Below are 57,553 nucleotides of genomic sequence, written 5' to 3'. Positions count from 1 at the left end.
GCATTAATGTTCGCCGCACTTGGGGTATTTTTTGCCAAATCAGCCAGATAAGCAAAGCCACCAACAGAATCTAATTTCTCATGGCGCTCAAGATGTTCAGATAAAGTAATTAAATCTAGAGGATTACTGTTTTCTAGGATGGATTTGATTGACTCAAAAATAAGTCGATGTGGTCTACTGTAAAAATCACCGGCTACTACTTTTTCTGCAACCGTATCCCAACGCTCATTATCAAGTAACAGACCACCAAGAACAGATTGCTCTGCCTCTAATGAATGCGGTGGTACTTTTAACGCATCAACTTGTGCATCGTGTTTACGGTTTTGATTTCGATTATCGGCCATTACTGCTTTTCACCATCCTAAATTTAGCCTTACATTATAACCAAAAGAAATTGGGATGAAATAACTATCCGTGTATCTCCTGATAACCTTTCGCAAAATAAAGATTTTGACTCAAATTTAACTCATCATTCAGAGAAAACCTCTATACTATCTATCCTCTTTATTCTTTTGAGATTGATACGTGTTAAAAAAAGTTTTACTTACAGGGCTTATCGCAATTAGTGCATCTGTTCATGCAAGTGAGATAGAAACTGAAGACGCGGATACGTCACCTCCCTCTCCATGGGAAAGCCAAGTTGAATTTGGCTATCAGTCGAGTAAAGGAAATGATGACTCAGAATCTCTCAATGGTCGCCTAGAAGCTGGTTATACTTCTGGGCAGCACCGTCACACTGGTGAAGTGAAGTATTACCTATCGAAAGAAGATGGTGAAACAGATAAAGACCAATTAAGTCTTAATTTGCAAAGTGACTATAAAATCAGCCCTGATTACTATCTTTACGCCAACTTTAAAGGCTTAGAGACAGAGTATAGTGCCTATTTTAAAGATTATACTTTTTCAGGTGGTTTGGGTTACCAAGTCAGTAACACCGAAAGACTATTATTAGAATTAGAATTTGGTCCCGGTTATCGTTATCAAAACCCAAATCTAGATGAAATTGATGATGATGATTTAATTTTCCCTGAGACCGTTGCTGAAGCGATTTTGCGAGGTAACGTAAATGTATCATGGCAAATGTTGGATAACTTGTCTTTCGCAAGTGAAGTCACCGTAACCACGGGTCGAAGTAATACCCGTATTGATTCAGAAGTCAGTCTTACTAACAATATCACCGAAGAGATAGCCCTAAAGATTGCACAATCTCAACAATATCTAGATCGTGTGCCTCCAGGACTAAGCAAAACTGACTCTGTATTTAGTATTAATTTACTCTTTACCTTTTAAGCTAACTCTCGTTAGGTTAATGCAATTCTTCATGTTTTTTGACCAAGCCAAAATCCGCTAAAATTGCATATGCCGCTGGGATCATAAACAGCACTAACAAGGTCGAAGTAAAAATACCAAATACAATAGAAACGACGAGAGGCTGAATAACTTGCGCCTGTAAACTGGTTTCTAATAACAGTGGCAGTAACCCTGCTGCCGTTGTTATTGACGTTAAAAATACCGCTCTAAATCTTTCTTGGCTCGCTTTTACAACAGATTCATACACCGAATCTCCATCATCTACATGATGACGAATGTATTGCACTAATAAAATAGAATCATTAACTACTATCCCAGCCAAAGAAACAAACCCCATAATACTCGGCATACTTAGTGGATGATTTAATAATACATGCCCCCATAGCACACCAATCAAGGCTAATGGAATAGCAAGCATCACAACAAAAGGTTCAAGATAACTTCTGAATTGGAAACTCAAAATCACAAACACACCAAATAAGCCCAACATGAATCCTGTGCCCATTGATTGCCCTGTTTCCGCGGTATCTTTCGCTTCCCCTTCAAAATCAAAACGTAAGCTTGGGTATTTTTTTTGAAGTTCAGGAGCAAGCTCTTTTCTAAATTGATTTAGTACTTCGGTCGAGCTCACTTGTGACGCATGAACATCACCAAAGACACTTAAGGTTCTTAATCCATTAATACGTTGAATTCGAACATAATTACGCTGAAAATCTAATGTTGCAACAGAGGCTAAAGGTATTTGGCCTCCAGTAGGTAAAATGATTGGAAAGTTCTCTAACGTATGTAAATTACCCGCTTGTTCTTTATTCAAACGAACTTCAATTTCAATATTTTCAACACCAATCTGTATCTCATCAGCCGTTTGTCCAAAGTAAGCGGCGCGTAATTGGTTAGCAATCAATTGACCTGTGACTCCGTAGGTTTCAGCTCCCGGTCGCAACTTCACAAGCACTTCTTCCTTACCCATTCGCATATCATCAAGAACACCATAGACCCCTGCAAACTCATTGAGATAAGCTTGTACTTCTAATGACGCTGACTTTAACGTATGTAAATCATCATCCATCATGCGAATTTCAATCGCTCGACCACCCGGCCCCATTGTCGGTTGTTTATAAACCATGGTTATTGGTTCTGCTAACTCCCCAACTTCTGCACGCCACGCATCAATAAAATCATCAATGAGTGTGTTTCGTTTTTCTGCCCCTAATAAATCTAAACGAATGGTCGCTAGATGAGGTCCTGATTCACTCGCGTCTGCATTAGTATTAAATTGCTGAGTAATATGCTCAACAAGTTGGCGACCTCCTTCGTTCTTTTCACTCCATTCTTTATTTAGTTTCTCAGCCGCTGATACAATTTTATCTACTACAATTTCAGTCTGAGAAAGTGATGTTCCAGGTGGTAAGATAATTCGCGCTTCTGCAATATCACCATCTAATTCAGGAAAACCGACAAACTTAAGTGCACCTCCTGAAATAAGTGAAAAAGAAATCAATAAACTGGCAATCACAGCACCTAAAAAGGCATAACGCCATTCCACCACTTTTGTTACTGCTTTCACTAAAGTGACATTTCTAAAATGTTCAAAACGGTCTAACACTTTCTTTTTAAAACCCGTAATTGGCTTATCTTTTTTCGCTTTATGTAAGGAGTGGCTTAAATGATTTGGTAAAATTAAAAATGCTTCAATAAGACTCAACGAAAGGACTAAGATCAGAACTTGTGGGATAACTTTCAGTACCGCCCCCATCTCTCCTTGTAGAAACATCAAGCTACCAAAAATACACACTGTCGTTAAGAAAGAAGACAATACGCCGGGAAATACTTTTTTGACGCCGTTATACACCGCATCATCAATCTCTTGTCCCCGATCTAAATGCGAGGCAATCGACTCTGCAATTACTATGGCATCATCCATCATGATCCCTATTGCCATCAACAGGGCAACGAGTGACATAATATTAATAGAGAGCCCTAAACTTGCCATTAAAAATAAACCACCTAAAAAAGCAACCGGAAGACCCGCGGCAACCCAAAAAGAGTAGCGGAACGTAAAAAAGAGCCACATGGTGAGAAAAACAAGGATGATCCCTTGCCAACCATTTTTTACCATCATGGTTAATCGATCCCATAATAAAGAGGAAAGATCATTCGTCATCTCTAATGCAACACCATCAGGTGCGATAGACTGCTGATATTTAACAAACTCAGTCACCCGATCTTTAATGCGTAAGGCGTCTTCTTCTTTATTTTTACTGATCTTAAGTAAGGCTGATGGCTTACCATCAAATAATACTTTTTGTTCATCAAGCTCAAAACGATCGGTTATCGTTGCAATATCACCTAAACGGATCAATGCGCCATTATCCGACGCCCCCATGACCGTTTTTGCTAATTCTTGAGGCGTTGTTTTTCTTTCATCAAAGCGAATTAAAAAGTTTTTTTCTGGTGTTTCAATGCTACCACTTGGTAGTTTTACATTTTGTTCAGCCAATTTATTTGCAATATCACTAACATTTAAACCAAGCTGACGAATAGCACTTTCATTTAACTCAACACGGTATTGATGATCAGAAAACCCACTCACTTCAACTAAAGAAACATCATAATCAAGCTTTAAACTTTGTTTCAATTTTTCAGCATATGCCTTCAACTCTGGCCATGTGGTATCGGCAGTAATTGCCACATCCACCACTGGTTCATTCCAATCCAGTTCTTGAACTATCGGAGATTCTATCTCTTTAGGGAAATCATTAATCGAATCAATTTGAGTTTGAACATCAACCAGCATTCGCCCTATATCTGCTTTTTCATTCAGCTTAATCACTAAACGAGCAGAGCCTTCAATGGCTTCACATTTTGTTTCTTCTATATTTCCTAAGCCATCAACGGCATCCTCCATCCGAACACAAATACTCTCTTCCACTTCTTGTGGCGATGCACCAGGATAAACGACACCAGCCAGAATATAAGGTGGACTAAATTCAGGAAAAGTTTCACGCTTTAATTGAGACAACGACACTAAACCAAGCAGCAATATAGAGAGCATTAATAAATTGGCAGCCGTTGGGTGTCTTGCAAAAAACTTAATCATTCCACAGACTCCTTCTTAGGAACGACTGAACGCAGTTGCATGCCATTAATAGCAGGAAGAAGATCATTTAAGATCAATAAATCCCCTTTATTAATGCCACCAGAAATGACCACTTGATTATCTCTTCTAAAAACTATTTTTACAGAAAGTATAGTTAATTGATTATCTTGATTTAACAAATAAATCTTATCGCCATGAAGGGCACTTTCTGGGATCACCCACTGCGGTGAAGCCTCTCCTTCAATCAATGCTTTTACAAACATGCCATTAACCAGCGGTGGTAATGAACTTGGCTTGAGCATTTTATAGTCTTGTTGGATCTCTAAAATTACACCAACAGTGGCTTGGTTTGGATCGACAGTTTCACTAATACGCTCAACTTGAGCTTGCCACTGGGCATTAAAACGACCACTGCTCAACTGCACTATTGCTTGAAGCGGTAATGAATCAATATTTGACATTCCTTGTTCATTAGACTGAAATACATGAAAGCTTTGCGCTAAGGTTTGCATATCATGAATCGATATCTGTGCTTCCATTTCCATTGTTTTAATGCCATGGGCGATGAACATGGTTTGCTGTAGATTAACCACTTGATCCGCTTCAATATCCACCTCAGAAATACGCACATCCGTTGGTAATATAATCGACGTTTTTTCTAAAGAGCGCTGCGCTTCTTCCAATTTAGCTTGGTTTACTTTCACCATTGCCGCAGCTACTTTTCTTTCATCTGGCAATAATAAGATTTGGTTTTGAATATCTTGCACGACTTTTTGTTGTGCTAAATAGGATTGGTTCTGTTGATCTAAATCCGATTGAGAAGTTAACCCTTTTTTCTGAAGATTAATTTTACGACCCAATTCTTTTTTACTGAGCGCTAAACGGTTCTTTTCTATTTTTAAGGTATTACGAATATTTTTTTCTTCGAGATCTACTTTTGCTAATTGAGTTTTACTCGAACCTAAATCTGCCTCTGCTTGAGCTAATTTCAACTCATAATCTAGTGGGTCTATTCTTAATACTTCAGTTCCTGCTAATAACACATTCCCTTTATTTAGCTCAGGGTGACGATAGACCACTTTACCCGATACTTCTGCAATCGCCTTCCATTCAAATTTAGGTCTTATTTTGCCGAACCCTATCACTTGAGGTGCGAGATTCTGTTGCTCTAAAGAGATAGTTTTCACTATTTTCGAACGGTCTTCTAATGGTTTTACTTCAGCTGATGGACGCAATTTTGTGACCGTAATTAAAATAATGACACCCGCAGCAACCACAGGAAAAAAGAGGAATTTTTTATTTATTTTCATTAGTATTATCTCTCTTATTTTGTAACAAACCTTCAGTTAACAATCGGATATTATGCTCGAGTAAATCAGTTAAAAATGCTTCATTTAACTCAATATTATGAAAGTCCAACATTTTCTTTGGTGCCAAAAAAGGAAAAACCATCAAACTCATCATTGATAGTCTAGCTTTACTTGGATCGACCCCTTTTTTAAATAATGCATGGCTCATATCTGGTGCAAATAGCTTGTCTTGCATCGGTTGTAAAATACCAAAAATGATTTGCTGAAGATTGGCTTGCTGTTCATTATCCGCCTCCATAATTCTTAGTATCAGTTTAGGAAATGCTGGCACTTTTATCATTGCTTGATAATAAGCACGCATGAAATCAACCAAATCTTGTTCACTATTATTAACTAAAGCTAATTGAAACTGACTTACCACTGGAGATATCGTTTCCTTAAACATCGCTTCAAATAACCCTTCTTTATTACCAAAATAGTAACGGATCATCGCAATATTTACCTTTGCATTATCAGCAATCAATCTTGTTGATACCTTATTATAAGGCTGAGATACAAAAAGCTCACGAGCATGAAAAATGAGCTGCTCCCTCACTTCTGATTCCCCTTTTGGTCTGCCTAATTGCTTTGCCATTAATAACACCTTATTTACACTACATTCAATTTATGATTATTAATCACACGATTAATTATAAGTAAGTAATAAAATTGTGCGATCCCTTTAATTCATCCATATTTAATCATTTGATTAATTAATCTCTACTATTCAAAAAAAACATCTCTTTTGTGCAGTAATCCATCACAGCAATCGTTTTTCTTCCTATTTTGTAACATTTAAGCAAAAAAACATTAATAAGTAGTGAAAATGGGATTTAGGGGTTGACGATACTTACTGAGTGCGATATTAATTTGTTAATTATTTTTATGGATTGTATTTCAAATGAAAACAGCATCTTCTTTATCTCTTCGTCTCCTCCTGATCGTGAACATCTCACGCGGGTAGGTTGTGGAACAAAAGAAGCCATAAACCAAATTTTAAAACCCGCTGAACATGGCGGGTTTTTTTATGGAAAACCGTCGTTAAAGCGCACGACATACACAAGGAAGCAAGCCCATGAGCGATCAAGTCATTATCTTCGACACCACGTTACGAGATGGCGAACAAGCACTATCAGCGAGTTTAACCGTAAAAGAAAAATTACAGATTGCATACGCGCTTGAGCGTCTGGGTGTTGATGTTATTGAAGCGGGCTTCCCTGTCTCTTCGCCGGGTGATTTTGAGTCGGTTCAAACCATCGCAAAACACATTAAAAATAGCCGAATTTGTGGTCTAGCTCGTGCCGTTCCTAAAGATATTGATGCGGCAGCTGAAGCGTTAAAAGTCGCAGAAGCGTTCCGAATTCATACCTTTATTTCTACTTCTACCGTTCACGTTCAAGACAAATTACGCCGTAGCTACGATGATGTGGTTGAGATGGGCGTAAAAGCGGTTAAACACGCACGTAATTATACCGATGACGTCGAGTTTTCTTGTGAAGATGCAGGTCGTACACCAATTGATAATTTATGCCGCATGGTAGAAGCAGCCATTAATGCTGGTGCAAATACCATTAACATTCCAGACACCGTTGGCTACACCATTCCAGGTGAATTTGGCGGTATTGTTCAGCAATTATTTAACCGTGTTCCAAACATCGATAAAGCTATCATCTCAGTCCATTGTCATGATGATTTGGGTATGTCTGTGGCTAACTCTATTGCAGCGGTTCAAGCGGGTGCTCGACAAGTTGAAGGTACAATTAATGGTATTGGTGAGCGTGCAGGTAACTGTTCTTTAGAAGAAATTGCGATGATTCTACAAACTCGTTCAGAATATCTAGGCGTTCATACGGGTCTTAAAAATGATGAAATCCACCGCACCAGTAAGTTGGTAAGTCAGCTTTGTAACATGCCAATTCAAAGCAATAAGGCTATCGTAGGCGCAAACGCCTTTAGCCACTCTTCTGGCATTCACCAAGATGGCATGCTTAAGAATAAAAATACCTATGAGATCATGACACCTGAGTCTATCGGTCTTAAAAACAAAGCGTTAAACCTAACCAGTCGTTCAGGCCGTGCTGCGGTTAAGAGCCACATGGATGCTATGGGCTATAAAGAAGACGAATATAACCTAGACACGCTATATGCAGATTTTGTGAAGCTAGCGGATCGTAAAGGCCAAGTGTTTGATTACGATTTAGAAGCCCTAATGCATTTTGCAAACTTACGTGATGAAGACGATTTCTATAAGTTGAACTACCTAAGCGTGCAATCTGGCAGTGTAATGGCGACAACCAGTATCAAGCTACTTTGTGGTGATGAAGAAAAATGTGAAGCCGCTGTCGGTAATGGCCCTGTTGATGCACTTTATCAATGTATCTACAAACTAACAGGCTATGAGATTGTTCTAGATAAGTTTGATCTAACTGCAAAAGGCGAAGGTGAAGATGGTTTAGGTCAGGCGGATATTATTGCGAACTATAAAGGTCGTAAGTATCACGGCACTGGTCTAGCTACCGATATTATCGAAGCCTCTGGTCAAGCACTACTTCACGTAATAAACAGCATTCACCGCGCTGATCAAATTGCTGAAATTAAGCAAAAGAAAGTTGCTACGGTTTAAGACTACTTAACAGAATTTTAAATCGGAGGAGTCTACTCTTCTCTGATTAACAAAATTAAATAAAAAGATTAAAGGATTAACATGACGAATAAAACATACAAAATTGCAATTTTACCGGGCGATGGAATTGGCCCTGAAGTTATGGAACAAGCACATAAAGTTCTGGATGCAATTGAGAAAAAACACGCAATTTCATTTTCACGCGAGCAGCACGATGTTGGTGGTATTGCGATTGATAACCATGGTTGTCCGCTACCAGAAAGCACGGTAAAAGGTTGTGAAGAATCAGATGCCGTATTATTTGGTTCAGTTGGCGGCCCTAAGTGGGAAAACTTGCCACCGAACGATCAACCAGAACGTGGTGCCCTACTTCCTCTGCGTAAACATTTCCAACTGTTCTGTAATCTTCGTCCTGCGCAAATCCATAAAGGATTAGAAAACTTCTCTCCACTGCGTGCTGATATTTCTGGTAACGGTTTTGATATCGTTGTTGTACGTGAGTTGACTGGTGGTATCTACTTTGGTCAGCCTAAAGGTCGTGAAGGCGAAGGCCCTCAAGAGAAAGCGTACGATACTGAAATTTATCACCGCTACGAAATCGAACGTATTGCAAAGATTGCCTTTGAATCGGCTCGTCTACGTAATAAAAACGTCTACTCAATTGATAAAGCCAACGTTCTACAAAGCTCTATTCTATGGCGTGAAGTAGTAGAGGAAGTGGCACAAGATTATCCAGATGTAAAACTAAGCCATATGTACATTGATAACGCGACCATGCAGTTAATCAAAGATCCTTCTCAGTTTGACGTAATGCTATGTTCAAACATCTTTGGTGACATCATCTCTGATGAGTGCGCAATGATCACAGGCTCTATGGGTATGCTTCCTTCTGCAAGCTTGAACGAAAGCAACTTTGGTCTGTATGAACCAGCAGGTGGTTCAGCACCAGATATCGCAGGTAAAAACATCGCAAACCCAGTGGCTCAGATCTTATCTGCTGCACTGATGTTACGTTACAGCCTAGGTGAAGAAGAAGCAGCACAAAGTATTGAAGCTGCCGTATCTAAAGCGCTGTCAGCAGGTGAACTAACGGCAGATCTTGCCGGTGATAAACCAGCACTAACTACCTCAGCAATGGGCGATAAAATCGCTGAATACATTTTGAATTCGTAATTCAAGGAAGAAGCAATGTCTAACGCAAAAACATTATACGAAAAAGTTTATGATGCCCATGTTGCTGTTGCAGCAAAAGGCGAAACCCCTATTCTATACATCGATCGCCATTTGGTGCACGAAGTGACTTCGCCACAAGCGTTTGATGGGTTACGTGAAAAAGGTCGTAAAGTTCGCCAAGTAGGTAAAACTTTCGCAACAATGGATCATAACGTATCAACACAAACTAAAGACATTAATGCCTCTGGTGAAATGGCTCGTATCCAAATGGAAACACTGTCTAAAAACTGTGAAGAATTTGGCGTAACTCTTTATGACCTAAACCATAAATACCAAGGTATTGTGCACGTAATGGGACCTGAACTGGGCATTACATTACCAGGCATGACGATTGTTTGTGGCGATTCACACACAGCAACCCATGGTGCATTTGGTTCGTTAGCATTTGGTATTGGTACGTCTGAAGTTGAGCACGTATTAGCGACACAAACGCTAAAACAAGCGCGTGCTAAAACCATGAAAATCGAAGTCAAAGGCAAAGTAGCCAAAGGCATTACTGCAAAAGATATCGTGCTTGCGATCATAGGTAAAACAACGGCTGCTGGTGGTACTGGCTACGTGGTTGAATTCTGTGGTGAAGCGATTACCGACCTTACGATGGAAGGTCGTATGACGGTATGTAACATGGCAATCGAATTAGGTGCTAAAGCAGGCCTTATCGCACCAGACCAAACCACGTTTGATTACATTACTGACCGTAAATTCTCACCTCAAGGGGAAGATTTAACCGCAGCTATCGAATACTGGTCGTCACTAAAAACGGACGATGATGCAAAGTTTGATGCGGTAGTAACACTTGAAGCCTCTGAAATTAAACCTCAAGTCACTTGGGGCACAAATCCAGGTCAAGTAATCGCCGTTGATCAACCAATTCCTGCTCCTGAGAGTTTTTCTGACCCAGTAGAAAAAGCGTCCGCTGAAAAAGCATTAGCTTACATGGGCCTTGAAGCGGGTAAATCCCTGTCTGATTACAATATAGATAAAGTATTTGTAGGCTCTTGTACTAACTCACGTATCGAAGACATGCGTGCTGCTGCTGCCGTAGCAAAGGGCAATAAAGTCGCTGCTCATGTTCAAGCGTTAATTGTTCCTGGTTCAGAGCAAGTAAAAGCACAAGCTGAAAAAGAAGGTCTAGATGTGATCTTTAAAGAAGCGGGCTTTGAATGGCGTCTACCAGGTTGTTCAATGTGTCTTGCGATGAACAACGACCGTTTAGGTCCACAAGAGCGTTGTGCATCAACATCTAACCGTAATTTTGAAGGTCGCCAAGGCCGTGATGGTCGAACTCACCTAGTTAGCCCAGCAATGGCAGCAGCTGCGGCAATTGCAGGCCACTTTGTTGATATTCGAACTATTACAGAACAAGCATAAAGGAATTTACTATGTCAGGTTTTAAACAACATACAGGTCTAGTCGTTCCTTTAGATACGGCAAATATCGATACCGATGCAATCATTCCAAAACAGTTTCTACAGAAAGTAAACCGCACTGGTTTTGGTAAGCACCTATTTCATGATTGGCGTTTTCTTGATGATGCCGGAGAACAAGCAAATCCTAAGTTCGTAATGAACGCACCTCGCTACCAAGGCGCTAGTATTCTCCTTGCTCGTGAAAACTTTGGTTGTGGTTCATCTCGTGAACACGCCCCTTGGGCATTAGCGGATTATGGTATTCAAGTCATGATCGCACCAAGCTTTGCCGATATTTTTTATGGTAACTCAATCAATAACCAGATGATCCCCGTACGTTTAACGGACACTGAAGTGGATGAAATTTTCCAATTCGTTGAAGCAAACGAAGGCGCAGAAATCACCGTTGATTTAGAAGCGATGTTAGTAACCGCTAACGGGAAGCAATACAACTTTGAAATTGATGAATTCCGTCGCCACTGTTTATTAAATGGTTTAGACAATATCGGACTGACACTGCAACATGCCGATAAAATTTCAGAGTATGAAGCGAAGATCTCAAGTTTCTTGAAATAGGATTCAGGATTCAGGATTCAGGATTCAGGAAATATTAGAGGTTGATATGAACGTATCAACCTCTTTTTTGTCTATAAAACATAGGCAATCTATACTAAATAATTATTAGTAAACAAAAGTCAGGTACCTTTTATGAAAACCCTTATCTCCTCACTACTTTTGCTTTTCTCATTCAATACGTTCGCAGCACCCAAATCTGAATTATGGGATTACTGGGATGTCAGTAATGAAAAAAATGCCACCACTATTTCACATCAATATTGGCAACAAACGTTAGATAAATACCTTATAACTCAAGGGGAATACACTCTTTTTGATTATGCCAATATTACTGATGCAGATAAGCGAACCCTTAACAGCTATTTACGCCAAATGAGTCGTATTGATCCGAGAGAGTATAAAAAAGCAGAGCAATACGCTTATTGGGTCAATCTTTACAATGCCATCACAGTAAAAATTATTTTAGATAATTACCCTATTAAATCCATTACTAAATTAGGTGGGCTATTTACCTTTGGGCCTTGGGATGAAGAGGTTGCTGTAGTTGCAGGAAAAGTGTTAACACTCAACGACATTGAACATCGAATTTTAAGGCCTATTTGGAATGATCCAAGAACTCACTACGCCGTAAACTGTGCGAGTCTTGGTTGCCCTAATCTGCAACCTAAAGCATTTACCGCCAGAAACAGCGATAAGCTATTAGATAAAGCCGCAACTGAATTCATTAATAGTGAAAAAGGCGTGCTCATTACTGATAACAAGATCCAGCTTTCGTCTATTTATGATTGGTTTGCGGTCGATTTTGGTAATCAACAGCAACTTTTTGAGCATTTAAAAAAATATCGCCCTGAATTACAACAATTCAAAGGCGACATTCATTACGACTATAATTGGAAGTTAAATAAACAATAAGAGATCAGGTTATTTAATCCCTTTAGCTTTCTTAATTAAATCGTAAGCACCTTGGATTTCTTGCGCTTTCTCTTTTGCCATTTCCATCATTTCTGGTGGCAAACCTTTTGCCACCAATTTATCAGGGTGATGCTCATTCATTAACTTACGGTGAGCACGCTTAATTGTTTTTGCATCCGCATCTTCACTAATACCTAATAAATTATAAGCATCCGTTAGCTGGTCAGCAGAACTTGCTTGCTGCCATTGACCTTGTTGAGAACCACCTTGACCAGAAAAGCCACCACTGCGCTGAAAACGAAAAGCCGCTTCTTGCATTTTTAAACGTTTTTCTAATTGTTCGGCACTAAAGCCAAGCTCTTCCGCAACAATATGTAAGATGTCTCTTTCACTTGGATGAATATCACCGTCAGCAATGGCAGATGCGATCTGTAGCTCTAAAAAGAACTGCAGCAGATCATAACGGCCACCGGTAATTGAACGAATCTTTTGTAGGGTTTCACGTAATGGAAAATCGTTTTCTTTCCCTTCTCTAAACGCTTCTTGAGCTTCTTTTTTCTGCTCTGCATTCAGATTCATACGATCCATCATCATTGATGCTAGCTGGATCTCTTGTGCTGTTACTTGCCCTTTGGCTTTAGCAACATGCCCCATGACTGAGAAAGCAGCATGAAAGAATTCTGCTTGTTTTTTAGTTTGAGAAGCCCCACCCGTTTGAAAGGTAAAACCACTGCTTGCCATACGTTTTGCTTTATCAAATTGATGGCCAATAAAGATCCCTAATGCCGCACCAAAAAAGCCGCCAAATAGAAAACCAAAAAAACCACCCAATATTTTGCCGAATATTTGCATTTTAAATTCCAATTAATGAATTATTTTATTTTTACTCTGTCACACAATGAGCAAGCGCAGCCTGTTACTTTACAACCATTAATAGATGATAGCGACATCTTATAGGTGGTTTGGGCATGGCTTTTGCTTTATTATAAACAAGTGACTCTGTCTAGTCTCTTTGAGTATATCAGCGGATTAATATAACGAACAGGAACGTCTAACTCGATGCCTTTTACCTCTCGCAGCCTACTTGCTTCATTTGCTGGATGCCTTCTTTACGGTTCTCCCGTCATCGCTGATGATGGAAGTAAATCTATATCTCCAGAAAGTAGCATAATCTTCCCTTTACAAACTGACACAGTAAACTCCTGTGAAGTACCAGATAAAGCCTCAAAAGAGGAAGAAGATCAACAACCGGTGCTTATTCAAGCAGATAGCGTTGAAGCCAGTAATAATTCAAAAGCAACCTATAAAGGTAATGTTCATATTATTAAAGGCCGCCAAGAGATCAAAGCAGACAGTATTACTTTACACCAGCAAGAGAACATCGCTATTGCAGAAGGTAATGTTAATTACTCAAGCATGGATATGCGCTCAACCTCAGATAAAGTAACTACTGACCTAACCACTGAAGATACCACCATGGTTAATACGGCCTATAAAATGTCGTGTCAGCCAATTCGAGGTCAAGCTAGTCGTGTGTTAAAAACGGGCCAAGAAATCTACCAATTGGAAGATGCCTCGTTCACAACTTGTCCAGCAGGAGATAAAAGCTGGCGCTTTAAAGCCAGTGAGATCGAGTTAGATCAATCAGATGAATGGGCAACCTTCTACAATGCTCGATTTGAAGTCCTTGATGTACCAATTTTTTACTTACCTTACATTACAGTCCCTGTTGGCGATAAACGTAAAACTGGGGTACTGATCCCAAGCGCAAGTTTAGACAGTAAAAATGGTTTTGAGCTTTCCGTTCCCATTTACTGGAACATCGCACCTAACTACGATGCCACAACAACCATAAACTACATGGAAAGACGTGGTACGCAATTAGAAGCTCAATTCCGTTATTTAGAAAGCTTCGGTCAAGGTACTGTCGATGTCGAATACCTAAATGAAGATGCCAAGTTTACAGAGAAAGGCGCTCGCTGGGGTGTTAGCTGGGATCATTCAGGTATCTATCAACAACACTGGAAATTTGATGTTGAATATTCTCAAGTCAGTGACATTGATTATTTCCAAGATTTAAATTCAAGCATTGGTACTCGTGATGAGGGTCAATTACAACAGTCAGGCGAAGTGTCTTATCGTGATCAAGATTGGGATATGACAATGCGTGTGCGTGATTTCCAGGTCCTCGTTGATGACAGCTACCCATATCGCTTAATGCCACAAATTGAATTCAATTATTATGCACCTCAATTTTACAACGAATTTGATTTTAACTTACACAGCCACATTAGTAAGTTTTCAACCGATGACCCAACAAAGCCATCGGCAACTCGTGTGCATCTAGAACCAAAGTTAAGCTTACCACTAAGTTCTGCTTGGTGGTCATTAACGCCTGAAGCTAGCTTACTCTATACTTATTATTCTCAAGATTTTGATCGTACAGAAGCCTCATTATCTGGATTAAAAGAAGAAACCTCTCGAACTATTCCAGAGGTTCGTATTAATGGTGCTATCTATTTAGACAGTACTCATAAGTTCTTGGGTGAGTACTTACAAACATTAGAGCCTAAAATACAATATTTATACGTACCTGAAGTCGATCAAAGTGAGATTTATGGTGGCCGAGGTGAAGGCGGTTATGACAGCAGCAAGTTGCAACTAGATTATTATGGCTTATTTAGAGATCGCCAATACAGTGGTGTTGATTATATTGCCGCAGCAAACCAATTTAGTATTGGTGCCACATCTCGTTTCTATGATGATGCCTATAAAGAGCGCATGAATATCTCTTTTGGTCAGATCCTATATATGAACGGATCTGGTACGACGAACGAAGATGATACTAGTAACTCATCTGCTTGGGCTATTGAAAGTGACTTTAACTTCAATGACTACCTATTTTATCATGGCGGTGTTCAGTACGATTCAAATGTTAGTGAGCTTCAAGTTGCCAACAGCACGTTGGAGTACCGTCATACCAAAGGGTATATACAAGCTAACTATCGTTATGTAAGTAAAAACTACATTGAGAGTAACGTAAACTTTGAAGATGATTTAGGGCTTATTACTCAGCATGGTATCTACCAAGCTGGTCTGTTAAGTGAATATAATATTGGTGGTAACTGGGCTCTCAAAGGCCAATATTTCCACGATACCAAAGAAGACCAAATGATAGAGGCCTTAGTTGGTGTGACCTATTTAAGTGACTGTTGGTCATTTGGCTTAACTTACAGTGACCAACTAATCGCACCGAATAACGATCCTGCACTGGCGATTGGCAGTTACGAACCAGAATACGAAAGTAATATAATGCTTTCAATCGCGATTCGAGGTTTAGGTACAAACACAGGTATCACCTCAGGTTCTGCAACCAATGCATTGGGCTATGGTCGCCCATTTTATTTGAATAATTAATTTATACGGACATACATGAAGTGCCTACTTTCTATGGCACTTCATTCTCCTTACTCTTGGATGACACTATGAAAAATTGGAAACTCCCTTTTATTAGCACGCTACTGCTGATGCTAACTATAAATGTGCACGCAGCTCCTGTTGAATTAGATCGCGTTGTTGCCATTGTTGATGAAGGCGTTGTTCTACAAAGTGATATTGATACTTCACTGAAAACAGTAAAAATCAATGCTCAAGAAAAAAATCAACCACTGCCTGAAGAGTCTGTTCTTCGTGAGCAAGTATTAGAAAAATTGATTGTTGATACTATTCAAAGCCAACAAGCTGAGAAGATGGGTATTCGAATTGATGATACTCGTCTTGAAGAAGCACTAAAGGGTATTGCAAAAGAAAACAACATGACCCTTGCTCAACTACAACAAAAAACAGCAGCTCAAGGTTTATCTTACGCCAGTTTCCGTGAACAAATTCGTAAAGAGATCGCGGCAAGTGAAGCACGAAACGCACAAGTTCGTCGTCGTATTAACATTCTCCCTCAAGAAGTTGAAAGCCTTGCTTTGTTACTTTCAGAAGAGACTCAAGCAACCGTTCAATACAAAATTAGTCACATTCAATTACGTACCGAAGACGGTGCCACTCAGGCTGATAAAGAAGCACTAGAACAACAGGCAGATGAGTTAACTGAACGTCTACAGCAAGGTGCTGATTTTGCAACGATGGCATATACCTATTCTAAAGGCCCAAAAGCATTGCAAGGTGGTGATTGGGGTTGGATGCGTAAAGAAGAGATGCCAACCATCTTTGCAGACCAGATTACCGGTCAAGGAAAAAGCAGTATTATTGGTCCATTCCGCTCTGGCGTTGGCTTCCATATTCTTAAAATTGACGATGTAAAAGGCCTTGAAACAATTGCCGTTACCGAAGTAAATGCACGCCACATCCTAATAAAAACCTCGGTTATCATGAGTGATGAAGGTGCACAACGTCAGCTAAATAATATTATCGCAGACATTAAAGCAGGTAATGATACCTTTGGCGAAATGGCTAAACGCTATAGCCAAGATCCAGGCTCTGCAGCAAGAGATGGTGAGTTGGGTTTCCAAACCCCTGATTTATACGTTCCTGAATTTAAACACCAAGTCGAAACTCTGCCTACAGGACAAATCAGTGCGCCATTTAAAACGGTTCACGGTTGGCATATTGTTGAAGTGTTAGAACGCCGCCAAGTAGATAGAACCGATGCAGCGATGAAAAATAAAGCTTATCGTATTCTAATGAATCGTAAATTTAACGAAGAAGCAGGTGCTTGGTTACAAGAGATCCGCGCAAGTGCTTATGTAGAAATACTAAAAGATACTGATGGTGAAGAAGATAATGAATAAGATTAAACGCATCGCAATTACTCCAGGAGAGCCTGCGGGTATTGGCCAAGATCTTGTTTTATCAATAGCACAACAAGCTTGGCCTCATCAGTTAGTTATTTGTGGTAATAAAAAAGCATTAGAACAAAGAGCTGAATTATTGGGGCTTAGTATCTCAATTAAAGACTATGACAGTAATGTTCCTGCGAAAACACATCAAGCGGGTACCTTAGTCGTTGATAATATCGAACTAGGCACAGATGTTATCGCAGGCGAGTTGAATGAAGCGAATGGTCATTATGTTCTTGATACCTTACGCCGCGCAGCTCAAGGCAATATGGATGGCGAATTTAATGCAGTGGTAACAGGACCGGTACATAAAGGTGTCATTAACCGTGCTGGTGTCGCCTTTAGCGGTCATACTGAATTTTTTGCAGAGCAATCAAACACACAACAAGTAGTTATGATGCTAGCAACAGAAGGCTTACGTGTTGCATTAGTAACTACTCACATACCATTAGCCTATGTGGCAAAAGCCATCACTGCAGATCGCCTAAAGCAAGTCACTCGTATCTTACATCAGGATTTAATGACCAAGTTTGGTATTTCAAATCCATCCATTTTTGTCTGCGGATTAAATCCACACGCAGGTGAAGATGGCTGTCTTGGTCGCGAAGAAATTGATATCATAGCGCCAGCATTAAATGAATTACGTGAAGAAGAAGGAATGAACCTTATTGGGCCATTACCTGCAGACACGTTATTTCAAGATAAATATTTACAAGAAGCAGACGCGGTACTTGCAATGTATCACGATCAAGGCCTTCCTGTGCTAAAATTCAAAGGCTTTGGAAAATCAGTAAACATCACTTTAGGTTTACCGTTTATCCGAACCTCCGTAGACCATGGTACTGCATTGGAATTAGCAGGTACTGGAAAAGCAGATGCAGGAAGCTTTATTACCGCACTAACCCATGCAATTGAACTGGTAGAAAATAAATGAGTACAAGAAATGATGTCCATCTAGGCCATAAAGCGAAAAAACGCTTTGGTCAAAACTTCTTAAATGACCCTTATGTGATCGATGGAATCGTATCTGCAATTAACCCTCTATCAGGTCAAAACCTAGTAGAAATTGGTCCAGGTCTTGGTGCTATCACAGAGCCTGTTGGTCGTGAAGTTGATAAGTTTACGGTTATCGAGCTTGACCGTGACTTAGCTGCTCGTTTGCGCACTCACCCTGAACTGGGTAGCAAACTAACTATTCATGAAGGCGATGCAATGCGTTTCGACTTCACGCAACTTATCCAAGAAGGTAATAAATTACGTATTTTTGGTAACTTGCCATACAACATCTCAACACCGTTGATGTTCCACCTTTTTGAATTCCATAAAGACATTCAAGACATGCACTTTATGCTACAAAAAGAAGTGGTAAACCGTTTAGCTGCAGGTCCTGGTACTAAAGCTTACGGTCGCTTAACAGTAATGGCTCAATACTTTTGTAAAGTAATGCCAGTACTTGAAGTGCCACCAACAGCATTTGTTCCGCCACCGAAAGTAGATTCTGCCGTTGTTCGTCTAGTTCCTTATGAGGTACTACCGCACCCAGCAAAAAACTTAAAGTGGCTTGATCGAGTGTGTCGCGAAGGTTTTAACCAACGTCGTAAAACAGTGCGTAACTGTTTCAAAGCGCTATTAACTAAAGAGCAATTAGAAGCATTAGATATTAATCCTTCTCTTCGCCCTGAAAACTTAACGCTAGAGCAATTCGTTAGAATGGCAAACTGGTTAAATGACAACTTCCAAGCAGAATCAAAAGAATCAGCTTAAGTTAAGCGTATAATCAACAACAGTTAAATATAAGGTGACTTCATTGTCACCTTTTTTCTATCTACGCGTTAATACCTATCACAGTAAGTAAGTGATCAGAAATAGTGCAGGAAAAATGCTTGAGAACAAGGCGAAATTTTTCGATAAGTAGTTATTCTACAATCAAAAGTTTCAACGCAGTTATCGAGTATTTTAACCAGCTAGGATAAACAATTATTTACTACGATTGGTATCATAATGAGAGGAAAGAGACATGGCGACCTATTTTGTAGGTGATATTCAAGGATGCCTAGACGAGCTATTATTATTGTTAGACCAAGTAAACTTTGATAAAGAAAAAGACCAACTATGGTTAACAGGAGATCTGGTTGCTCGTGGCCCAAAATCATTAGAAACTCTACGTTTTGTTAAGTCATTAGGAAAAGCGGCTGTTACTATCCTTGGCAACCATGATCTTCATTTACTTGCTGTTTCTCAAGGTATTTCTCGTGTCAAAGAGAAGGATAAAACCGCCCCTATTTTCTCAGCTCCAGACAGTAAAGAGTTATTAACTTGGTTACGCCAACAACCTTTATTAGCGGTTCATCCTAAGCATAATATTGTAATGAGTCATGCTGGTATTTCTCCTCAATGGGATATCAACACCGCGATTGAATGCGCTCGTGAAGTTGAAGCGGTTTTACAATCAGATAAATGGATTTGGTTATTAGAGAACATGTACGAAAACCAACCCGATTTATGGCGAGATGATCTTACTGGGATCGAGCGTTATCGTTATATTATCAATGCCTTTACACGCATGCGTTTTTGCTTTCATGACGCAAGTTTAGATATGGATTGTAAACAACCGCCACAAGATTTATCAGCAGAAGATAAAGATAAATTAGTCCCTTGGTTTGAGTTAAGCTCTCGCCTTCCCCTAACTCATAAAGTCATATTTGGCCATTGGGCTGCTTTGATGGGACATGAAGGAAATGACGTAATAGCGCTGGATACAGGTTGTGTCTGGGGGGAGTATATGACGATGTATCGTGTTGATGATGGGAAGTATTTTACTCAAAAAGCAATAGAGCAGTAACGAGATACGAGAACGCTACGCTCGAGGGACGAGTAAGTACAGAAACTAGAAACGATACGCTTCGCTGACTAGAGACTATAAGAGCAAAGAATTAGGTTTCAGGAAAATCAAAAGCGAGTACACCTGAAACCTGCAAACGAAGCGATCTGAACCCTTCTCTTATAGAAGCGAAGCGGTCTAGTTTCTAGTTTCTAGTTTCTAGTTTCTAGTTAGCGCAGCGTATAGCCTCTATCGTTCAAGAACCACAAACTCCATACCGTACTTATTCTTTTCATCTTTCAAATACATTTCAGAATGAGCCTGTTTCCAACCCTCTCCCCAATCAGGGAATTGAGTATCACCATCAATATCAGCATCGATAAACGTAAGATACAGTTTGTCAGCATCAGCAAGACACGCTTGGTAAATTGAACCACCACCAATGATCATTAGCTCGTCAATATCACCAGCGACTTGTTTCGCTTCATCAATTGAAGTTACACAAGTAACACCTTCAATCTTCATATTCGCATCACGGCTTAATACAATGTTCAAACGACCCGGTAAAGGACGACCAATCGACTCATAGGTTTTACGCCCCATTACAATTGGTTTACCCATAGTACATTGTTTAAACCATGCAAAATCAGCAGGTAAGTGCCATGGCATTTGATTATCAACACCAATAATTCGGTTCTTTGCCATTGCGGCAATCATGCTAATTTTCACAGTCATTCCTTATGTTACTAAACACTTAAACAATCGACTTCCTACGGTAAAACAGCAGCCCCGGCATAGCAAGACCAATTGCTAATGCCGCAATCGTAAATAGCGTTTTAATTAGATTATCGATCATCAACGCCCATAATTCAGGCGAGTAACCAAGATGGTTAATTTCAACCACTGCGATCATTGCTTTAAATGCAAACACACCAGGGATCATCGGAATTAAAGCAGCAACTGTAAATACTTTAGGGTGAGCAAGAAAACGGTGTGACCAATGCACTCCGATCATACCCACCGTTGTTGCTGCACATAACGTCGCCCACTCTAAGGGGGCGCCATAATGCATTAATAAAAATCGAGTTCCATGACCAATTGCTCCACCAACGGCACAATATTTCAATGCCTTCACGGGAACATTGAAAACCAGAGCAAAACCTACGGCAGGGATCATTGCGAAAAACATATCGTTTAATAACGCGAGAAATAAATCAAAAATAGAACTCATTGTTACGCTATCCATCGGTAAAAACATCCATTTATACAAGCATTCATTAATTAATCCATCCCCAAACACCAACCAAGTTCATGGCACCAACAATACCTATGCTGGTTGATAAGGTAAGTAAAGTTGCGAATGTCCAGCGAGCTATCCCCATATTTACATAGCCTTTCACCATATCAGCGACAGCATTAATTAAGGGAAAACCAGGTACTAACATCAAAACAGAAGAAGCCATTGCGAGAAAGGGAGTATTACCAATATTGTAAATAACGGCTTGAGAAGAGATAAAAGTAGTAACAAAAGCGGTGATGCCAAAGTTAAGCAAGGGGTTAAAATGTCGATGCCCAATTTCTTGTCTTACAATCATACCAAGAGAAGAAGCAAGAAATGTCATCATAAATACTGGCCAATCTCCCCCTGCTAGTCGGCTAAAACTCGCACAAGAAAGCCCTATCATGACAACAACCAGCCAACGATTGTACCTTTCTGGGCTGATCGCATCTAACTTTACAGCGGCTTCATGGCAATCAAGTAAGCCTTTTTCCGACATAATACAGATCCGTTGTATCTCGGTGACCGCTCTCATATTGATACCGCGATCTGGCGCTCTTCTCGCTGTTGTCATGCAGTGTTCATCGATCATTGTCGTGATAACAAGTGAGCTGGCTGATAATGAAATTTCAACATCATCCGCACCTACAGCAATACCTAAACGTCGACTAACATCTGATACTAAACTGCTTTCTGCACCATGCTGAAGTAGCATTTGACCCGCTTTCGCCACTAAGCGTGATATTTCCCTTTGCTTTTCGTCCATTTTTCTTCGTAATAATTAACCAATTAGACGTCTATTCTAATCCTTTCATTTTTATCTTTAATGACCTAAATAAAAAAAACCGCAACAAGTGCGGTTTTTTATAATAAATTATCTTGATTAAGACTTAGTCACGAACATAGATAACATGACCGTCATCTTCTTCATCGTCCCAGTCATCGTCATCACCGTCTTCAGTAACCACGTTTTTACCAGATACTGCATCTTTATGGTAATCATCCCACATGAAGTCGACTTTATCTGCCGCTTTCTCTTCATCAGTTTGAATTTCTTTTGGCAGACTATCCATAAAGTCAGATAGCTCATCACATACTTCTTGAGTACCAGTGCGGCTTACTGCTGCGATCTTGAAGTAACGATCTTCCCATCCAAGAGCTTCTAGGATCTCGGTGATCTTCTCATTTGCTTCTTCTTCTAATAGAAGATCGGTTTTATTGAATAACAACCAACGAGGTTTACCAGCTACTTTTTCACTGTACTGCTCTAACTCATCAATGATAGTTAATGCATTTTGAACAGGATCACTGCCATCAATTGGAAGGATATCAATTACATGAAGCAATACACGACAACGCTCTAGGTGCTTCAAGAAGCGAATACCTAAGCCTGCGCCATCAGCAGCACCTTCAATTAGACCTGGAATATCAGCAACTACGAAACTCTTATTACCACGAGCACGTACCACACCTAAACTAGGGATAAGTGTTGTAAACGGGTAATCCGCGACTTTTGGTTTTGCTGCAGATACTGCACGAATAAAAGTAGATTTACCCGCATTTGGTAGGCCAAGCATACCTACATCAGCAAGAAGAAGAAGCTCTAGACGAAGTTCACGAACCTCACCTTTTGTTCCTAATGTCTTTTGACGAGGAGCACGGTTAACAGATGATTTAAAACGTGTATTACCTAAACCATGCCAGCCGCCTTTAGCTACCATAATTTTCATGCCGTGAGCCATTAACTCAGCAACTTTCTCACCGGTATCGATATCAATTGCACGAGTACCTACTGGTACTTTTAGAGTAATATCTGCACCACGACGACCAGTACTATTAGTACCACCACCATTTGTGCCACGCTCAGCAGCATAGAAGCGGTTAAAACGGTAATCGATTAGGGTGTTGAGGTTTTCATCAGCTTCTAGGTAAACATCACCGCCATCACCGCCATCACCGCCATCAGGGCCACCTTTTGCAACGAATTTTTCACGCCAAAAACTAACCGTTCCGTTACCACCGTCACCGGCATCTACTTTTATTGTCGCTTCATCAACGAATTTCATTTTCTTCTCCGAGATGTAGCGCTGGTACTCGAGAGTGGATCTTCTATGATCTTTACGCTACGTAATATATCGATATAGTCACTAATTAACTATTTTAGCATTTAAATTCGCTTATGGATTTTAAAGTAACAAAACAGTTAACTGGTGACTATCTATAAATAAAAAGCCCCGCCATAAGGCAGGGCTTTTAGAATTAATTTCTAAAACGATTATTCAGCGTCGATAGAAACGAATTTACGGTTTTTAGGACCTTTAACTTCAAACTTCACTTTACCTTCAGATAGAGCGAAAAGAGTATGGTCTTTACCGATGCCTACGTTAGTACCAGCGTGGAATTTAGTACCACGTTGACGTACGATGATGTTACCTGCAAGAACAGATTCGCCACCGAAACGCTTAACACCAAGACGTTTACTTTCTGAATCGCGGCCGTTACGAGTAGAACCGCCAGCTTTTTTATGTGCCATTTGTTATTCTCCTTAAATTAAGCGCTGATGCCAGTGATTCTGACTTCAGTGAACCATTGACGATGGCCCTGCTGCTTACGAGAATGCTTACGACGACGGAACTTAACGATTTTAATTTTATCGCCACGACCGTGCTGAACTACTTCCGCAGTTACTTTACCGCCAGCTACTAGAGGTGCACCAATAGTGATTTCTTCACCATTAGCAATCATAAGAACGTTGTCGAAATCAACTGTTGCGCCAGTCTCAACGTCTAATTTTTCCAAGCGAAGAGTTTGACCTTCACTTACACGGTGTTGTTTACCACCAGATTGGAAAACAGCGTACATATTTTACTCCGCTACTTTCGCACTACCATATATTTTGTTTACTCAACAATTTTGGTGTGCGTTAAACTTGTCATCAATAGGGTCCGGATTCTACGCGAATGATTTCAATCTGACAACCCAAAAATGAAGAAAAATGATGAAAAGATCACCGGCATGCTTAATAAGCCATAAGGAGGTAATTTTCGACTGTATTGCCAACCCCATTTTAGTGTATTATTTATGTAATCACTTATTACACTTAAGCCTACATTGGGCCCTAACCTTGCTGGAATAATAATGGATTTTAAAGCTATCCAAGCCCTTACGGCTGATGACATGGCAATCGTAAATGAAACCATCCTAGCTCAACTGAACTCAGATGTTGCGCTTATCAACCAACTTGGTTTTTACATTGTAAGCGGCGGCGGAAAACGTCTACGCCCAGTTCTTGCTATTTTATCTGCAAAAGCACTTGGATACGAAGGTAAAGACCACACAATGGCTGCGGCCTTTATTGAATTTATTCATACAGCAACATTACTTCATGATGATGTTGTAGATGAATCAGATATGCGTCGTGGAAAAGCCACAGCAAATGCTGAATTTGGTAATGCAGCAAGTGTGCTGGTTGGTGACTTTATTTATACACGCTCATTCCAAATGATGACGAGCTTAGGATCCATAAAGATCCTTAGCTTAATGAGTGAGTCAGTCAATGTGATCGCCGAAGGTGAAGTTCTGCAACTAATGAATTGCAATGATCCTAATACGACTGAAGAAAGCTATATGCAAGTGATCTACTCTAAGACCGCTCGCCTATTCGAAGCTGCCACTCAGATCGGCGCGATCCTAAATGATGCACCACAAGAAATTGAAACCGCTCTACAAAATTACGGCAAATACCTCGGCACTGCATTCCAGCTTATTGATGATGTCATGGATTACACCTCTGATGGTGAAGACATGGGTAAAAATGTCGGTGATGATCTCGCAGAAGGTAAACCAACACTTCCTTTACTGCATGCAATGAATCACGGTAATGCTGAGCAAGCAGCGATGATCCGTGAAGCGATTGAGCAAGGGAATGGACTCGATAAACTAGAGCCTATCTTAGCCTGTATGAAAGAAGTGGGTTCATTAGAGTACACTAAGTTAAAAGCAGATGAAGAAGCAGATAAAGCGATTGCTGAATTAAATATACTGCCTGAATCAGATTATAAAGAAGCGTTAAAAGCACTGGCTCACTTAGCCGTTAAACGCAGTAAGTAACGTTTACGCTTAAAATAAGAAAATAAAAAGGGCAGATAATAAATATCTGCCCTTTTCTCTTTTCATAAATTGATCAATTATTCGTTACTTAACGAACTCTTCACCAATTTTGATATCCGCTTTCAAAGTATCTAGCATGCTATCTAATGCTTCTTGTTCAAATGCACTCAGTTCACCATAAGATTGAATTTCTTCAACGCCATTCTTACCAAGAAGAATTGGCTGAGCGAAGAAGCGAGCATGCTCACCATTACCTTCAACATAAGCACATTCAACAACGCCTTTCTCACCACTTAATGCTTTCACTAGTGATAGACCAAAGCGACACGCCGCTTGACCCATTGAAAGTGTCGCAGAACCACCACCGGCTTTTGCTTCAACAACTTCGGTTCCTGCATTTTGAATGCGAGGAGTTAATGCCGCAACTTCTTCAGCAGTAAACTCAACACCTTCAACTTGAGAAAGAAGAGGAAGAATAGTTACGCCTGAGTGACCACCGATAACTGGTACGCGGATCTCGCCTGGATCTTTGTCTTTTAATTCAGCAACAAACGTTTCAGAACGGATCACATCTAGTGTAGTCACACCAAACAATTTATTTTTATCGTATACACCTGCTTTCTTTAATACTTCAGCAGCAATCGCAACGGTTGTATTTACTGGGTTAGTAATAATACCAATACACGCATTTGGGCATGTCACTGCAATTTTTTCAGCTAATGACTTAACAATGCCTGCATTAATATTGAAAAGATCTGAGCGATCCATTCCTGGTTTACGAGCAACACCTGCAGAAATTAAAACGACGTCTGCATTATCAAGAGCTGGTGTTGGATCTTCACCGCAATATCCTTTGATAGAAACTGGCGTTGGGATGTGACTAAGATCCGCAGCAACACCTGGGGTTACCGGTGCAATATCATAAAGAGCAAGATCAGATCCTGCTGGTAGTCGATTCTTAAGAAGTAATGCTAACGCTTGTCCGATGCCTCCTGCGGCGCCAATAACAGCAACTTTCATGTTCTTTCTCCTTGAGTAGTAGAGGTATATTTTTATTATTAATTTACTTTCAAACTGAAAGTGACGTTATAGCAAGCTCAAATGAAATTCAATGCTCTTCGCTTCGCTTTGCGACCTTACGCAATGACATCCTAATCGTGCTACAAATTGAGCGCGACTCTACTTGCATTTATCCTTGCTTGTAAATGAAATTGTCTTACGAATTAGAGATCTTGAACAAAATATAATGAATAAAACATGAGTAAGTATTCACATAAATTCCATTTTGATTTGGTTATAGGTAAATAATTATGCGAGAATAGTAGGAATTATTGCAAAAAGAATCAAAACATCATGCGAAATAATGAAAAGCAAGAACGATTAGTTAAAGAATTTAAATCCATTCTTAAAGCGGAACGATTTGGTTCGCAAGGTGAAATTGTTGATGCCCTTCGTATCTCTGGTTTCGATAACATCAATCAATCAAAAGTATCGCGAATGCTAACTAAGTTTGGCGCAGTTCGAACTCGTAATGCCAAAATGGAAATGGTGTATTGCCTACCCATTGAACTTGGAGTGCCTACGGTTTCAAGCTCGTTACGTGAACTAGTGATGGATATTGATTACAACAATGCATTAGTTGTTATTCACACAGGCCCGGGTGCAGCTCAACTTATTGCTCGATTACTGGACTCTTTAGGAAAATCTGAAGGAATTTTAGGCGTAGTTGCTGGCGATGATACTATCTTCATTACTCCAACACGATCAATTAATGTCGCTGACTTATTTGACTCTGTTTGCGATCTTTTTGAATACAGCGTGTAACGTCACTCTTCCGAATAAATAGAGGTCACATTTATAGTTAAGTGACCTTTACTCTCTCGTTCTCTTCAACGTCCCTCTAATCTCTGCGTTAACAAAATGTAAATTTAGACGAAAATGCTAATTATTAAACTCATCAATAGTTAGTTATTTCACACTTTTGATATATTTTAGTTAACAGCGTTTTAAAAAACTTGTATTAATTTGCTATCATTCGCATGCCATTTCCGTAACAGGAAATTTAAAACTTCACGATGAAGTAAATAAATACTGTTTCTCATTTTTCACCTTCTAGCCTCTAGAACATTTAGATAAGAGAGAAACAACATAATAAGGAAAGGAATAACATGGCATTAAAAAACTTAATTAAAGTAACCGCTGTTGCTACTGCAATGCTTGGTGCTGGTATGGGAACTGCGAGCGCTCAGGAGTTCATTACTATTGGTACTGGTTCAGTGACTGGTGTTTACTACCCAACTGGCGGTGCCATTTGTAAGTTAGTGAACAAAGATCGTAAAGAACATAATGTTCGCTGTTCTGTTGAATCAACAGGCGGTTCAATCTACAACGTAAACACTATCCGTGCAGGCGAGCTTGACTTTGGTATCGTTCAATCAGATTGGCAGTACCATGGCTATAACGGCACAAGTAAATTTGAAGCTCAAGGCCCTTATAAGAAACTACGTGCAATGTTCTCTCTTCATACAGAACCTTTTAACATCATCGCTCGTACAGATTCAGGCATTAACAACGTTGCTGATTTAGAAGGAAAACGTGTAAACATTGGTAATCCAGGTTCTGGTGACCGTGCAACAATGAGTGTTGTTATGGATGCTATGGGTTGGACTAACGATAGCTTTAAGCTAGCTTCTGAACTAAAAGGTTCAGAGCGTTCACAAGCTCTTTGTGACAACAAAATTGATGCGTTCATCTACATGGTTGGTCACCCAAATGGTTCAATCAAAGAAGCTACGACGTCTTGTGATGCTAAGTTAGTCTCTGCTACGGGTCCTAAAATTGATAAGATCGTTGCTGATAACCCTTACTATGCTAATACAACAGTACCTGCAGGTATGTACCGCGGTACTGAAGGCGATGTAAATAGCTTTGGTGTTGCGGCAACAATGGTTACAACTTCTGATGTTTCTGATGAAGTTGCTTACAGTGTAGCAAAAGCGGTGTTTGAGAACTTTAATACGTTCAAACGTCTACACCCAGCATTTGCAACACTGAAAAAAGAAGACATGGTAAAAGAAGGTCTTTCTATCCCATTACACCCAGGAGCAGTGAAATACTACAAAGAAGTTGGTCTACTAAAATAGTATATCTTCTAAGTAGCACTATCCTTTACTGGTAGTGTTGTTATAAAACGAAGAGACCCGTTGGTCTCTTCGTTTCTTCTAACACCCCTGATCTTTCTATGCCACGGATAACAACCAATAATAAAACGGATTTAAAGATCGGTTCTTTCTAGCCTATATATTGGCTTATATTCAGTAATCTAATACTTAATGATTGAGTGTTAGGTTCGACCATCACTAAGGAAAAGTACATGACGCAGTCGTCAAATACGTCACAAGATGTGCAAGAAATGGTGGCCCAATCTGATACTGGTGCGCGTTCACCGCAAGGATTATCTGGCCGTATTCTATGGTTTGTTCCACTATGTTGGTCTCTGTTTCAACTTTGGTATGCTTCCCCTTTACCGTTCATTTTTGATTTCGGCATACTCAATGATACTGAAGCACGTTCAATACATTTAGCGTTTGCTATTTTCTTAGCCTTCACGGCTTATCCCGCTCTTAAAAACTCACCAAGAGACCGTATACCCGCCGTTGATTGGGCTCTTGCATTTGCAGGCAGTTTTTCAGCCGCTTATATTTATATTTTCTATGCGCAACTTGCGGATCGTTCTGGCGCTCCAACGACTCCTGATATTATTGCATCCGTCGTAGGTATGGTGCTATTACTTGAAGCTACACGTCGCGCTTTAGGTCCACCACTGATGGTGGTTGCTGCTGTATTCTTGCTTTACACCTTTGCTGGCCCTCATATGCCAGATGTCATTGCACACAAGGGCGCAAGTCTAAATAAAGCAATGTCACATCTATGGCTAACAACTGAAGGCGTTTTTGGTGTTGCACTAGGCGTATCCACTTCTTTTGTTTTCTTATTTGTTTTATTTGGTGCCATGCTAGAAAAAGCAGGTGCTGGTGCTTACTTTATTAAAGTCGCGTTTTCTTTACTTGGTCACATGAAAGGGGGCCCAGCAAAAGCAGCTGTCGTAGCTTCAGGTCTATCTGGTTTAGTTTCTGGTTCATCAATTGCTAACGTAGTAACAACCGGTACGTTTACGATCCCACTAATGAAGCGTGTTGGCTTCTCTGGTGAAAAAGCCGGAGCTGTCGAAGTTGCTGCATCAACCAATGGACAATTAACACCGCCAATTATGGGTGCAGCTGCATTCTTAATGGTTGAATACGTTGGTATCTCTTATGTAGAAGTAATTAAAGCGGCATTATTACCCGCTCTAATTTCTTATATCGCCCTACTCTACATTGTTCACCTAGAAGCATGTAAAGCAGGAATGACTGGCCTTCCTCGTCGCCATACACCAAAGTTACTTCACAGCTTACTTTCTTTCACTGGAACGATTTTAGGTCTTTGTGTTATGAGTGCTGCCGTTTATTACGGCATTGGTTGGACTAAAGATGTCTTTGGTGATGGCGCGACACCAATTGTAACAGTTGCTCTATTACTTGCTTATGTGGGCTTAGTTAGCATCTCTGCAAGATATCAAGAGCATGCAATGATGGCGATTGATGAAGAGCTGACTGAAGTTCCTGATCCAGGGCCAACCATTAAATCTGGTCTGCACTTCTTACTGCCTATAGTCGTATTAGTATGGTGTTTAACAGTAGAACGCTTCTCTCCAGGTTTATCTGCTTTTTGGGCATCAGTATTTATGATTTTCATCCTACTGACTCAACGCCCACTCATTGGTTTTTTTGCTAAAGAAGACAATGTAGCAGAGCAAGTAAAACAAGGGTTTAATGATTTACTAGAAAGTCTAGTATCAGGTGCTCGAAACATGATTGGTATTGGTGTAGCTACCGCTGCTGCTGGTACGGTTGTTGGTGTGGTAACCTTAACGGGTATCGGACTAGTAATGACTGATTTTGTAGAGTTTATCTCTGGTGGTAGCATCATTCTTATGCTGCTATTTACTGCGGTAATCAGCTTGATTTTAGGCATGGGTTTACCAACAACAGCTAACTATATTGTTGTATCTACCTTGATGGCTCCCGTTATTGTAACCTTAGGTGCTGCTCATGGTCTGATCATTCCATTAATTGCGGTTCACTTATTCGTGTTCTACTTTGGTATTCTGGCCGATGATACGCCTCCTGTAGGTCTTGCGGCTTTTGCTGCAGCCGCAATTGCAAAATCAGATCCAATCCGTACTGGTATTCAAGGTTTTACCTATGATATTCGTACCGCGATTTTACCTTTCATGTTTGTTTTCAATACCCAACTACTATTAATGGGAATTGATTCTTGGTGGCACTTAGCTCTAACAATTATCTCTTCAATCATTGCGATGTTGACCTTCTCTGCCGCAACACAAGGCTGGTGGTTTACTAAAACAAAATGGTGGGAAGTCATACTACTACTCTTGATCACATTCTCACTGTTCCGCCCAGGTTTCTGGTGGGATCAAATCTATCCAGCTAAAGATTATCACCAAGGTATTGAGATCGCTCAAATTGCAGAAGGACTAAATGTGGGACAATCACTGACATTAGAAGTGACAGGACAAGATCTAGAGGGTGATGTCATTAGCAAAACAGTTCGCTTACCTTTTGAAGATCGAGCAGTCACTGGTGATGAACGTGTAAGCTCTATGGGTCTAATGCTATCTAAAGTAGATAACAAGATGATTGTAGATATGGTTGAATTTGGCAGTCCAGCCGAAGCTTCTGGAATTGATTTTGACTGGGAAATAAAGAATGTTGTGCTTGATGCAGAACGCCCTCTGAAAGAGTGGGTATTTGTACCAACACTACTTCTACTGTTTGCACTAGGCTTTAATCAGCGTCGCCGAGCGAAAAAGGAAAACTTGGTGGCATAAATTAATGAATGGAATCTAGGGGAGTAATCCTCCCCTAATTAGGTAATAAAAATCATGTATAAACAAATATTGGTTCCAGTAGATTTAAATGAAAAAGGCTTTGCTGATAAAGCGGTTGAGTTAGCAGTTTGGCATGCAAAACAATCCAATGCAGAACTGCATTTATTGAATGTTTTACCAGGTATTCATATGTCGATGGTCTCTACTTATTTTCCTAAAGATGCCGCGAAGAAGATGAAAGAAGATGTCTCTATTCAATTAAACGAATTTGCAGCTAAATTTGTTGATGAAGAAGTGGTATATAAAGTTCATGTGTCTGAAGGTAAACCTTACGTCACCATCTTAGATTACGCAGAACGTCTTGGTGCAGATTTAATCGTTATGCCAAGCCATAAACGCTCAAAAATAGATAAAGTAATGCTGGGCTCTGTGGCGAGTAAAGTGGTAGAAAACTCACCTATTAACGTAATGGTAGTTAAGCCACAAGGCTAACTACCCATCATTATGTTCTACTATTTTCCTCAATAAAAAAGGAGCTGTTTGGCTCCTTTTTTTTATATCAATCTACTCAGATTATTGCTTAGGTAAGGTCTTATAATCAGGTCTCACCGGTGCAATATTCATTGCATCTAATACACCCGATTTCGCCTCAGGATAAAACTCACAAGGTGCAAATAAACTGATGAACTTATCGGTTTCTGGATGATAAAAACTCAACTCAGCAGAGTGCAGTTGCAAACGTTCAGAAAACGCCAGAGCCTCTTCACACGCGTAAAACTCATCTCCAACAATCTCATGCCCCTCTTCCATCATATGCACACGCAGTTGATGAGAGCGACCCGTGATCGGCAATAAGCGCACTAATGTTGTCTTATCTTCAACCTGTAACACTTGATACCCCGTTTGTGATGGCTTTCCATGCTCGTAACACACCATTTGGCGTGGACGATTTGGCCAATCACAAATTAACGGTAAATCGATATGCCCTTCTGTTTTCTCGACTTTACCCCATACTCGTGCGTAATACACTTTATGAGTTAAGCGATACTGAAACTGCTTTTTAATGTGCCTTTCGGCTTCTTTATATAAAGCAAAAATCATTAGCCCAGAAGTCGACATATCAAGGCGGTGCACAAGCTGAGCTTCTGGAAACTCAGCGATAACACGGGACCATACACTGTCATAGTGCTCTGGAGCCCTACCGGGATTAGAGAGTAATCCCGCAGGTTTATTCACCGCAAGAATCGCTTCATCTTGATAGACAATATCAAGCGGTTCCATTGGTGGATTGTATTCAAGCATTGCCATGATTAGTTATGGCTCACAACGATTAAACGCAGTGAATCAAGCTGAACTTGCGCTTTACCTATATATCCTGAAAGCTCACTCATTTGAGTTTCAATCTGAGTTAACTCTTCATCACGGATGTTTGGGTTTACCGCTTTCAATGCTTGTAAACGCTCTAGTTCTGCATTTAATGCTGCTTTCATCTCTGCGTTTGCATCCACTCGAACCGCTTCAATACGATCTTCAATACTCACTTCAGCCGTATCAATTAGCGCATGGATCTCTTTTTGAACAGAGTTCACAAGCTTGCTTGCCATGTGACGATTTACAGGGCTTAACTGACGGTTAAAGCTTTCAAACTCAACTTGAGCTGAAAGATCATTACCTTTACCATCCATCATTAAACGGATTGGCGTTTTAGGTAAGAAGCGACCGATACCACTTTGCTTAGGCGCTTGTGCATCAACCACATAAACCAATTCAAGTAATAGAGTACCTGCTGGTAGAGCTTTATTTTTCAATAAAGAAACTGCTGTTGCCCCTACACCTTCGGTCAAGACTAAATCAATACCACCTTGGATCATTGGGTGTTCCCAACTGATCAAGTTCATATCTTCACGAGAGAGTGCCGTTTCGCGATCAAAGGTAATCGTACAACCTTCATAAGGCAGACCTGGGTAGCTCGACACCAACATATTTTCTGCAGGAGTAACAACAATGGCATTTTCGCCTTTGTCATCCTGATTCAAGCCAATAGTATCAAATAGGTTTAATGCAAAATTAACTAAGTTTATATCACCATCCGTTGCGGCAATTTCCTCAGCAAGTGCTTTTGCTTTATCACCACCATTAGAGTGAACTTCTAATAAGCGATCTCGACCTTGCTCTAATTGCGCTTTTAATTCTTTATTTAGTGCAGCAGATTCTTCAATCAGAGGTTCTAATCCATCTGATTTACCCGTCGCCAAAATGGCAATAATCGTATCTGCGAATTTTTCATACACAGCACGACCTGTTGGACAGGTTTCACCAAAGGCATTTAAACCCTCATCAAACCAACGCGCTAATAGCTCTTGAGAGGTACCTTGCAAATAAGGAACATGAATATCGATATCACGCTTTTGACCAATACGGTCCAAACGACCAATACGTTGCTCAAGTAAGTCAGGATTGAAAGGTAAATCAAACATCACTAATTGGTTAGCAAACTGGAAGTTACGACCTTCAGAGCCGATTTCAGAACAGATAAGTACTTGTGCGCCACCTTCTTCTTGTGCGAAGTAAGCCGCTGCTTTATCACGTTCAATGATAGACATACCTTCATGGAAAACCGTCCCACGAATGCCTTCACGCTCACGTAACGCTTGCTCTAATTGCAGTGCGGTTGAAGCGCGAGAAGCGATAATTAATACTTTCTCATTACGGTTTTCTTTCAATAATTCAAGCAACCAGTTAACCCGTGGATCAAACTGCCACCACGTAGCACTATCGCCTTCAAACTCTTGGAAGATCTCTTCAGGATAAAGCATTTTCATTGCACGAGCTTCATCGCTCATACGACCGCCCATCATAGTCGCTACACGCATTGACGTTGCATACTGTGATGGTAAAGGCATAGGCATTAAGTTCAGGTTACGTAATGGGAAGCCTTTAATTGCAGCACGAGTATTACGGAATAACACACGCCCTGTACCGTGACGGTCCATTAAGTTGTCCACTAATTCTTGACGTGCCTGTGCTTGTTCTTCTTCTGATGCAGAAGACTCAATAATTCTAAATAAAGGCTCAGCATCTTGCTCAGAAAGTAGATCTGCAATGCGATTTTTCGCCTCATTCGATAGCTTGTCGCCACTCATTAATGCGGTTACGGCATCAGCAACAGGCTGATATTGACGCTCTTCTTCAACAAATGCGTCATAGTCGTAGAAACGATCTGGATCTAACAAACGTAAACGAGCAAAGTGACTTTCGTGACCTAGTTGCTCAGGCGTTGCTGTTAGCAGTAGAACACCGGCGGTCTCTTCTGCAATCGCTTCAATCACTTGGTATTCACGACTTGGTTTTGTTTGGTTCCACTCAAGGTGATGTGCTTCATCGACGACAAGCAAATCCCAATCCGCCTCAACCACTTGCTCAAAACGACGCTTACTTTTACGAATAAAATCTAATGAACACAATACAAGTTGAGCGGTATCAAATGGGTTTTCTGAATCCGCATAAGCTTCAACACAACGCTCTTCATCAAAGATAGAGAAATGCAGATTGAAACGACGCATCATTTCAACTAACCATTGGTGTTGCAGGGTTTCAGGAACCACAATAAGCACACGTTCAGCACGGCCAGACAGCACTTGCTGATGAATGATCATACCTGCTTCAATTGTCTTACCTAAACCAACTTCATCAGCCAGTAAAACACGCGGTGCGTAGCGACGACCAACTTCTTGAGCGATAAATAATTGATGTGGGATCAAACCTGCACGCATACCACATAAACCACGCATTGGGTTTTTATGTTGTTCGTATTGATTTTGCAACGCACGGTAACGCAAAGCAAAACGATCCATCCGATCAATTTGGCCTGCAAATAATTTATCTTGAGGTTTATTAAAGCGGATCTGATGGCTTAGTAATGTTTCACGAAGAACAACATTCGTTTCATCAGTATCTACACGTGTTCCGATATAAGTAAGTAGTCCAGCGTCTTCAATAACGTCTTCTACTTCAAGTGACCAGCCTTCATGGCTTTCAATTGTATCTCCCTTATTGAACATCACTCGGGTAACGGGTGCATCGTGTCTTGCGTATAAACGATTTTCTTCTGATGCGGCAAAAAGTACAGATACGGTTCTATCATCAACAGCAACAACTGTTCCTAAACCCAAATCACTTTCTGTATCACTGATCCAACGTTGGCCCAAAGCAAATGACATAGTGGTAACACACCTCAAAATTAGTTTATTTTATATAGAGTGAGAAATTTTAGAACCTGAATAGACAGCCTTAAGGCGAGGTTCAAAAGGGCGCTAATGTTACTGTATGACAGCACATAGGTCACGCCTATTTATCATAAAACTGAGTGTAGTAGATTATACCCAATTTGAGAGGAAAAAGTTTACTTAACCGCTTGCAAGTATCGCTCTACTTGCGGCGGATTATCTTGCGTTGTTAGTTCAGATACTTTTCCAGAACTCAATATTTTATGCTCACACACAAAGGCGTAATGAGAGGCCAGTGCTTTTGCATCCTGCAAACTATGAGTCACCATCATCACCGTAAGATTCTGAGATTTAATGAGTTGATTGATTAAAGAAATCATCTCTTCACGCAACATAGGGTCCAGTGCAGAAAAAGGTTCGTCCAATAGCAATACTGGCTTTTTTTGTACTAAACATCGAGCTAATGCTACCCGTTGTTTTTGCCCACCAGATAACTGTTCAGGTAAACGATGTAATAATTCATCGACCCCGACTTGTTGAGCAGCATGAATAACTTGCTCTTTCTCGGTCTCACTTAAGCGCAAATTCGCTTTAATACCTAAACCAATGTTATCGGCAATCGAGAGATGAGCAAATAAGTTGTGCTCTTGAAATAGCATCGATAATGGACGCTGATGTGGCGCTTTTGATAGTAACGACGTGTTATTGATCGTGATATCACCCGATTCTGGATTGATGAATCCTGCCAATAAACTCAACAAGGTACTCTTCCCTGCCCCACTAGGACCAAGAACAGCGACAGCATCACCTTGTTTTACATCTAAATCAAATTCAAATAATTCTGAATGATAACGATATTTTACATCCGAAAAACTCAGCATTACGCTTCACCTTTATGATTATGTTTAGAAGAGAATAACCACTCCACCACGCCAAATACACCAACACTTAATAGCAATAAACTTAAGGAGACCACTGCGGCGGCTTCCATTTGATAGCTACCTAATAATTGAAACAGATACAAAGGCAAGGTTCTAAACTCTTGACTGCCAAACAAAGCAATCGCACTTAAATCACCAATCGACATAATAAAGGCAATCGCAAATGCATGAGCCATTGGCTTTCTTAATGCCCTCCATTCAATCAATCGAAAACGAGTAAAGCCATAAAGACCTAAGCTTGCTGATAATAATTGATATTGTTGCGCAATATGCAACAGAGGCTGCGCGAGTGTTTTTATCACATACGGCAAAGCCATCAGTGCATTCACGACGACCACTATCCAAATCGCAATAGAAAACACATCGGTCACATTTCTGAGTAATAAAAATAACCCAGTACTGATCACCAAGCCCGGAGTCACTAAGATCATCGTTCCTATCAGATCTAATTTATCAGCCCATAATCGCTTCTGTTTTAATCTCAACGCACGAGTTGTATGCAACAAGATAACACCAAATATCATTGCTAATACCGCAGCCCCTAAAGCCACTATTAATGAGTTTACTAACGCTAACCAGAAATCAGATGAACTAAACACCGTCATAAATTCAGAATTTAAACCACTAAGCACCACCATCAGTAGCGGCGGTAATAAAAAGAGTATCAGTAATATAATCCACCCTCTGTCCCACCACTTTTCTTGGGTTGAATCTTGATACAGCACTGCTTGAGAAATGGATGCCGAGTCAACAGCAACCGATTTAGAAAAACGTTGAATTGATAAAGAAAGTACGCCACATAGCAACATCTGCCATAAGGCTAAAATAGCGCCCGCCTGCAAATCAAAATCAAACTTGATCGCCTGATATATTGCCAATTCAATCGTGGTTGATTTTGGACCGCCACCTAATGCCATTACCGTAGCAAAACTAGTGAAGCAAAGCATGAATACGAGGCCAGCGACATGAGGTAATTGCTGCTTAATTCTCGGCCATGCCACCAATCGGTATTTACTCCAACCCGTTAACCCTAAATGAGCCGAAAGTTGATGTTGCTCTGTAGGAATAGAATCCAAACTTTGTAGAAACAACCGAGTAGCGAAAGGGTAATTGAAAAAAACATGCGCGAGTAAAATGCCATTTAAGCCATAAATTGAAAATGGCAGAGAATAACCAAACCATTGAAATAGATCAGCGATTAAGCCGCTATTTCCATAAATAGAAAGTAAACCAAAAACACCCACTAATACAGGAAGCACAAGTGTGGTTGCACAAAGCTTCAGTAGTAAGCCTCGTCCTTTAAACTGACGTCGTGATAAGGCATACGCTGTAGGGATCGCAAAACTGATACTAAATACAGTAGAAAGGAATGCTTGGTATAAACTGAACTGAGTAATATAGCGATAATAAGGGTCTGACCAAACGAGACTTAAATCCAAACTTGGCGATTCTAAAAGCAGAGCACTGATCGCTCCGCCAACAAAGCCAATAATGACAATCGCGATTAAATAGCCCAATAAAGGAACTGAATGATAAGAAGAGGTATTTTTCATAACTGCCAAAAGAAAGGAGCACAACGGTGCCCCTTATTTCAAATTAGAATGTCAGGGCGTGTTGCCACTCACGGATCCATGATTTACGTTGTTGTGAAATCGCTTGTGAATCAAATGACAGAGCTTTACTCGGCACAGTTAAGCTATCAAAACCCTCAGGCAAAGCGACATCGGTCACAGGGTACATCCAGTTACCTGTTGGCATCGCTGATTGAAACTTATCAGTTAAAATAAAGGTAAGGAACTCATCAGCCAGTTTATTATGTTGAGTATTTTTTACTTTCGCTGCCACTTCTACTTGAGTGTAGTGACCTTCAGAAAAATTAGCCGCGGCAAATCTATCGTCTTTTTCAGCAATCAAATGATACGCTGGAGAAGTCGTATAAGACAAAACCAAATCAGACTCGCCTTCTAGGAACATACTGTAAGCTTCAGACCAACCTTTGGTTACTGTGACCGTTTTCTTAGCGAGTTGCTTCCACGCTTGTGGTGCTTCATCACCATAAACAGACTTCATCCACAGTAATAATCCCTGTCCAGGTGTCGAGGTTCGTGGATCTTGATAAATTACTTTTAGATCATCGCGCTGCTCGACTAACTCTTTTAAGCTTTTTGGCGGATTTGCTACTTTTTCTTTATTATAAACAAACGCAAAATAACCGAAATCATAAGGAACAAATGTCGTGTCATTCCAACCACCTGGTAAAGTAACAGAATCCGTATTCACTTGATGCTGAGCCAATAACCCTGTCGCCTTCGCTTCTGCCATTAAGTTATTATCTAAACCTAACACCACATCTGCTTTGGCATTGTTCCCTTCTAACCGAAGTCGATTCAAGATAGAAACACCATCATCAAGTGCCACTAATTTTAAATCACAGCCACATTGAGCTTCAAAAGCCGCTTCAATCGTTGGTCCTGGTCCCCAATCAGCCGCAAAAGAGTCGTAGGTATAAACGGTTAGAGTCTCTGTATCTGCAGCAGAAACAGAAAAAGAAGACGCCGCGACGATAGCTAACGCTGTCGGCAATAGTTTAAATGGAGAGGAAATAGAAAGAGTGTTCATTGTGTGCGCTTACATCCTTTTGAGCGGCACAGAATTAAGGTGATATTCTCTAAGAGGATGTCATCTCAATCCCTACGCCAGCATTATCTGAGTCAGGTAGTACGGGTTTAAGCGAGCATTATCCAATGCTTACTAATCTCAGCGAATACCACTCTAGATAACTAGTTGATATCGGTTGCTCCCCGATGAGAGGCCATATTGTATGTGTGAATCAAGCAATGAGCCAGAGGTTTTCTCTAGACTCGTTCATTATATCAACGGTGATCGTAACCCCAGCGAGGGACTAATCCTTGATCCATACCTAAATGATCTAATATTCGAGCAACCATAAAATCAATTAAATCTTCAATCGACTTTGGTTGATGATAAAAACCAGGCGCGGCAGGCATGATCGTCGCACCAATTTGAGAGAGCTTTAACATATTTTCTAAATGCAGCGTTGAAAATGGAGTTTCTCGGACAACAAGAATTAATTGACCACGCTCTTTTAACACCACATCCGCAGCCCGCTCTATCAAGTTATCCGAAATACCATGAGCAATAGAAGCAACACTACCTGCAGAGCACGGGCACACTATCATTTGCTTTGGTGCTGCTGATCCAGAAGCGACTGGTGAGAACCAATCCTCTTTACCACAAACCGTTAAATTATCAGCATTACAACCAAGATGCTCAACCAGTGCCGCTTTCATCGCATCAGGACCACTTGGTAACTTCAGATCATGCTCTGTTGCCATCACCACACGAGCTGCCGAGGAGATAAGAAAGTAAACATGATAGTCCGCGGCCAATAGACACTCTAATAGACGGAGTCCATAAGGAGCACCAGAGGCTCCTGTCATAGCTAATGTGATCGCTTTCTTTTTGGATTTCATTTATTGGCTCAACTTATCAAGTAATTTACCGTGAATGCCTTCAAAACCACCATTACTCATGACTAATATTTGATCACCTGGTTGTGCTTCGGCCACAATCATATCAACAAAGCAGTCAATATCATTATGGGTATAAGCGGGCTGAGTGCATTGTTGAGCAACATCATCTACCGACCAAGTGATATTATCTGGCTGGAAAAGATAAACCGAATCTGCTGCATGTAGAGAAGCCGCCAACGTATCTTTGTGAACGCCTAATTTCATGGTGCTTGAACGAGGCTCTAGTACCGCAATAATTTTCTTATCGCCCACTTTATTACGTAAGCCACCTAGCGTTAGATCAATCGCTGTTGGGTGATGAGCAAAATCATCATACACAATGACTCCATTTACTTCGCCTTTAAACTCTAGACGACGCTTAGTATTAATAAACTTACCTAACGCTTCACAAGCTAAATCAGGAGTGACTCCCACATGACGAGCTGAAGCGACAACCATCAATGCGTTACTGACATTATGATCGCCGACGAGATCCCAATTTACTTGTCCTACTTTCTCGCCTTCAAAATAAACCTCGAATTGACTGCCATCTTTCTCAAGTTTAATCGCTTTCCATTGACCATCTTCACCGGTAAATTCAAGTTCACTCCAACAACCTTGCGCTAGCACTTGCTCTAGTGGGTTATCTTGTTTTGGTGCAAAAATACGCCCCGTACTTGGAACAGTTCTAATTAAATGATGGAACTGACGCTGAATAGCTGCAAGATCGTCAAAAATATCGGCATGATCAAATTCAAGGTTATTCAACACAAGAGTTCTCGGGCGGTAATGAACGAACTTAGAACGCTTATCAAAAAAAGCACTGTCATATTCATCCGCTTCTACGACAAAAAACATGCTTTCGCCTAAACGAGCCGATTCACCAAAGTTACCAAGTACACCACCGACTAAGAAACCAGGTTTATAACCACACTCTTCAAGTACCCATGTAAGCATACTTGCAGTGGTCGTTTTACCATGCGTTCCTGCAACTGCCATTACCCAACGATCTTGTAATAAGAACTCTTGAAGCCATTGTGGTCCTGAGGTGTATTTCAGATTCTTATCCAATACATATTCAACGCACGGGTTCCCGCGACTCATTGCATTACCAATCACAACAAGGTCTGGCGCAGGGTCTAACTGGCTTGGGTCAAAGCCTTGGATGATCTCAATACCTTGAGATTCTAATAACGTACTCATTGGAGGATACACGTTAGCATCGCATCCAGTAACCTTGTGTCCAAGTTGGCGAGCTAATGTCGCAGCGCCACCCATAAAAGTGCCGCAAATACCAAGAATGTGAATATGCATAATAAAAACCGTCTTATATTAAATTAAGTGAGTAATCCCGATACAGAGTTACTTCAATACTCTTAAAAAGTTCTATGCTATAGAATGAATTACAGCAAACAGTAACACAACTACTGTAAAAATAAATCAGTACCTAACCCTACTTATCGTTGATATCTAATAACAGAGAATAAAGGAATAACTATGTCTGAAATGAGAACCCTAGGTGAGTTTATTGTTGCTAAGCAGCATGACTTTCCTCACGCAAGCGGAGAGCTTTCCTCACTTATTGGTTCAATTAAGTTGGCAGCTAAAATTGTTAACCGCGAAATAAATAAAGCAGGGCTTGTTGATATCACTGGTGCTTCTGGTGAAGAAAATATTCAAGGTGAGCAACAGCAAAAATTGGATCTGTATGCCAATGATAAATTCAAAGCGGCATTAGAAAACCGTGGCCAAGTTTGCGGTGTCGCAAGTGAAGAAGAAGACGAAGCCGTTGCTTTTAACAAGGCGCTAAACAAAGACGCAAAATACGTAGTATTAATGGACCCATTGGATGGCTCATCAAATATTGATGTTAACGTCTCTGTCGGAACTATTTTCTCTATTTATCGCCGTATATCACCGATTGGAACACCACCGACCGAAGAAGACTTTCTTCAACCAGGAAGCCAACAAGTCGCCGCTGGTTATATTATTTATGGCTCATCAACCATGCTTGTTTATAGTACGGGTAATGGGGTTCACGGCTTTACTTATGATCCATCTTTAGGTGTGTTCTGCTTATCTCATGAAGATATGAAAATTCCACAAGATGGTAATATTTATTCCATTAACGAAGGCAATTACATTCGTTTCCCTGAAGGCGTAAAACAATATCTAAAATACTGCCAAGAAATCTGTCCTGAAGAGAATCGTCCTTATACCTCGCGTTATATCGGTTCACTGGTTGCTGATTTCCACAGAAACTTACTGAAAGGTGGTATTTATCTATACCCAAGTACGCAGGCTTATCCAAACGGGAAATTACGATTACTTTATGAATGTAATCCAATGGCAATGCTAATTGAAGAAGCTGGAGGGAAAGCGACAGATGGGGAAACGAGAATTCTAGATCTTAAACCAACCGAATTACATCAACGAGTACCATTCTTTGTTGGCTCTAGCAATATGGTTGATAAGGTTCATAATTTTCTTACTGAATGGCAGAAATAATTTTTCTTATACTTGTGTAATTAATTAGATAATTACTGGCATAGGTATTAAATTCAGAATATAAAAAAACCGAGTCCTAAGACTCGGTTTTTTTGTGAAACTACTTACTGATTACTCAGCTGCAGCTTCTACTTCTGGACGATCTACAAGCTCAATGTATGCCATTGGTGCTTTATCGCCTGTACGGAAACCGCACTTCAGAATACGAGTGTAACCACCAGCACGTTGTGCAAAGCGTGGACCTAACTCGGTAAATAGTTTTGCTACAACTTCGTTATCACGAGTGCGAGCAAATGCTAGACGACGGTTAGCAACACTGTCTGTCTTAGCTAATGTAATCAAAGGCTCAACTACACGGCGAAGCTCTTTTGCTTTTGGTACAGTCGTCTTGATAATCTCGTGACGAACCAAAGAGCAAGCCATATTGCTAAACATAGCTTTACGGTGGCTGCTGTTGCGGTTGAGTTGACGACCACTCTTACGATGGCGCATGACCTAATCCTTCTAACTAGATAATTAGTGAACTGATTAATCTTCAGCGATAGACGCTGGTGGCCAGTTCTCTAGGCGCATGCCTAAAGAAAGACCACGTGAAGCTAGAACATCTTTAATTTCAGTTAAAGATTTCTTACCAAGGTTTGGCGTTTTAAGTAGCTCAACCTCAGTGCGCTGCACCAGATCACCAATGTAGTGAATCGCTTCTGCTTTCAAACAGTTAGCAGAGCGAACCGTTAGTTCAAGATCGTCTACAGGACGCAGTAGGATCGGATCGAACTCTGGCTTTTCTTCTTTCTCTTCAGGAACTCGTACATCACGAAGATCTACAAATGCATCCAGTTGTTCAGCTAAAATAGTAGCTGCACGACGGATAGCTTCCTCAGGATCAAGCGTACCGTTTGTTTCCATATCGATAACAAGCTTGTCTAAGTCAGTACGTTGCTCAACACGAGCCGCTTCAACCGCATAAGATATTTTATCTACTGGGCTGTAAGTTGCATCGATAAGCAAACGACCGATTGGACGCTCATCTTCTTCATTATGAATACGCGCTGTTGATGGTACATAGCCGCGACCACGCTCTACCTTGATTCTCATGCTGATTTCAGCATTGTCATCAGTTAAGTGGCAGATTACATGCTCTGGGTTCGCAATCTCAACATCACCATCATGGGTGATGTCACCTGCAACAACAGGGCCTGCACCAGACTTGTTAAGAGTAATGATAACTTCATCTTTACCCTCAACCTTAACGGCAAGGCCTTTAAGGTTTAGAAGGATTTCAAGGATATCTTCCTGAACACCTTCTTTGGTGCTGTACTCATGTAATACGCCTTCGATTTCTACTTCAGTTACGGCACAACCCGGCATTGAAGATAGTAAAATACGACGTAGAGCGTTACCTAGAGTGTGGCCAAAACCACGCTCTAACGGCTCAAGAGTTACTTTTGCGTGAGTCTGGCTAACTTGTTCAATGTCAACTAGACGCGGCTTTAGAAATTCTGTTACAGAACCCTGCATTGTGTCCTCTCTATATTGAAGCTTTACTTAGAGTAAAGCTCGACGATCAAGTGTTCGTTGATGTCGGCAGACAAATCAGAACGTTCAGGAAGACGCTTAAACGTACCTTCCATTTTGCCAGCATCTACTTCAATCCAAGTTGGTTTTTCGCGTTGTTCAGCAACTTCTAGAGCAGCTTTAATACGTGATTGCTGTTTAGCTTTTTCACGAATTGAAACAACGTCGTTAGCCGCAACTTTGAAAGAAGGAACGTTAACTACTTTACCATTAACTAGAATAGACTTATGGCTAACTAGTTGACGAGATTCAGCACGTGTAGCGCCAAAGCCCATGCGGTAAACTACGTTATCTAGACGACCTTCAAGAAGTTGAAGTAGGTTTTCACCTGTGTTGCCTTTAATACGAGCAGCATCTTTGTAGTAGTTACGGAATTGTTTTTCTAGTACGCCATACATACGACGAACTTTTTGCTTCTCACGAAGCTGAACGCCATATTCAGATAGACGACCGCGACGAGCGCCGTGTACACCTGGAGCGTTATCGATCTTACACTTGGTATCGATCGCACGTACGCCTGATTTAAGGAATAAATCAGTGCCTTCGCGACGGCTAAGCTTCAGCTTAGGACCCAAATATCTTGCCATGTTCTTTCTCCAATATTCCTAGAAACGAAACTTAAACGCGACGTTTCTTAGGTGGACGACAACCGTTATGAGGGATCGGAGTAGCATCAACGATGTTTGTGATGCGGTATCCAGCAGCGTTTAACGCACGGATAGTTGACTCACGACCAGGACCAGGGCCCTTAACCATAACTTCAAGGTTCTTAACGCCATATTCTTTGGCCATTTCACCACAACGCTCAGCAGCAACTTGTGCAGCAAACGGAGTAGATTTACGAGAACCACGGAAACCAGAACCACCTGCAGTAGCCCAAGCTAGTGCATTACCTTGACGGTCAGTAATGGTTACGATTGTGTTGTTGAAAGAAGCATGAATGTGCGCTACGCCATCCGCTACTTGCTTACGAACGCGCTTACGAGCGCGAGTAGGTTGTTTTGCCATTGTACTCTCTACCTTATCCGATTATCTTTTGATCGGCTTGCGCGGACCTTTACGGGTACGTGCGTTGGTTTTAGTACGCTGTCCACGCAACGGTAGACTGCGACGGTGACGAAGACCACGATAACAGCCAAGGTCCATAAGACGCTTGATGTTCATCGATACTTCACGACGTAAGTCGCCTTCTACAGTGTATTTGGCAACACCATCACGCAGAATATCAATCTGCTCATCATTCAGTTCACTGATCTTAACATCTTCAGCAATACCAACTGCAGCTAAAATAGCTTGCGAGCGAGTCTTACCGATGCCGTAAATTGCAGTAAGTGCAATTACAGCGTGTTTATGATCAGGAATGTTAATGCCTGCTATACGGGCCACTATTCACTCCTAGTACTTTTTCTTAAGAAGAGCCACAACAAAGCCCGATGAGGATACGTTGCGGCTATAACTACTTCTTTTGCACACAAAAGGTAGGCCGAGAATAATACTCGGCCTAACTTAATATATCAAGTAAAAATTTCTGCTAAATTAACCTTGGCGTTGTTTATGCTTTGGTTCAACACAAATTATACGCACAACACCGTTGCGCTTAATAACTTTACAGTTGCGGCAGATTTTCTTAACGGAAGCACGAACTTTCATTGCTAAACTCCGTAAATGGATCTGAAATTAACGGCCATAGCCTTTCAGATTAGCTTTCTTCAAAACGGACTCATACTGCTGAGACATCAGATGAGTCTGAACCTGTGCCATAAAGTCCATGATAACTACAACTACGATTAGTAGGGAAGTACCGCCAAAATAGAAGCGAACATTCCATGCAATCATCATAAACTCAGGGATCAGACAGATAAAGGTAATATACATCGCACCAGCTAAGGTTAAACGGGTCATAACTTTATCAATATATTTCGTAGTCTGTTCACCTGGGCGGATTCCGGGTACGAATGCACCAGACTTCTTCAAGTTATCAGCTGTTTCACGCGGGTTAAATACCAGCGCTGTATAGAAGAAACAGAAGAAGATAATTGCTGCTGCATAAAGCATTACATATAATGGCTGACCAGGGCTTAACGCCATGGAAACATCAGTTAACCAACCGAATGTTCCTTCACCATTACCACCAAACCACTGAGCCAATGTCCCAGGGAATAGTATAATACTAGATGCAAATATTGCAGGTATCACACCAGCCATATTAATTTTAAGTGGCAAGTGAGTACTTTGTGCTGCAAATACCTTACGGCCTTGCTGACGCTTCGCATAGTTAACGACGATACGACGTTGACCACGCTCCATGAACACAACAAAGTAGATAACTGCAAACGATAACACTGCAATTAGTAATAGAAGAAGCACGTGCAGTTCACCTTGACGCGCCTGCTGGATCGTTTCACCAATAGCTGGTGGTAAACCTGCAACGATACCTGTGAAAATAATCAAAGATATACCGTTACCGATGCCACGCTCAGTAATTTGTTCACCTAACCACATTAAGAACATGGTACCAGTTACTAAACTTACTGTAGCTGTCAGATAGAACATCATGTCAGGGTTAGAAACTAACCCTGGAATCATGCTTGGTAGACCGGTTGCAATACCAATTGCTTGGAATGTAGCCAGAACCAAGGTGCCATAACGTGTGTACTGATTAATCTTACGACGACCAGACTCACCTTCTTTTTTCAATTCTGCTAGAGGTGGATGAACAACTGTTAACAGTTGAACAACGATAGATGCCGAAATATACGGCATAATACCTAGAGCAAGAATTGAGGCACGCGACAGTGCACCACCAGAGAACATGTTAAACAGTTCAATGATAGTACCCTGCTGCTGTTCGAAAAGATCAGCAAGGACAGCAGCGTCAATCCCAGGAATTGGCACAAATGAGCCTGCTCGGAACACTAAAAGCGCACCTATAACAAATAACAGACGCGATTTCAGTTCAGCTAGGCCGCTCTGAGCACTATTTACTTCTTTTCCTGGTTTCTTTGCCATTGTACCTCATCCTTCGAGGATTATTCCTCGATCTTACCGCCTGCAGCTTCAATCGCAGCTTTAGCGCCTTTCGTTACGCGTAGACCTTTAACAGTTACAGCAGTAGCGATTTCACCAGAAAGTACAACTTTCGCGAACACAATGTTCTTAGTGATTACGTTAGCAGCTTTAAGGCTGTTTAGATCGATAACGTTACCTTCAACTTTAGCAAGTTCGCTTAAACGAACCTCTGCAGTTACTAGGCTCTTACGTGAAGTAAAGCCAAATTTAGGTAGACGTTGTTTCAGAGGCATTTGACCACCTTCGAAACCAACACGAACTTTACCGCCAGAACGTGATTTTTGGCCTTTGTGACCACGGCCACCAGTTTTACCTAGGCCTGAACCGATACCGCGACCTACGCGCTTCTTAGAAGCGTTAGAGCCAGCAGCCGGTGATAGAGTATTCAAACGCATTACTGATTACTCCTCAATCTTAACCATATAGTGAACTTTGTTGATCATACCGCGGTTACACGGTGTATCTTCAACTTCTACTGTATGGTTGATGCGACGTAGACCTAGACCTTTAAGACACAATACGTGCTTAGGTAGGCGACCAATAGAGCTTTTAGTCTGAGTTACTTTGATAGTTTTAGACATGGTACTTACTCCGAAATAGATTCAACAGTTAGACCACGCTTAGCAGCTACCATTTCAGGTGACTTAACGCTACTTAGACCCGCAATCGTTGCACGAACAACGTTGATTGGGTTAGTAGAGCCATAAGCTTTAGCTAGTACGTTGCGGACACCCACAACTTCTAACACTGCACGCATAGCACCACCTGCGATGATACCTGTACCTTCTGAAGCAGGTTGCATGTACACTTTAGAACCAGTGTGGCGACCTTTAACAGAGTGGTGAAGAGTACCTTCGTTAAGTGCAATCGTAAACATGTTACGACGTGCTTTTTCCATTGATTTTTGAATCGCTGCAGGTACTTCACGAGCTTTGCCGTAACCGAAACCTACGCGACCATTACCGTCACCAACAACTGTTAGTGCAGTAAAACTAAAGATTCGACCACCTTTAACCGTTTTAGAAACACGGTTAACAGCAATTAGCTTTTCGTTCAAATCTGTAGCTTGTTGTTGTTCTTTAGCCATCTTCCAACCCTACCTTAGAATTTCAGACCAGCTTCGCGAGCAGAATCTGCTAGCGCCGCTACTCGACCGTGGTATTGGAAACCAGAACGATCGAAAGCAACATTAGTAATGCCTTTTTCGATAGCGCGCTCTGCAATTAGTTTACCAATTGCTTCAGCAGCAGCTTTGTTGCTAGTGCTTCCAATTTGCTCACGGATTGCCTTTTCTACAGTAGAAGCGGCAGCGATAACCTCTGAGCCGTTTGGTGCGATTACCTGAGCGTACGTATGACGCGGAGTACGGTGTACTACAAGGCGAGTTGCACACAGTTCAGCAATCTTACGACGTGCACGTGTAGCACGACGGATGCGAGATGCTTTCTTATCCATAGTGATACCCTACTTCTTCTTAGCTTCTTTAGTACGCACGATTTCATCGGCGTAACGAACACCTTTACCTTTATAAGGCTCAGGTTGACGGTATGAACGAATATCCGCAGCTACTTGACCTACTACTTGCTTATCGCAACCAGTAATAATGATCTCAGTTTGTGTTGGACATTCAGCTTTAATACCTTCTGGTAGAGCGTGCTCTACTGGGTGTGAGAAGCCAAGAGTAAGGCCTACAGAGTTGCCTTTCATAGCAGCACGGTAACCTACACCTTTAAGAATTAGCTTCTTAGTAAAGCCTTCATTTACACCGATAACCATATTGTTTACTAGTGCACGAGCTGTACCAGCTTGAGCCCAAGCATTGGCAACGCCTTCGCGTGGACCAAATACAATAGAGTTATCTTCTTGTGAAACAACTACAGCGTCGTTAAGTACGCGAGTTAGTTCACCTTTACCACCTTTAAGAGTGATTTCCTGGCCGTTCAGTTTAACTTCTACGCCAGCAGGAAGAACCACAGGTGCTTTAGCAACACGAGACATATCCTACTCCTATTAAGCTACGTAGCAGATAATTTCGCCACCAAGACCAGCTTTACGCGCAGCGCGGTCAGACATAAGGCCTTTTGATGTAGAAACAACAGCAATACCAAGACCACCCATAACAGATGGTAACGCGTCGTTCTTCTTGTATACACGAAGACCTGGACGAGAAACTCGTTGGATTTGCTCGATAACTGGTTTAGCTTGGAAATACTTAAGAGTGATTTCTAGCTCAGGTTTGATTTCGCCTTCAACAGCGAATTCAGCGATGTAGCCTTCAGCTTTAAGTAGTGCAGCAATTGCAACTTTAAGCTTTGAAGAAGGCATTTTAACAGCAACTTTATTTGCTGATTGACCGTTGCGAACGCGGGTCAGCATATCCGAAATCGGATCTTGCATGCTCATAAGATTTACTCCAAATGATTAAGTGGCAATTACCAGCTAGCCTTACGAAGACCCGGAATCTCGCCTTTCATGCAAGCTTCGCGAACCTTAATACGGCTTAAACCGAATTTACGTAGGTAACCGTGTGGACGACCAGTTTGGTTGCAACGATTACGCTGACGAGATGCACTTGAATCACGAGGTAGAGCTTGCAATTTAAGAACTGCATCCCAACGCTCTTCTTCAGAAGCATTTACATCGCTAATTAGAACTTTTAACGCAGCACGCTTTTGAGCGAACTGTGATACAAGTTTTGCACGTTTAGCTTCACGCGCTTTCATAGATTTTTTAGCCATAACAGTAACCCTTCACCTTACTTACGGAATGGGAAGTTAAAGGCAGTCAGCAGAGCTCGGCCTTCCGCATCTGTATTCGCTGACGTCGTGATAGTAATATCAAGACCGCGTACACGATCAACTTTATCATAGTCGATCTCAGGGAAGATGATTTGCTCGCGAACGCCCATGCTGTAGTTACCGCGTCCGTCAAAAGACTTAGCGCTAACACCACGGAAATCACGTACTCGTGGAAGTGCAATAGAGATTAAACGCTCTAAGAATTCCCACATACGTTCGCCACGCAGGGTTACTTTACAACCGATTGGGTAGCCTTCACGGATTTTGAAACCAGCTACAGATTTACGTGCTTTTGTAATCAATGGCTTTTGGCCAGAGATAATTGCCATATCGGCAGCAGCGTTTTCTAGTAGTTTCTTATCGTTGATTGCTTCACCAACACCCATGTTTAGGGTAATTTTTTCAACCCTAGGGACTTGCATGACGCTCGAGTAGCTGAACTCTTTGGTAAGCTCAGCGACTACAGACGACTTGTAGTAATCATGCAGTTTCGCCATAGTAGAACTCCAAATTACTTCTATTAGTTAGAAACAGTTTCGCCGTTAGATTTAAAGAAACGAACTTTCTTACCATCTTCAAAACGGAAACCGATACGGTCCGCTTTACCAGTTGCTTCGTTGAAGATTGCGATGTTAGAAGCATCAATTGCTGCTTCTTTCTCAACAATACCACCTTGCTGACCAAGAGCCGGAACTGGCTTCTGGTGCTTTTTCACAAGGTTGATACCTTCAACAATAACTTTACCAGTTTCAAGAACCTTAGTTACTTTACCTTTCTTGCCTTTATCTTTACCGACAAGAACGATTACTTCGTCATTACGACGGATTTTAGCTGCCATCTGACCGCTCCTTACAGAACTTCTGGTGCTAGTGAAACAATTTTCATGAATTTCGCATTACGAAGTTCACGAGTCACTGGACCAAAGATACGTGTACCGACTGGTTGCTCAGTAGTGTCATTCAACAATACGCAAGCGTTACGGTCAAAGCGAATGATAGAACCGTCTGGGCGACGAACGCCTTTACGGGTGCGCACTACTACCGCCTTCAGAACATCACCTTTTTTAACTTTACCGCGAGGAATTGCTTCCTTAACAGTAACTTTAATGACGTCTCCGATATGTGCATAACGGCGGTGAGAGCCACCCAGGACCTTAATACACATTACCTTGCGCGCGCCAGAGTTATCTGCAGCGTCAAGTGTACTTTGCATTTGGATCATTGTTAGTGCTCCGCTAAATATTTAAATAGACCCATCACGGGTCGGACTGCCTCTTCAAAAGAGGATGGGGAGTGTATCACCATTCTTTTAATAAAGGTAGTCAAAAAATAAACAGCTCCAAAAAAAATTATTGGAGCTGCTTACATGTATCGCTATCGAATCAGCAAAAATTAAGCTTTTGCTTTTTCAATAATGTTTACCAGAGTCCAAGACTTAGTCTTAGACAGTGGACGACATTCACGAATCGCAACTAGGTCGCCTTGGCCACACTCGTTGTTTTCATCATGTGCGTGAAGCTTAGTCGTGCGCTTGATGTATTTACCGTAGATCGGGTGTTTCACCATGCGTTCAATAGCAACAACAATAGACTTGTCCATCTTGTCGCTAATTACACGACCTTGCATAGTACGAATTTTCTCGCTCATTATGCGCCAGCCTTCTCATTCAGTAAAGTTTTAACACGTGCGATATCACGACGTACAGCTTTCAGAGTATGAGTTTGCTGTAGTTGGCCAGTCGCAGCTTGCATGCGCAAGTTAAACTGTTCACGTAGCAAATTCAGAAGCTCTTCATTAAGCTCTTCAACGTTTTTCTCGCGTAGATCTTGTGCTTTCATCACATCACCTGCTTAGTTACAAAAGTAGTTTTGATAGGCAGTTTACGTGCCGCTAGGCGGAACGCTTCACGTGCCAACTCTTCAGGTACGCCGTTCATTTCGTACATAACCTTTCCAGGTTGGATTTGGGCTACCCAGTACTCAACGTTACCTTTACCCTTACCTTGACGAACTTCAAGCGGTTTTTCTGTGATAGGTTTGTCTGGGAACACACGGATCCAGATTTGACCTTGACGCTTAATGTGACGCGTCATAGCACGACGTGCCGCTTCAATTTGACGAGCAGTTAGACGACCACGGCCTACAGCTTTAAGACCGAATTCGCCGAAGCTCACTTCAGTACCTTTAGCAAGACCACGGTTACGACCAGTCATAACCTTACGGAACTTAGTACGTTTTGGTTGTAGCATCAGTCAGCTCCTTACTTACGGCTTCTACGCTGCTTCTTAGGCTTGTCAGCCTTAGGCTCTACTGCGTTAGCAGCTGGCATACCGCCTAGAACTTCACCTTTGAAGATCCAAACTTTAACGCCGATCACACCGTATTGAGTGTGAGCCGAAGAAGTTGCGTAATCAATGTCAGCACGTAAAGTATGTAGAGGTACACGACCTTCACGATACCATTCAGAACGTGCGATTTCAGCACCGCCAAGACGGCCGCCTACTTGTACTTTGATGCCTTGAGCGCCTAGACGCATTGCATTTTGTACCGCACGCTTCATAGCGCGACGGAACATAACACGACGTTCTAGTTGAGAAGCAATGCTATCAGCTACAAGTTGAGCATCTAGCTCTGGCTTGCGAACTTCTGCAATGTTGATTTGCGCTGGAACACCTGCGATTTTAGCTACGCCTGCGCGTAGTTTTTCTACGTCTTCACCTTTCTTACCGATTACTACGCCTGGACGAGCTGTGTGAATAGTCACACGGATGCTCTTAGCAGGACGCTCGATAACGATGCGAGATAGAGATGCTTTTTTCAGTTCTTTAGTAAGATACTGACGTACCTTGAAGTCGCCGTCTAGGTTGTCAGCGAACTCTTGGCTACTAGCAAACCACGTAGCATTCCAAGGCTTAACGATGCCAAGACGAATACCATTAGGATGTACTTTTTGACCCATTTGCTTAATCTCCTAGTCTTTAACGATCAGCTACAACGATAGTGATGTGGCTTGAACGCTTCAAGATGCGATCTGCACGACCTTTAGCACGAGGCATAATACGCTTCATGATAGGGCCTTCGTCTACGAAGATTTTAGCGACATTAAGATCGTCGATATCTGCACCTTCGTTGTGTTCAGCGTTTGCGATAGCAGACTCAACAACTTTTTTAATTAATACTGCAGCTTTTTTGTTGCTGAAAGTAAGAATTTCAAGAGCTTGGTCTACTGATTTCCCACGAATTTGGTCCGCAACTAAGCGAGCCTTCTGCGGAGAAATGCTGGCAAAACGATGTTTAGCAATAGCTTCCATATTCTACCTCCTAACGCTTTTTAGCTTTCTTATCTGCAGCATGGCCGCGATAAGTACGAGTAGGTGCAAATTCGCCCAGCTTGTGACCAATCATGTCTTCTGTAACGAAAACTGGTACATGCTGGCGACCATTATGGACAGCGATGGTCAAGTTGATCATAGTTGGAATGATCATTGAACGACGGGACCAAGTCTTAATAGGCTTTTTGTCTCCGCTTTCCACCGCTTTCTCTACCTTCTTCAGCAAGTGCAGGTCAATGAAAGGACCTTTCTTGAGAGAACGTGGCATGGCGATTCCTCTTTATAGATTATTTGTTACGACGACGTACAATGTACTTGTCAGTAGATTTATTCTTACGAGTCTTGAAGCCCTTAGTTGGCATACCCCAAGGTGATACTGGGTGACGACCGCCTGATGTACGACCTTCACCACCACCGTGTGGGTGATCAACTGGGTTCATTGCAACACCACGTACAGTTGGACGAACACCGCGCCAGCGTGTAGCACCGGCTTTGCCTAGCTCACGTAGCATGTGTTCAGAGTTACCAACTTCACCGATAGTCGCACGACCTTCAGAAAGAACTTTACGCATCTCACCAGAGCGTAGACGTAATGTCACGTAAGCGCCATCACGAGCAATGATTTGTGCGTATGCACCAGCAGAACGTGCAACTTGCGCGCCCTTACCAGGTTTTAATTCAACACAGTGAACAGTAGAACCTACTGGGATGTTGCGCAATGGTAAGCAGTTACCTGCTTTGATTGGCGCATCAACACCTGATTGAACTGTATCGCCGGCTTTAAGACCTTTTGATGCGATAATGTAACGACGCTCACCGTCTGCGAACAGAACTAGTGCAATATTTGCACTACGGTTTGGATCGTATTCTAAACGTTCAACGATAGCTGGAATGCCATCTTTAGTACGTTTAAAGTCAATTAGACGGTAGTGTTGCTTATGACCACCACCAACGTGACGTACTGTAATACGACCGTTATTGTTACGACCACCAGATTTAGAGTTTTTCTCTAAAAGAGGTGCGTATGGCTTACCCTTATGTAGGTCAGCGTTAACGATTTTTACAACGTGACGACGACCAGGGGAAGTCGGCTTACATTTAACAATAGCCATTTTTAACTACTCCTGTTATTCCGCGCCGCCAACGAAGTCTAGGTCTTGACCTTCTTTCAAGATTACGTACGCTTTTTTCACGTCTGAACGACGGCCTTGGCGTGCACCTTGACGTTTGGTCTTGCCCTTAGTGATAAGGGTATTTACAGACTTAACTTCAACTTCAAACAACTTTTCTACAGCTGCTTTAATCTCTTTCTTAGTTGCAGTGATTGCTACTTTGAAAACAATAGTGTTATTGCCTTCAGCAGCCATCGTTGCTTTTTCAGAGATATGTGGGCCACGTAGGACTTTTAGTAGACGCTCTTCACTGATCATGCCAGCATCTCCTCAACTTGCTTAACTGCAGCAGCAGTCATTAGAACCTTGTTGAATGCAACAAGACTTACTGGATCAATACCAGCTACGTCACGAGCGTCAACTTTATATAGGTTACGAGCAGCTAAGAATAGATTCTCGTCTACTTCGCCAGTTACGATAAGAACATCGTTAAGCTCAAGCTCTTTAAGCTTAGCAACTAGCTCTTTAGTCTTTGGTGCTTCAATTGAGAAGTCTTCAACAACGATCAAACGATCTTGACGAACTAACTCAGAAAGAATGCTCTTTAGAGCACCGCGGTACATTTTTTTGTTTACTTTTAAGCTGTGATCTTGTGGTTTCGCAGCAAAAGTAACACCACCTGAACGCCAGATTGGGCTACGAATAGTACCCGCACGAGCTCGGCCTGTACCTTTTTGACGCCATGGCTTAGCGCCACCGCCAGATACTTCTGAACGTGTTTTTTGAGCGCGAGTACCTTGACGAGCACCTGCTGCATAAGCAACAACTACTTGGTGTACAAGAGCTTCGTTAAACTCACGTCCGAAAGTAGTTTCGGATACAGTTAGTGCCGCAGCACCTTTAACCATAAGTTCCATTACATACTCCTAAGACGTTATGCTTTAACAGCTGGTTTAACGATCACGTTGCCACCTGTTGAGCCTGGTACTGCACCTTTAATAAGAAGCAGATTGCGCTCAGCGTCAACACGTACGATCTCTAGGTTTTGAGTAGTACAACGCTCAGCACCCATGTGACCTGCCATTTTTTTGCCTTTAAATACGCGACCTGGAGTTTGACATTGGCCAATTGAACCCGGAGCACGGTGAGACAAAGAGTTACCGTGAGTCATATCTTGAGTAGCGAAGTTCCAACGCTTAACAGCGCCTTGGAAACCCTTACCTTTAGATGTACCAGTAACGTCTACTTTTTTGATTTCGTTAAAGATTTCAACACTTAGCTCAGCGCCAACTGCGAATTCTTCACCGTTTTCTAAACGGAATTCCCAAAGACCGCGACCTGCTTCAACACCTGCTTTCGCAAAGTGACCAGCTTCAGGCTTAGATACGCGGTTAGCTTTCTTAGAACCACAAGTAACTTGGATTGCGTTGTAGCCGTCAGTTTCAGTAGTTTTCACTTGTGAAACACGGTTAACTTCAACTTCAACAACAGTTACTGGGATAGAAACGCCTTCTTCGGTAAAGATGCGGGTCATGCCCACTTTACGACCGACTAGACCAATCATAATAATCTCCCCTTAACCTAGGCTAATTTGAACATCAACGCCAGCAGCAAGGTCTAAACGCATTAGTGCGTCAACAGTTTTATCTGTTGGCTCAACAATGTCGATTAAACGCTTGTGAGTACGAATTTCGTACTGGTCACGTGCGTCTTTGTTAACGTGAGGAGAAGTAAGAACAGTAAAACGCTCTTTACGAGTAGGTAGTGGAATAGGACCACGAACCTGAGCGCCAGTGCGCTTAGCTGTTTCAACGATTTCCGCTGTAGACTGATCGATTAGTTTGTAATCGAAAGCTTTTAGGCGGATACGTATACGTTGGTTCTGCATGAGACAGAGCTCCAATAATAAATACACAAACAATATCGCCATTCAGTCTCGATAAGACGAGAGAACGCGATTGATTTATGTGAAACCATAGGTCCAAAATTAGGACACATTGTCAGTTAACTTATATTAGAATTTAACTGATGACGAATCAAAAGATAAAGTCTAATAATGTTAACCGCGAACATAAGCTGAGTATTCATTCTAAGTACTAACCCTACTCTGTAGGAATCAGCACTTTCCTCGCTGCTCATTGGTTCACAACCGACTTAAGCCAGTGCGTTGCATTATACAGATCACACTTTCAGTTGCAAGCATTGTTTGAAAAACAAACGAAAAAAATTATGACTAGAAACGATACGCTTTGCTAACTAGAAACTATAAGAGAAAAAGCAAACATATAACTCCCCTCTTTTAATAAGATTTTCATTTCAACACATCAAATGAATACTAACATAAGTTAATTAAATCTTATTATTGGTAGGGCTAGACCTGACTTCCTCTTATGGTGTCTAGCGCAAAGTTTTCTAGTTAGCAAAGCGTATAGTCTTTTCTTACAGGCAACAAAAAGGGAAGCCTAAGCTTCCCTTTTTTTTAGTCATGCGATTTATCGCAAAATCTTTAGCTATTAAGCGAAGATTTTAGCAACAACACCAGCACCAACTGTACGGCCACCTTCACGGATTGCGAAGCGTAGACCTTCGTCCATAGCGATTGGAGCGATTAGCTCAACCGTCATTTGAACGTTGTCACCAGGCATTACCATTTCAACACCTTCAGGAAGTGTGATATCACCAGTTACATCCGTTGTACGGAAGTAGAACTGTGGACGGTAGCCTTTGAAGAAAGGAGTATGACGGCCGCCTTCATCTTTAGAAAGAACGTATACTTCTGACTCAAATTTAGTGTGTGGGTTGATTGAACCTTTAGCAGCAAGTACTTGGCCACGTTCAACGTCATCACGCTTAGTACCACGTAGAAGTGCACCAACGTTCTCACCAGCACGACCTTCGTCAAGCAGTTTACGGAACATTTCAACACCAGTACATGTAG

The 57,553-nt window shown here is 41.3% G+C and carries 65 protein-coding genes and 1 riboswitch (1 of these 66 cut by a window edge); of the genes, 17 read left to right on the top strand and 48 right to left on the bottom strand.

Annotated features, from left to right (window positions below):
* Window positions 1–344, bottom strand: partial view of a replicative DNA helicase gene (locus tag ED622_RS05250; RefSeq protein ID WP_122032901.1) — the 5' portion only. Its footprint begins 1,054 nt before the window's first position; the window shows 344 of its 1,398 coding nt (coding positions 1–344); it begins with the start codon at window positions 342–344; its stop codon lies beyond the left edge, outside the window.
* Between the two features lie 181 nt (window positions 345–525).
* Between ED622_RS05250 and ED622_RS05245 the strand changes: the two genes are divergently transcribed.
* Entirely contained in the window at window positions 526–1,290 is a 765-nt protein-coding gene (locus ED622_RS05245) for a YdiY family protein (RefSeq protein ID WP_122032900.1), read from the top strand.
* Between the two features lie 16 nt (window positions 1,291–1,306).
* Here the strand turns inward: ED622_RS05245 and ED622_RS05240 are convergent, their stop codons facing one another.
* From ED622_RS05240 to ED622_RS05230, 3 genes are read right to left on the bottom strand one after another with little or no spacing between them, the layout of a single operon-like run.
* Window positions 1,307–4,411: an efflux RND transporter permease subunit gene (locus ED622_RS05240; protein ID WP_122032899.1), complete on the bottom strand. Its 3,105-nt coding sequence runs from the start codon at window positions 4,409–4,411 to the stop codon at window positions 1,307–1,309.
* The gene (locus ED622_RS05235; RefSeq protein WP_122032898.1) at window positions 4,408–5,721 is read right to left on the bottom strand and encodes an efflux RND transporter periplasmic adaptor subunit; all 1,314 of its coding nucleotides are present in this window, start codon (window positions 5,719–5,721) and stop codon (window positions 4,408–4,410) included. The genes ED622_RS05240 and ED622_RS05235 overlap by 4 nt, the downstream gene beginning before the upstream one ends.
* On the bottom strand, window positions 5,708–6,355 hold the full coding sequence (locus ED622_RS05230; RefSeq protein WP_105056842.1) for a TetR/AcrR family transcriptional regulator: 648 nt from the start codon (window positions 6,353–6,355) through the stop codon (window positions 5,708–5,710). The genes ED622_RS05235 and ED622_RS05230 overlap by 14 nt, the downstream gene beginning before the upstream one ends.
* Window positions 6,356–6,835: 480 nt before the next feature.
* Between ED622_RS05230 and leuA the strand changes: the two genes are divergently transcribed.
* The 5 genes from leuA (at window position 6,836) to ED622_RS05205 (ending at window position 12,513) form a co-directional block, all read left to right on the top strand.
* On the top strand, window positions 6,836–8,383 hold the full coding sequence (gene leuA, locus ED622_RS05225) for a 2-isopropylmalate synthase (RefSeq protein ID WP_122032897.1): 1,548 nt from the start codon (window positions 6,836–6,838) through the stop codon (window positions 8,381–8,383).
* Window positions 8,384–8,464: 81 nt separating this feature from the next.
* Window positions 8,465–9,556, top strand: coding sequence for a 3-isopropylmalate dehydrogenase (leuB, locus tag ED622_RS05220; RefSeq protein ID WP_045103005.1), 1,092 nt, complete (start codon window positions 8,465–8,467; stop codon window positions 9,554–9,556).
* A gap of 15 nt (window positions 9,557–9,571) precedes the next feature.
* The gene (gene leuC / locus ED622_RS05215) at window positions 9,572–10,987 is read left to right on the top strand and encodes a 3-isopropylmalate dehydratase large subunit (RefSeq protein ID WP_122032896.1); all 1,416 of its coding nucleotides are present in this window, start codon (window positions 9,572–9,574) and stop codon (window positions 10,985–10,987) included.
* A gap of 11 nt (window positions 10,988–10,998) precedes the next feature.
* A complete protein-coding gene (leuD, locus tag ED622_RS05210) occupies window positions 10,999–11,601 on the top strand; it encodes a 3-isopropylmalate dehydratase small subunit (RefSeq protein WP_122032895.1) in 603 nt (200 codons plus the stop codon).
* A 132-nt stretch (window positions 11,602–11,733) separates the two neighbouring features.
* The gene (locus ED622_RS05205; protein ID WP_122032894.1) at window positions 11,734–12,513 is read left to right on the top strand and encodes a DUF547 domain-containing protein; all 780 of its coding nucleotides are present in this window, start codon (window positions 11,734–11,736) and stop codon (window positions 12,511–12,513) included.
* A gap of 9 nt (window positions 12,514–12,522) precedes the next feature.
* On the opposite strand, the gene djlA is transcribed toward ED622_RS05205, so the two are convergent.
* Complete coding sequence (djlA, locus tag ED622_RS05200; RefSeq protein ID WP_122032893.1) at window positions 12,523–13,365, bottom strand: co-chaperone DjlA; 843 nt, start codon at window positions 13,363–13,365, stop codon at window positions 12,523–12,525.
* A 207-nt stretch (window positions 13,366–13,572) separates the two neighbouring features.
* On the opposite strand from djlA, the gene lptD reads away from it, so the two are divergent.
* The 5 genes from lptD to apaH all read left to right on the top strand — a co-directional run bounded on the left by lptD (window position 13,573) and on the right by apaH (window position 20,202).
* Entirely contained in the window at window positions 13,573–15,930 is a 2,358-nt protein-coding gene (gene lptD, locus ED622_RS05195; protein ID WP_122032892.1) for an LPS assembly protein LptD, read from the top strand.
* Between the two features lie 68 nt (window positions 15,931–15,998).
* On the top strand, window positions 15,999–17,312 hold the full coding sequence (gene surA, locus ED622_RS05190) for a peptidylprolyl isomerase SurA (protein ID WP_122032891.1): 1,314 nt from the start codon (window positions 15,999–16,001) through the stop codon (window positions 17,310–17,312).
* Window positions 17,305–18,294, top strand: a complete 990-nt coding sequence (gene pdxA / locus ED622_RS05185; protein WP_162922464.1) for a 4-hydroxythreonine-4-phosphate dehydrogenase PdxA — start codon at window positions 17,305–17,307, stop codon at window positions 18,292–18,294. The genes surA and pdxA overlap by 8 nt, the downstream gene beginning before the upstream one ends.
* Window positions 18,291–19,124, top strand: coding sequence for a 16S rRNA (adenine(1518)-N(6)/adenine(1519)-N(6))-dimethyltransferase RsmA (gene rsmA / locus ED622_RS05180; RefSeq protein ID WP_045103013.1), 834 nt, complete (start codon window positions 18,291–18,293; stop codon window positions 19,122–19,124). Before pdxA ends, rsmA begins: the two co-directional genes overlap by 4 nt.
* Before the next feature lie 253 nt (window positions 19,125–19,377).
* Window positions 19,378–20,202: a bis(5'-nucleosyl)-tetraphosphatase (symmetrical) ApaH gene (gene apaH, locus ED622_RS05175; protein ID WP_122032889.1), complete on the top strand. Its 825-nt coding sequence runs from the start codon at window positions 19,378–19,380 to the stop codon at window positions 20,200–20,202.
* A gap of 228 nt (window positions 20,203–20,430) precedes the next feature.
* On the opposite strand, the gene folA is transcribed toward apaH, so the two are convergent.
* From folA to rplU, 6 genes are all read right to left on the bottom strand, one after another.
* Window positions 20,431–20,910, bottom strand: coding sequence for a type 3 dihydrofolate reductase (gene folA / locus ED622_RS05170; RefSeq protein ID WP_162922463.1), 480 nt, complete (start codon window positions 20,908–20,910; stop codon window positions 20,431–20,433).
* 25 nt (window positions 20,911–20,935) lie between these two features.
* Window positions 20,936–21,427: a threonine/serine exporter family protein gene (locus ED622_RS05165; protein ID WP_122032888.1), complete on the bottom strand. Its 492-nt coding sequence runs from the start codon at window positions 21,425–21,427 to the stop codon at window positions 20,936–20,938.
* A 31-nt stretch (window positions 21,428–21,458) separates the two neighbouring features.
* Window positions 21,459–22,226, bottom strand: a complete 768-nt coding sequence (locus ED622_RS05160; RefSeq protein WP_122032887.1) for a threonine/serine exporter ThrE family protein — start codon at window positions 22,224–22,226, stop codon at window positions 21,459–21,461.
* 124 nt (window positions 22,227–22,350) lie between these two features.
* Entirely contained in the window at window positions 22,351–23,526 is a 1,176-nt protein-coding gene (gene cgtA, locus ED622_RS05155; protein ID WP_122032886.1) for an Obg family GTPase CgtA, read from the bottom strand.
* A 209-nt stretch (window positions 23,527–23,735) separates the two neighbouring features.
* Entirely contained in the window at window positions 23,736–23,993 is a 258-nt protein-coding gene (gene rpmA / locus ED622_RS05150; RefSeq protein ID WP_012549189.1) for a 50S ribosomal protein L27, read from the bottom strand.
* Between the two features lie 17 nt (window positions 23,994–24,010).
* On the bottom strand, window positions 24,011–24,322 hold the full coding sequence (rplU, locus tag ED622_RS05145) for a 50S ribosomal protein L21 (RefSeq protein WP_122032885.1): 312 nt from the start codon (window positions 24,320–24,322) through the stop codon (window positions 24,011–24,013).
* Between the two features lie 276 nt (window positions 24,323–24,598).
* Between rplU and ispB the strand changes: the two genes are divergently transcribed.
* Window positions 24,599–25,570 carry an octaprenyl diphosphate synthase gene (gene ispB / locus ED622_RS05140; RefSeq protein ID WP_122032884.1) on the top strand — a complete coding sequence of 324 codons (972 nt, stop codon included), beginning with the start codon at window positions 24,599–24,601 and terminating at the stop codon, window positions 25,568–25,570.
* Between the two features lie 84 nt (window positions 25,571–25,654).
* Here the strand turns inward: ispB and mdh are convergent, their stop codons facing one another.
* Complete coding sequence (gene mdh / locus ED622_RS05135) at window positions 25,655–26,590, bottom strand: malate dehydrogenase (RefSeq protein ID WP_045103021.1); 936 nt, start codon at window positions 26,588–26,590, stop codon at window positions 25,655–25,657.
* A 333-nt stretch (window positions 26,591–26,923) separates the two neighbouring features.
* Here mdh and argR point away from each other — a divergent pair, with 333 nt between their 5' ends.
* The 4 genes from argR (at window position 26,924) to ED622_RS05115 (ending at window position 32,015) form a co-directional block, all read left to right on the top strand.
* Window positions 26,924–27,394 (top strand): transcriptional regulator ArgR, encoded by a 471-nt coding sequence (gene argR / locus ED622_RS05130; RefSeq protein ID WP_122032883.1) that lies wholly within the window; start codon window positions 26,924–26,926, stop codon window positions 27,392–27,394.
* Window positions 27,395–27,738: 344 nt separating this feature from the next.
* Window positions 27,739–28,713, top strand: coding sequence for a TAXI family TRAP transporter solute-binding subunit (locus ED622_RS05125; protein WP_122032882.1), 975 nt, complete (start codon window positions 27,739–27,741; stop codon window positions 28,711–28,713).
* Between the two features lie 230 nt (window positions 28,714–28,943).
* Complete coding sequence (locus ED622_RS05120) at window positions 28,944–31,523, top strand: TRAP transporter permease (protein ID WP_122032881.1); 2,580 nt, start codon at window positions 28,944–28,946, stop codon at window positions 31,521–31,523.
* Window positions 31,524–31,577: 54 nt separating this feature from the next.
* A complete protein-coding gene (locus ED622_RS05115; RefSeq protein ID WP_122032880.1) occupies window positions 31,578–32,015 on the top strand; it encodes a universal stress protein in 438 nt (145 codons plus the stop codon).
* 81 nt (window positions 32,016–32,096) lie between these two features.
* Here ED622_RS05115 and ED622_RS05110 read toward each other — a convergent pair whose 3' ends face one another.
* The 7 genes from ED622_RS05110 to mpl form a co-directional block, all read right to left on the bottom strand.
* Window positions 32,097–32,831: a pseudouridine synthase gene (locus ED622_RS05110; protein ID WP_122032879.1), complete on the bottom strand. Its 735-nt coding sequence runs from the start codon at window positions 32,829–32,831 to the stop codon at window positions 32,097–32,099.
* A 2-nt stretch (window positions 32,832–32,833) separates the two neighbouring features.
* Window positions 32,834–35,743, bottom strand: a complete 2,910-nt coding sequence (rapA, locus tag ED622_RS05105; protein WP_122032878.1) for an RNA polymerase-associated protein RapA — start codon at window positions 35,741–35,743, stop codon at window positions 32,834–32,836.
* Window positions 35,744–35,925: 182 nt separating this feature from the next.
* A complete protein-coding gene (thiQ, locus tag ED622_RS05100; protein WP_122032877.1) occupies window positions 35,926–36,630 on the bottom strand; it encodes a thiamine ABC transporter ATP-binding protein in 705 nt (234 codons plus the stop codon).
* Complete coding sequence (gene thiP / locus ED622_RS05095) at window positions 36,630–38,243, bottom strand: thiamine/thiamine pyrophosphate ABC transporter permease ThiP (RefSeq protein WP_122032876.1); 1,614 nt, start codon at window positions 38,241–38,243, stop codon at window positions 36,630–36,632. The genes thiQ and thiP overlap by 1 nt, the downstream gene beginning before the upstream one ends.
* 43 nt (window positions 38,244–38,286) lie before the next feature.
* On the bottom strand, window positions 38,287–39,309 hold the full coding sequence (thiB, locus tag ED622_RS05090; RefSeq protein ID WP_122032875.1) for a thiamine ABC transporter substrate binding subunit: 1,023 nt from the start codon (window positions 39,307–39,309) through the stop codon (window positions 38,287–38,289).
* 52 nt (window positions 39,310–39,361) lie between these two features.
* Window positions 39,362–39,504: riboswitch (TPP riboswitch) on the bottom strand.
* Between the two features lie 59 nt (window positions 39,505–39,563).
* A complete protein-coding gene (locus tag ED622_RS05085) occupies window positions 39,564–40,184 on the bottom strand; it encodes a flavin prenyltransferase UbiX (RefSeq protein ID WP_122032874.1) in 621 nt (206 codons plus the stop codon).
* Complete coding sequence (mpl, locus tag ED622_RS05080) at window positions 40,185–41,537, bottom strand: UDP-N-acetylmuramate:L-alanyl-gamma-D-glutamyl-meso-diaminopimelate ligase (protein WP_122032873.1); 1,353 nt, start codon at window positions 41,535–41,537, stop codon at window positions 40,185–40,187.
* A 183-nt stretch (window positions 41,538–41,720) separates the two neighbouring features.
* Here mpl and fbp point away from each other — a divergent pair, with 183 nt between their 5' ends.
* Window positions 41,721–42,731: a class 1 fructose-bisphosphatase gene (gene fbp, locus ED622_RS05075; RefSeq protein WP_122032872.1), complete on the top strand. Its 1,011-nt coding sequence runs from the start codon at window positions 41,721–41,723 to the stop codon at window positions 42,729–42,731.
* Window positions 42,732–42,842: 111 nt separating this feature from the next.
* On the opposite strand, the gene rplQ is transcribed toward fbp, so the two are convergent.
* From rplQ to ED622_RS04930, 29 genes are all read right to left on the bottom strand, one after another.
* Window positions 42,843–43,223, bottom strand: coding sequence for a 50S ribosomal protein L17 (gene rplQ, locus ED622_RS05070; RefSeq protein ID WP_012549173.1), 381 nt, complete (start codon window positions 43,221–43,223; stop codon window positions 42,843–42,845).
* Between the two features lie 36 nt (window positions 43,224–43,259).
* Entirely contained in the window at window positions 43,260–44,249 is a 990-nt protein-coding gene (rpoA, locus tag ED622_RS05065) for a DNA-directed RNA polymerase subunit alpha (RefSeq protein WP_122032871.1), read from the bottom strand.
* Window positions 44,250–44,272: 23 nt separating this feature from the next.
* Complete coding sequence (rpsD, locus tag ED622_RS05060) at window positions 44,273–44,893, bottom strand: 30S ribosomal protein S4 (protein ID WP_045103035.1); 621 nt, start codon at window positions 44,891–44,893, stop codon at window positions 44,273–44,275.
* 31 nt (window positions 44,894–44,924) lie between these two features.
* On the bottom strand, window positions 44,925–45,314 hold the full coding sequence (gene rpsK / locus ED622_RS05055) for a 30S ribosomal protein S11 (protein WP_005303517.1): 390 nt from the start codon (window positions 45,312–45,314) through the stop codon (window positions 44,925–44,927).
* 21 nt (window positions 45,315–45,335) lie between these two features.
* On the bottom strand, window positions 45,336–45,692 hold the full coding sequence (gene rpsM, locus ED622_RS05050) for a 30S ribosomal protein S13 (RefSeq protein ID WP_122032870.1): 357 nt from the start codon (window positions 45,690–45,692) through the stop codon (window positions 45,336–45,338).
* Between the two features lie 150 nt (window positions 45,693–45,842).
* Window positions 45,843–45,956, bottom strand: coding sequence for a 50S ribosomal protein L36 (gene rpmJ, locus ED622_RS05045; protein WP_044583162.1), 114 nt, complete (start codon window positions 45,954–45,956; stop codon window positions 45,843–45,845).
* A 27-nt stretch (window positions 45,957–45,983) separates the two neighbouring features.
* Window positions 45,984–47,315: a preprotein translocase subunit SecY gene (gene secY / locus ED622_RS05040; RefSeq protein ID WP_122032869.1), complete on the bottom strand. Its 1,332-nt coding sequence runs from the start codon at window positions 47,313–47,315 to the stop codon at window positions 45,984–45,986.
* Between the two features lie 20 nt (window positions 47,316–47,335).
* Window positions 47,336–47,770, bottom strand: coding sequence for a 50S ribosomal protein L15 (gene rplO, locus ED622_RS05035; RefSeq protein ID WP_122032868.1), 435 nt, complete (start codon window positions 47,768–47,770; stop codon window positions 47,336–47,338).
* 6 nt (window positions 47,771–47,776) lie between these two features.
* Complete coding sequence (gene rpmD / locus ED622_RS05030; protein ID WP_122032867.1) at window positions 47,777–47,956, bottom strand: 50S ribosomal protein L30; 180 nt, start codon at window positions 47,954–47,956, stop codon at window positions 47,777–47,779.
* Window positions 47,957–47,961: 5 nt separating this feature from the next.
* Complete coding sequence (rpsE, locus tag ED622_RS05025; RefSeq protein ID WP_045103039.1) at window positions 47,962–48,462, bottom strand: 30S ribosomal protein S5; 501 nt, start codon at window positions 48,460–48,462, stop codon at window positions 47,962–47,964.
* A gap of 14 nt (window positions 48,463–48,476) precedes the next feature.
* On the bottom strand, window positions 48,477–48,830 hold the full coding sequence (gene rplR / locus ED622_RS05020; protein ID WP_122032866.1) for a 50S ribosomal protein L18: 354 nt from the start codon (window positions 48,828–48,830) through the stop codon (window positions 48,477–48,479).
* Window positions 48,831–48,839: 9 nt separating this feature from the next.
* The gene (gene rplF, locus ED622_RS05015) at window positions 48,840–49,373 is read right to left on the bottom strand and encodes a 50S ribosomal protein L6 (protein ID WP_122032865.1); all 534 of its coding nucleotides are present in this window, start codon (window positions 49,371–49,373) and stop codon (window positions 48,840–48,842) included.
* 12 nt (window positions 49,374–49,385) lie between these two features.
* The gene (rpsH, locus tag ED622_RS05010; RefSeq protein ID WP_045103042.1) at window positions 49,386–49,778 is read right to left on the bottom strand and encodes a 30S ribosomal protein S8; all 393 of its coding nucleotides are present in this window, start codon (window positions 49,776–49,778) and stop codon (window positions 49,386–49,388) included.
* Between the two features lie 29 nt (window positions 49,779–49,807).
* Window positions 49,808–50,113, bottom strand: a complete 306-nt coding sequence (rpsN, locus tag ED622_RS05005; protein WP_045103043.1) for a 30S ribosomal protein S14 — start codon at window positions 50,111–50,113, stop codon at window positions 49,808–49,810.
* Between the two features lie 17 nt (window positions 50,114–50,130).
* Entirely contained in the window at window positions 50,131–50,670 is a 540-nt protein-coding gene (gene rplE, locus ED622_RS05000) for a 50S ribosomal protein L5 (protein ID WP_045103044.1), read from the bottom strand.
* 23 nt (window positions 50,671–50,693) lie between these two features.
* Window positions 50,694–51,011, bottom strand: a complete 318-nt coding sequence (gene rplX / locus ED622_RS04995; protein WP_122032864.1) for a 50S ribosomal protein L24 — start codon at window positions 51,009–51,011, stop codon at window positions 50,694–50,696.
* A gap of 11 nt (window positions 51,012–51,022) precedes the next feature.
* Window positions 51,023–51,394, bottom strand: coding sequence for a 50S ribosomal protein L14 (gene rplN / locus ED622_RS04990; RefSeq protein WP_012549159.1), 372 nt, complete (start codon window positions 51,392–51,394; stop codon window positions 51,023–51,025).
* A gap of 170 nt (window positions 51,395–51,564) precedes the next feature.
* On the bottom strand, window positions 51,565–51,819 hold the full coding sequence (rpsQ, locus tag ED622_RS04985; RefSeq protein WP_105056813.1) for a 30S ribosomal protein S17: 255 nt from the start codon (window positions 51,817–51,819) through the stop codon (window positions 51,565–51,567).
* On the bottom strand, window positions 51,819–52,010 hold the full coding sequence (rpmC, locus tag ED622_RS04980) for a 50S ribosomal protein L29 (RefSeq protein WP_005417238.1): 192 nt from the start codon (window positions 52,008–52,010) through the stop codon (window positions 51,819–51,821). Before rpmC ends, rpsQ begins: the two co-directional genes overlap by 1 nt.
* Window positions 52,010–52,420 carry a 50S ribosomal protein L16 gene (rplP, locus tag ED622_RS04975; RefSeq protein ID WP_045103048.1) on the bottom strand — a complete coding sequence of 137 codons (411 nt, stop codon included), beginning with the start codon at window positions 52,418–52,420 and terminating at the stop codon, window positions 52,010–52,012. The genes rpmC and rplP overlap by 1 nt, the downstream gene beginning before the upstream one ends.
* Before the next feature lie 11 nt (window positions 52,421–52,431).
* Window positions 52,432–53,130, bottom strand: a complete 699-nt coding sequence (gene rpsC, locus ED622_RS04970) for a 30S ribosomal protein S3 (protein WP_065592270.1) — start codon at window positions 53,128–53,130, stop codon at window positions 52,432–52,434.
* A 19-nt stretch (window positions 53,131–53,149) separates the two neighbouring features.
* The gene (rplV, locus tag ED622_RS04965; RefSeq protein WP_045103050.1) at window positions 53,150–53,482 is read right to left on the bottom strand and encodes a 50S ribosomal protein L22; all 333 of its coding nucleotides are present in this window, start codon (window positions 53,480–53,482) and stop codon (window positions 53,150–53,152) included.
* A gap of 10 nt (window positions 53,483–53,492) precedes the next feature.
* Window positions 53,493–53,771 carry a 30S ribosomal protein S19 gene (rpsS, locus tag ED622_RS04960; protein WP_012549154.1) on the bottom strand — a complete coding sequence of 93 codons (279 nt, stop codon included), beginning with the start codon at window positions 53,769–53,771 and terminating at the stop codon, window positions 53,493–53,495.
* 19 nt (window positions 53,772–53,790) lie between these two features.
* The gene (rplB, locus tag ED622_RS04955) at window positions 53,791–54,615 is read right to left on the bottom strand and encodes a 50S ribosomal protein L2 (protein ID WP_122032863.1); all 825 of its coding nucleotides are present in this window, start codon (window positions 54,613–54,615) and stop codon (window positions 53,791–53,793) included.
* 15 nt (window positions 54,616–54,630) lie between these two features.
* Window positions 54,631–54,933, bottom strand: coding sequence for a 50S ribosomal protein L23 (gene rplW, locus ED622_RS04950; RefSeq protein WP_045103052.1), 303 nt, complete (start codon window positions 54,931–54,933; stop codon window positions 54,631–54,633).
* A complete protein-coding gene (gene rplD, locus ED622_RS04945) occupies window positions 54,930–55,532 on the bottom strand; it encodes a 50S ribosomal protein L4 (protein ID WP_012549151.1) in 603 nt (200 codons plus the stop codon). The genes rplW and rplD overlap by 4 nt, the downstream gene beginning before the upstream one ends.
* 17 nt (window positions 55,533–55,549) lie before the next feature.
* A complete protein-coding gene (gene rplC / locus ED622_RS04940) occupies window positions 55,550–56,179 on the bottom strand; it encodes a 50S ribosomal protein L3 (protein ID WP_122032862.1) in 630 nt (209 codons plus the stop codon).
* 12 nt (window positions 56,180–56,191) lie between these two features.
* Complete coding sequence (gene rpsJ / locus ED622_RS04935) at window positions 56,192–56,503, bottom strand: 30S ribosomal protein S10 (protein ID WP_005417222.1); 312 nt, start codon at window positions 56,501–56,503, stop codon at window positions 56,192–56,194.
* 625 nt (window positions 56,504–57,128) lie between these two features.
* The coding region (locus ED622_RS04930; RefSeq protein ID WP_371413429.1) for an EF-Tu/IF-2/RF-3 family GTPase at window positions 57,129–57,553 on the bottom strand (425 nt) is incomplete at its 5' end.

This window comes from Aliivibrio sp. EL58, from assembly GCF_900312675.1.
Classification (GTDB): domain Bacteria; phylum Pseudomonadota; class Gammaproteobacteria; order Enterobacterales; family Vibrionaceae; genus Aliivibrio.
Note: the sequence above shows the minus strand (reverse complement) of the source record. Positions and strands in the feature narration are given on the sequence as shown.

Coding starts and splice junctions, on each gene's coding strand:
- ED622_RS05110 (WP_122032879.1), bottom strand. CDS start 32,831: ATGGCAATGCTTGAATACAATCCACCAATGGAACCGCTTGATATTGTC.
- rplE (WP_045103044.1), bottom strand. CDS start 50,670: ATGGCGAAACTGCATGATTACTACAAGTCGTCTGTAGTCGCTGAGCTT.
- rapA (WP_122032878.1), bottom strand. CDS start 35,743: ATGTCATTTGCTTTGGGCCAACGTTGGATCAGTGATACAGAAAGTGAT.
- rplB (WP_122032863.1), bottom strand. CDS start 54,615: ATGGCTATTGTTAAATGTAAGCCGACTTCCCCTGGTCGTCGTCACGTT.
- rplX (WP_122032864.1), bottom strand. CDS start 51,011: ATGGCAGCTAAAATCCGTCGTAATGACGAAGTAATCGTTCTTGTCGGT.
- rplO (WP_122032868.1), bottom strand. CDS start 47,770: ATGCGTTTGAATACTCTATCACCGGCTGCTGGCTCTAACGCTTCTAAG.
- rsmA (WP_045103013.1), top strand. CDS start 18,291: ATGAGTACAAGAAATGATGTCCATCTAGGCCATAAAGCGAAAAAACGC.
- leuD (WP_122032895.1), top strand. CDS start 10,999: ATGTCAGGTTTTAAACAACATACAGGTCTAGTCGTTCCTTTAGATACG.
- rpmC (WP_005417238.1), bottom strand. CDS start 52,010: ATGAAAGCACAAGATCTACGCGAGAAAAACGTTGAAGAGCTTAATGAA.
- fbp (WP_122032872.1), top strand. CDS start 41,721: ATGTCTGAAATGAGAACCCTAGGTGAGTTTATTGTTGCTAAGCAGCAT.
- mdh (WP_045103021.1), bottom strand. CDS start 26,590: ATGAAAGTTGCTGTTATTGGCGCCGCAGGAGGCATCGGACAAGCGTTA.
- rpoA (WP_122032871.1), bottom strand. CDS start 44,249: ATGCAGGGTTCTGTAACAGAATTTCTAAAGCCGCGTCTAGTTGACATT.
- rpsD (WP_045103035.1), bottom strand. CDS start 44,893: ATGGCAAGATATTTGGGTCCTAAGCTGAAGCTTAGCCGTCGCGAAGGC.
- ED622_RS05125 (WP_122032882.1), top strand. CDS start 27,739: ATGGCATTAAAAAACTTAATTAAAGTAACCGCTGTTGCTACTGCAATG.
- secY (WP_122032869.1), bottom strand. CDS start 47,315: ATGGCAAAGAAACCAGGAAAAGAAGTAAATAGTGCTCAGAGCGGCCTA.
- rpsQ (WP_105056813.1), bottom strand. CDS start 51,819: ATGAGCGAGAAAATTCGTACTATGCAAGGTCGTGTAATTAGCGACAAG.
- ED622_RS05120 (WP_122032881.1), top strand. CDS start 28,944: ATGACGCAGTCGTCAAATACGTCACAAGATGTGCAAGAAATGGTGGCC.
- rpsC (WP_065592270.1), bottom strand. CDS start 53,130: ATGGGTCAAAAAGTACATCCTAATGGTATTCGTCTTGGCATCGTTAAG.
- rpmD (WP_122032867.1), bottom strand. CDS start 47,956: ATGTCTAAAACTATCAAAGTAACTCAGACTAAAAGCTCTATTGGTCGC.
- leuB (WP_045103005.1), top strand. CDS start 8,465: ATGACGAATAAAACATACAAAATTGCAATTTTACCGGGCGATGGAATT.
- rpsH (WP_045103042.1), bottom strand. CDS start 49,778: ATGAGCATGCAAGATCCGATTTCGGATATGCTGACCCGCGTTCGCAAC.
- rpsJ (WP_005417222.1), bottom strand. CDS start 56,503: ATGCAGAACCAACGTATACGTATCCGCCTAAAAGCTTTCGATTACAAA.
- rpsS (WP_012549154.1), bottom strand. CDS start 53,771: ATGCCACGTTCTCTCAAGAAAGGTCCTTTCATTGACCTGCACTTGCTG.
- rplR (WP_122032866.1), bottom strand. CDS start 48,830: ATGGATAAGAAAGCATCTCGCATCCGTCGTGCTACACGTGCACGTCGT.
- surA (WP_122032891.1), top strand. CDS start 15,999: ATGAAAAATTGGAAACTCCCTTTTATTAGCACGCTACTGCTGATGCTA.
- ED622_RS05160 (WP_122032887.1), bottom strand. CDS start 22,226: ATGGACGAAAAGCAAAGGGAAATATCACGCTTAGTGGCGAAAGCGGGT.
- mpl (WP_122032873.1), bottom strand. CDS start 41,537: ATGCATATTCACATTCTTGGTATTTGCGGCACTTTTATGGGTGGCGCT.
- thiP (WP_122032876.1), bottom strand. CDS start 38,243: ATGAAAAATACCTCTTCTTATCATTCAGTTCCTTTATTGGGCTATTTA.
- ED622_RS05085 (WP_122032874.1), bottom strand. CDS start 40,184: ATGAAATCCAAAAAGAAAGCGATCACATTAGCTATGACAGGAGCCTCT.
- rpsE (WP_045103039.1), bottom strand. CDS start 48,462: ATGGCTAAAGAACAACAACAAGCTACAGATTTGAACGAAAAGCTAATT.
- ED622_RS05205 (WP_122032894.1), top strand. CDS start 11,734: ATGAAAACCCTTATCTCCTCACTACTTTTGCTTTTCTCATTCAATACG.
- thiQ (WP_122032877.1), bottom strand. CDS start 36,630: ATGCTGAGTTTTTCGGATGTAAAATATCGTTATCATTCAGAATTATTT.
- thiB (WP_122032875.1), bottom strand. CDS start 39,309: ATGAACACTCTTTCTATTTCCTCTCCATTTAAACTATTGCCGACAGCG.
- rpsN (WP_045103043.1), bottom strand. CDS start 50,113: ATGGCTAAAAAATCTATGAAAGCGCGTGAAGCTAAACGTGCAAAACTT.
- ED622_RS05165 (WP_122032888.1), bottom strand. CDS start 21,427: ATGGATAGCGTAACAATGAGTTCTATTTTTGATTTATTTCTCGCGTTA.
- rplV (WP_045103050.1), bottom strand. CDS start 53,482: ATGGAAGCTATTGCTAAACATCGTTTTGCCAGCATTTCTCCGCAGAAG.
- cgtA (WP_122032886.1), bottom strand. CDS start 23,526: ATGAAATTCGTTGATGAAGCGACAATAAAAGTAGATGCCGGTGACGGT.
- rplU (WP_122032885.1), bottom strand. CDS start 24,322: ATGTACGCTGTTTTCCAATCTGGTGGTAAACAACACCGTGTAAGTGAA.
- rplF (WP_122032865.1), bottom strand. CDS start 49,373: ATGTCTCGTGTTGCTAAAGCACCTGTGGTTCTTCCTGCTGGCGTAGAA.
- ispB (WP_122032884.1), top strand. CDS start 24,599: ATGGATTTTAAAGCTATCCAAGCCCTTACGGCTGATGACATGGCAATC.
- pdxA (WP_162922464.1), top strand. CDS start 17,305: ATGAATAAGATTAAACGCATCGCAATTACTCCAGGAGAGCCTGCGGGT.
- lptD (WP_122032892.1), top strand. CDS start 13,573: ATGCCTTTTACCTCTCGCAGCCTACTTGCTTCATTTGCTGGATGCCTT.
- ED622_RS05115 (WP_122032880.1), top strand. CDS start 31,578: ATGTATAAACAAATATTGGTTCCAGTAGATTTAAATGAAAAAGGCTTT.
- argR (WP_122032883.1), top strand. CDS start 26,924: ATGCGAAATAATGAAAAGCAAGAACGATTAGTTAAAGAATTTAAATCC.
- rplC (WP_122032862.1), bottom strand. CDS start 56,179: ATGATTGGTCTAGTCGGTCGTAAAGTGGGCATGACCCGCATCTTTACC.
- leuC (WP_122032896.1), top strand. CDS start 9,572: ATGTCTAACGCAAAAACATTATACGAAAAAGTTTATGATGCCCATGTT.
- rplQ (WP_012549173.1), bottom strand. CDS start 43,223: ATGCGCCATCGTAAGAGTGGTCGTCAACTCAACCGCAACAGCAGCCAC.
- rplW (WP_045103052.1), bottom strand. CDS start 54,933: ATGATCAGTGAAGAGCGTCTACTAAAAGTCCTACGTGGCCCACATATC.
- rpsK (WP_005303517.1), bottom strand. CDS start 45,314: ATGGCAAAACAACCTACTCGCGCTCGTAAGCGCGTTCGTAAGCAAGTA.
- leuA (WP_122032897.1), top strand. CDS start 6,836: ATGAGCGATCAAGTCATTATCTTCGACACCACGTTACGAGATGGCGAA.
- rpmJ (WP_044583162.1), bottom strand. CDS start 45,956: ATGAAAGTTCGTGCTTCCGTTAAGAAAATCTGCCGCAACTGTAAAGTT.
- apaH (WP_122032889.1), top strand. CDS start 19,378: ATGGCGACCTATTTTGTAGGTGATATTCAAGGATGCCTAGACGAGCTA.
- ED622_RS05235 (WP_122032898.1), bottom strand. CDS start 5,721: ATGAAAATAAATAAAAAATTCCTCTTTTTTCCTGTGGTTGCTGCGGGT.
- rplN (WP_012549159.1), bottom strand. CDS start 51,394: ATGATCCAAATGCAAAGTACACTTGACGCTGCAGATAACTCTGGCGCG.
- rplD (WP_012549151.1), bottom strand. CDS start 55,532: ATGGAACTTATGGTTAAAGGTGCTGCGGCACTAACTGTATCCGAAACT.
- ED622_RS05240 (WP_122032899.1), bottom strand. CDS start 4,411: ATGATTAAGTTTTTTGCAAGACACCCAACGGCTGCCAATTTATTAATG.
- ED622_RS05230 (WP_105056842.1), bottom strand. CDS start 6,355: ATGGCAAAGCAATTAGGCAGACCAAAAGGGGAATCAGAAGTGAGGGAG.
- rpmA (WP_012549189.1), bottom strand. CDS start 23,993: ATGGCACATAAAAAAGCTGGCGGTTCTACTCGTAACGGCCGCGATTCA.
- rplP (WP_045103048.1), bottom strand. CDS start 52,420: ATGCTACAACCAAAACGTACTAAGTTCCGTAAGGTTATGACTGGTCGT.
- djlA (WP_122032893.1), bottom strand. CDS start 13,365: ATGCAAATATTCGGCAAAATATTGGGTGGTTTTTTTGGTTTTCTATTT.